Genomic DNA, 55216 nt, shown 5'->3' with positions numbered 1-55216 from the left:
GGCGCGTATGTTTGCGTTTGATCCCGGCCAGCACGGTGGCGATGTGCCGGTCCTTGCGGTCGAGGGAAAACCCCCGCTGCACGTAGTTCCAGGCGAGACCGGAAAGCCGACGGTCGATTGTACTAACCGATAGGGCAGGGGTTCCGTTCGTTGGCGCAGCCAGATCGGTCAGGTAAAGCCCGATCATCTCCGGTGATGGAGGCAGGGGATCGGCTCCCTTGAGCCTGCACCATCGCGCGAAGTGCATCCAATCCTTCGCGTAGGCCTTCAGCGTGTTGTCTGAGGCCGCTGCGCGCGCATAGTCGCGGGCCGTATCGACCAAACGATCGAGCGTGCCTGAGCCCGCCACAAAGGAAGGCAGGGTCAAGGACTCGCCGTCAGTGCGATCTCTCTCGTTGTCCTCGTTGACCGAAGACCCGTTTGGCCGCTCTGAGCTCGAATTCTCGCCGTTTTCTTGCATGTCGCTGAGCATATCATTTTGATGTCCGATAATGCAAACTTATTGGACATAACAAATGAGATCAAGGTGGGGCGGTTATGGCGCAATTTTCTGGCAGAAAGCGCCGCTCTGATGTAGGCTTTAGGCATGACTTTTGCCCGGCCAGATCATTCCAGCGACCTCGACACGTTACCCCGGATGCCTGCCTGGGTCACCTCTGCCCGTGCCGAAACCCTTGAAGATGTTGCGTTTTTGTCGGGCGCCGCGCTGAACCACCTGCATGTTGTGCTCGGACGCGCGGAGGTGCCCCAAGCCTTGTTGCGGGACCGGCTCGCGCTGCGCGCAGCGGAGGCTTGTGTCGCGTTCTCTGGCCGACCAGAGAGGGCAGGGGACCTGCGCGACGCGGTGCACCTACTGCGCCCCGGCGATCTTCCCGGACCGGGCGGTGAAACCTACCTTGCGTGGCGGCGCGCGGTGGAGCGGCCGGTGTCGATCAAGGCTCTGGGCCGAGCCTTGCCGACCCTCGAGCAAGGCCAGATCGCGACTTGGCTAGATGCGGGTCAGGGGGCGCCCGTTGGCCGAGCTGCGATGGTGCTCGAGGCAGTATTTCGCGCGGCACCGCGCGCAGAGGTTGCGGCGCTGATCCTTGCGGAGGCGGCCCTCGCCCAGGCCCTCGGTTGGGATCATCTCGTGCCGCTGCTAGCCCCTGGCCTGAAACGCGCCGACCTGCGCAAGCAAGGCGATGACCTTCGCTTGGCCTCTCATCGGGCAATCATCCCTTCAGTGATCGAGGCCGCCAGGCATGCTGCCGACCTCGCGCGTCGGGCGGCGCATCTGAAGGCGGTCGCACCCAAGCTGCGTGCCAAGGGGGCGGGCGACGCGGTCGAGATGTTCCTGACCCGCGATGCTGTGACGCCTTCGGCCTTGCCCTTGCCGGATCGCGCCGCGCGGCGGCTCTGCGACCGGCTGGTTGACCTCGGCGCGGTGCGCGAACTGTCCGGGCGCGACACCTTCCGGCTCTACGGAGTGTAGGGATGGCGAAGGATCGCTCTGACCCCGAATTGGATCGTGAGTTGCTCGACCTGCCGCCGGAGGCGCGCTGGCGGGAATGGATGCGCCGGATCGAGGCGGTGCTCTTTGCCTCTGCCTCGCCGGTGCCGCGCGACGACCTGGCGCGCGTGGTGGGGCAGGGGGCCTCGGTCGACCTGCTGGTCGAGGACCTTGCCGCCGATCTGGAAGGGCGGGCCTTCGAGATCGCCCAGGTCGCCGGGGGCTTGATGTTCCGCACGCGCGCCACCTACGGCCCCGCGATCCGCGCAGCGGCAGATATCGGGGACCAATTGCTGGACCTGAGCGAATTCGACGTCGCGGTCCTGGCCGCCATCGCCTATCACCAACCGATCACACGCGACGGGCTGAAGGACATCTTCGGTAAGGAGATCAGCCGTGATCTGATCGGGCGGCTGCATGCGCGCGACCTGATCGGGACCGGGCCAAGGTCGCCTCGGCGCGGCGCTCCCTACACCTTCGTCACCACAGAGCAGTTCCTCGTCGCCTTCGGGTTGGAGTCCCTGCGCGATCTTCCCGATCGGGAGCAGTTGGAAGATGCTGGGGTTGTGGCGGAAGCTTCACAAGTCGATTTCGGGTAACGCGTTGCCGATGCTGAGCGTAAAGTCCGCCGTTCGGATTATCGTTTCAGTATTTCTGAGCGAAGCCCCGTGCATTTATTAGCGGCAAGGCCTCCGGCGATACGCCTCGCGGCCGATGAGAAGTCGAAGCCCCACTATGCGATTTCCACCCCACCTCCCGTGAGTCTGCGAAGCGAATAGCCAGACAGTGAATAGTGGGAGAACCCTGACGGTTGAGCACGGCTACACACCCGCAGGACGAGTATATATAGAGAAACTATCGTAGCATTTCCTGCGAGGGGGACACCAAATCTATGAAGCTCACACGCATTGAAGTTTTCAATTTTCGAAAATTACGACGCGCCCGTCTGGATATGTCGGACAAACAAACTCTGCTCGTCGGGGCCAATAACAGCGGCAAGACATCGGCCATGAAGGCGCTGCGCAAATTCCTCAAGGATCGGGGCGGTATCGACGCGCGTGATGTTACAGCCTCAAACTGGGCCGCTATCGAAAAGATTGCGGGTACTTGGACACCGGAGGCCGAGGCGGATCTCAGCCCGCTCCAAGACCAGCTTCCGTTCATCGACGTCTGGCTCCACGCAGACAACTCAGAACTTCACCATGTCGCGCATCTGATCCCCACCCTTACCTGGACAGGTGGCCTGCTCGGGGTACGCCTGCGACTTGAGCCAAAGAACGGGTCGGACATCAAGGCGCAGTACCTGGCTGCACGAGAGGCCGCTCAAACGCTGCAACCCGGCGGCGCAACGGCCAAAGGGTTCGCGCTTTGGCCGCGCGATTTTCGGGAGTTTCTGGACAAACGACTGCGGGACCTATTCGAACTCAACGCCTATCTTTTGGATCCCATGTGCCTCACCACAACAGGGCCGGTGGAGCCGCATCCCCTGCCGCCATTGGCGGAGGGGATCGGTTCAAACCCCTTTGCTGGACTCATCCACATTCGTGAGATCAACGCGCAACGCGGTTTCGCAGACGCAGGGGACAGTAACGGCGACGACGATGAAGCGATGAGCGCGACTAGCCGCAAGATTGCCAGCCAGATACAGCCCTATTTCCGTAAACATATCGACCCCGAAAAGGACCCCACGCCGAACGATGTCAAAGCGCTCGAGGCAATCCATGATGCCGAAACCACCTTTAATGCCCGGCTCAAGGATGGGTTCGCTGATGCTATCAAGGAACTGGAAAGTCTCGGCTACCCCGGCGGGCTGAACAATCCGAAACTCTTCATAGCCACTCAGATCAAACCCGTTGACGGGCTCGATCACCCGGCTGCGGTGCAATACGACATCTCGGGCGACACATCCGGGGTGAAACTGCCAGAAGGCTACAACGGCCTGGGTTTCCAGAACCTGATCTCCATGGTGTTTCAGCTCATGCGTTTCCGTGATGACTGGATGCAGGTAGGAAAGTTCAAGTCAAAGGCGGTGACCCCAGACGACAAGGGTATCGAACCCCTGCAACTGGTGCTGATCGAGGAACCGGAGGCGCACCTGCATGTTCAGGTGCAGCAGGTGTTTATGGCTAGGGCACACAAGGTGCTGCGCAACCATAAAGATCTGGAGCAGGAGGGCTCGGCCTTTACCACTCAGCTGGTCGTGAGCACCCATTCGGGCCATATCGCACACGCCGCCGCGTTTGAGGAGCTGCGTTACTTCAAGCGCGAGCTGCCAAGTCACGGAGTTGTGCCCACGGCCAGTGTGGCGAATATGACTGGGCTCTTTGGTGCGGACAATGAAACCCATCGCTTCGTGACGCGCTATCTGCTGACTACACATTTTGATCTATTCTTCGCCGACGCCATCATCGTGATTGAGGGTGCTGCGGAGCGGATTCTGCTGCCGCATCTGATCCAGCATCACTACCCTGATTTGGCTGCAGCCTATCTGTCCTTTTTGGAACTGGGGGGCAGTCACGCGCATAGGCTGCGGCCTCTGGTCGAGGCGCTGGAAGTGCCGACGTTGATCATCACCGATCTCGACGCGGTGGCAGAGGTCAACAAAGGCGGGAAGGTCGTCAAAGAATCGGTCCAGCCTTGCTGCAGGGCCGCTCAAACCACCGCCAACCACGTACTAAAAACCTGGCTCCCCAAGCTGGCAGAGATCGATGCGTTGTTAGCCTCGCCTCCCAAGGCCCTGTGTCACACGGCCCCTGACCGCCCCATCGCCGTCAGCTATCAAACCTCGCAAAACGTGACACTTGGCTCGGTGTCCACGAACGTCACGCCCAGCACCTTCGAGGATGCTCTTGTTCTGACCAACCCCAAAGCCGTGACGGACGCCGCAGCGACAGAGTTCTCCTGCGTTATGACCCGTGCCTTTGCCAAATCCATCGCTGAGGCTCAGGCCCCTGAAGACCTCGCCAATGCACTCTTTGAAAGGTTGGCAAAAAGACCGGAAAAGGCCGCCTTCGCACTGGATCTATTGTACATCAAAGACATCAAAGCGTTGCGCGCGCCGCCATATATCGACACCGGCCTTACCTGGCTCGCGGGCCAGCTAAAGGGCGTGGAGGGCGCGGCATGACAGATATGACCGACGCTACCCGCGACGCGGGCGCTGACGCGACGATTCGCGAGTGCCTGTCCCTCGATCAGCCGCGCAGCTTCTTTCTCTTTGCCGGGGCGGGGTCGGGCAAGACGCGATCTCTCAAGGAGGCTCTTGAGGGATTGGACACACAGACCCTGACCACCTTGCGCAAACACAGCCGCAAGATTGCCGTCATCACCTATACTAACGCCGCCGCAGATGAGATCACACGCCGCGTCAAGGCCGATCCGGTGTTTCAGGTGCAGACTATCCACAGTTTCGCCTGGTCGCTCATCGAGGGGCGCTCAGCTGATATTCGGGGCTGGCTAGAGAGCAACTTGCAGACAGAGATTGCCGAGATCCAAGCAGCCCATGCGAAGGGCCGTTCGGGCACCGACGCCCATGACAAACGCGAGAAGAAGATGGCCTCCAAGACGAAGCGTCTGGAGCGCCTGGCTGAAATCCGCGCCTTCACCTATGCGCCCGAGGGGGACAATTTCGGCCGCGATGCGCTGCAACATACCGAGGTCATTGCGCTCGCTGCGCATTTCCTGACTGAAAGCGAGACGTTCCAGAACATCGTCTTGGCACGCTATCCGTTCATCCTGATCGACGAGAGCCAGGACACGATGAAACCGTTGATGGAGGCACTTTTGACATTCGAGGCGCGCCATCGCGGTCGCATCGTCCTAGGGCTGCTCGGGGACACGATGCAGCGCATTTATACTGATGGTTTGCGCGATCTTGACCAGCGAGTGGGGGATTTTGCGCAACCGGCCAAACAGATGAACCACCGCAGCCGCAAGCGGATCGTGGACCTGGCGAATTCGATCCGGCGCGATGAAGATGGCCGCCAGCAGCGGGCGCGCGAAGATAAACCGGATGGCACCGTGCGTGTTTTTCTTGCGCCGAGTGAAGGCACGGATCGAGCAACCTTTGAAGTTTCAACCTGCGTGGAGATGGCCCGCGTCACCGGAGACCCCGCGTGGCAGAACGCGGAGGCGATCAAGACCCTCACGATCGAGCGTCACATGGCCGCCGCGCGTCTTGGCTTTAGTGAGCTGTTTGAGCCCCTGAGCAAACCCGACAAGCTCAAGGACGGGTTTCGCGATGGCACCTTGCCCGCGATGCGGCTTTTCACCCACCGGGTCTTGCCTTTGGTGACGGCACAAAGGAATGGGGATGCCTTTGCCGCGATGGCAGTGCTGCGCGACGGCTCACCGCTGGTCGATAAGAGAGGTATCCGGACGGGGCGCGGAGGCCAGGCTACTGGCCTCGACGCGGCGCGGGCGGGCGTCGCAGCGCTGATGACGCTATTCAAGGACGAACGGGACCCGAGTTGTGCCGAAGTGTTAGCGGTCGTGGCCGAGCACCGGTTGTTCCCGATCCCTGACCAGCTTCGGCCGTGTTTGCCTGACGACAGTCCCATGGCCCAAGACATGGCCGACATCCTTGCCGAGCTGGACCTGACTACGCCCGAGGCCACACCGCCCGCCGAGACCGCTATCACTGGGGCTTGGACGCAAGCGCTTAAGGCGCCGTTTTCCCAAGTGGCGCGTTACCTCGCCTATGTCGAAGACCGCAGCCCATATGGCACCCACCAAGGGGTCAAGGGGCTCGAATTTCCACGGGTCATGGTGATCGCTGATGACGCCCACACACGCTTCAAGGGCCTTGCCTCCTACGAGACGCTGTTTGACGTAAAGCGCCTGTCCCCAGCCTCTCAGAAAAAGGCGGAACAGGGCGAAGAAACCACGATCGAGCGCACCCGCCGTTTGCTATACGTTACCTGCACGCGGGCTGAAGAGAGCCTCGGGCTTGTGCTCTATTCCGAGGCCCCCGACGCGGTCCGCAGGTTTCTGATCACCAACAAATGGATGGCCGAAGACGAGGTCGTGATGGCTGCGGCCGACGGGACCTTTCAGGAAGCTGCACAGCAATGCTGAACATTCAGTAGTGACCATTCTGGGCCGCTTATGTCGACCAGCCGTGTAAACCCGGTTGGTCATGATTTCCGATCGTCAAGAAGCGCCTCTTTATGCCCGAGTACTACAGGTGAGCTGCTTAATGTTGTGGTCTTTTCTTAACCAGCGTGAGCCGCGCAAGCCTCAGCTTGAAAACTGTCAGAAACTAATCTATATATCTGACACTAGGAGGCGAACATGCAAACCACATCTCAAGCGATCAAGGCCTATGCTGAAGCGCTGCCGGAGGGTGCGACCCTGTCGGCGCGGGAGTTGTTGCACCTTGGAGAGCGTGCCGCGGTGGACCAGGCGTTGTCGCGGTTGGTTCGGCGCGGGGAGCTCATGCGTGTGAAGCGCGGATTGTTCGCTTTGCCTGTGAAAACCCGCTTCGGGAACCGGGCGCCCTCGGTTGAGGCCGTGGTTGAGCACATTGCGAAATCAACCGGCGAACGCGTATCGCAAAGCGGAGCATCGGCAGCGAACCTGCTCGGCATTTCGACGCAGAATCCATCCCGTCAAGTTTTTTGGACCTCGGGGCCGAGCCGCCATCTGAAGCTCGGAGCGCAAAGCGTCGAGCTTAAACATGTGCCGAGCTGGCAGCTTCGTGCGCCCAACAGCCGCGCCGGGCACGCCTTTCGGGCGCTCGCCTATTTCGGCAAGTCTGAAGCTGCCCAGGCTTTGAGGCGTATCAAAGCGACGTTGAACGAAGAGGAGAAGCGCGAGCTTCTGAGCCTTCGAGCCTCTGCGCCAACTTGGATGGCCAAGGAACTTAGCGCGCTTGCGTCATTGCAATGACCGAAAGCCAAACCTATTTTTCGCTGTCGCGCGAAGACAAGATCGACGCGCTGGAAGTGGCCGCCTCGAAACTGGGGCGGCCCGCGGACCTGTTAGAAAAAGACATTTGGGTCGTTTGGGTCCTTAACGCCTTGTTCGACAGTGACCTTGGCGAACACTTGGTGTTCAAGGGCGGAACGTCGCTTTCCAAGGTCTATAAGGCGATTGACCGGTTCTCAGAAGATGTCGACCTGACATATGACATCAGGCAGATCATTCCCGATCTGATCAAGGATCCTGAAGATCCATATCCGCCAAGCCGCTCGCAAGCTCAGAAATGGACCGAAGCCGTTCGGGATCGCTTGGGCGAGTGGGTGGCGTCAAAAGTGGCCCCCATTTTGTCGGACAAGGTCAAGGCAGCGGCGCTCCCGGCAGAAATCCGTGTAGAAGGTGACAAAATTTATCTGGACTACGACGCGGTGCGCAGCGGCAGCGGATATGTTCGATCCTCGGTCTTGTTGGAATTTGGTGCCAGGTCCACAGGAGAGCCGGCACAACGTCACGAAGTAATTTGTGACCTCTCCCAAGCACTACCTGAGTTGCTCATGCCCGTCGCCACGCCTCGTGTGATGATGGCCGAACGGACGTTTTGGGAAAAGGCGACAGCTATCCATGCCTATTGCTTGCGGGGTGCGTTTCGAGGCGGCGACCGCTATGCGCGTCACTGGTACGATCTGGATCGCTTGCAGGCTGTGGGTATCGCTGCTCGGGCGCTGGAGGATAAGCCGCTTGCCCAGGATGTTGCGAAGCACAAACAGCACTTTTTCCGCGAAACCGATCGTGCGGGCGCGACGATTAACTATGCCGATGCCGTCTCGGGGTCGCTTTGCCTGATCCCAGAAGGGGTGGCCCTTGAGGCGCTGGCCCAAGACTACCAGAAAATGCAGGAAGCGGGGCTGCTTCAGTCAGACTCCATCGCTTTCGATGACCTAATGGCTCGTCTGATGGTTCTTCAAGATCGGGCCAATAACCGAGCTGCATGAAGGAGACGGATTTGGTGATGGGCGTGAATCCTTTATGACATCGAACAATGTCGCGCCGATTGAAGCCATCAAAGAAACGCATCGAGCTTTGGCTGTTTTGCGGGCGCTCGAGCGGGCTCCGAGCTACCGTATGCATGAATTCGTCCTTTTGGATTGGCTCCGATTAATTGCACTTGCAGCCACACGAGACGAACTCAATTCGACCGCCTGCTCACTGGAGTCCTTCGGCTTGGTGCGGCTGGGCCAATACGACGATAATCGGGTGCTCGAGCTGACTGAGCGCGGTCAAGATGTTGCGTTGGGCCGCGCCACTGCGGAGGGCGTTTTGCGGCCGGGGCCGGACTGCCCTTACTGATCCACTGCCGATGCCTCATGCACGTGTAGTCCTCTGAGCTGAAGGCTGTGCAATTGCGGACAGGGTCGGCTTAGTTCTTTGCAACATGTCGGATATACAACGGCAAAGGCCTAGCTCGAAGCACTACCGTCAAACCGCAGGAACTCCACCGGCGGTTCACCCAGTTTCCTTCGCGGCCAACCGAGTCCTTCGTGTGATGGTTAGGTCTTGATGAATTTGGCCCCTCCTGCCCTTTGGTCAGGACCGCGCCCTACTCGGCCGGCTGCAGGCAGCCGCCCTCCCCGAGCTGAAACGCCGCCTCTCCCTGCGCCGTGCCGCTGGCCGGGCAGTCTCCTCCGGAGCCAGCCCGCCCAGCCGTCGCATGGTCGTGGCAACGCTTCATCTCGGCTATTCGGTAACGGTCGCTGGGGCAGGCGTGTCACATCAGTGATCTCGTACCCCGCGTCTCGGCCGGTGTTGTTCCTCGCTTTGCTGGATATGCTGTTCTGCCCCGGCATCATGGGTCGCAAACGGTGTTCGGCGACCGCCGGATTGCGTTGGCAGCAGCTGGCATCAGGCCGGCGATGGTCGTGATGCGCAAATCGCAAGTTGTCGGGCTGCCGTAGAGGGTTCGTTCGAAATCCGAGTGGGCAGAGCACGGTATCGATTCTTCGACGGTATCCCTGCTGCTCTACCAGACAACACACATCGCGCTGCTACAGAAACCAGCCGTCGCGGCACGTAAGGCAGGGTCGGGCAAAGCTCTGAATCGTCCGAGTGCGAATCGGGGCAAGAGGACAGAGAAGACACCGCCCCCCGCAGCATCTCCCTCGGCTGTTCACCCAGGTTCCTCCGTGGCCGCCGCACTTCTCCCTTTGTCTGAGTTGCATGACATGCTGGTCGCAGCTGTCGTCCCGTCCACAAAGGTTGTCGCCGATCTTTTTCCCCTGCCCCTGCGGGCCATTCCTCGCGGATCAAAAAGACCGGCGCCTGCCCCTCTCCGCTGCGCTTCGCCTTCGGTGTGGCCGGGCCTTGGCCAGCTGCAAGGTGACCATCATTGCAACGCAAACAAGGAGAAGAGCAATGACCACGAACTGCATCAAATTCACCAGCGCCGACATCGAAACCGCCAAGGGCATCGGCTCCATCTCGACCCTGACCTTCGACCTCGACATCACGGTCGAACCCGTCGCGAGCACAAACCCGATGGCCCCCACGCACCGCGTCCTCGGCCGCTCCCCGCGCGGCAAGCTGGTCGAGTGCGGCGGCATCTGGAAGAAGCAGAACAAGGAGACCGGCGCTGACTACTACACGCTGAACATCCGCGACCACGGCTTCAACGCGAACCTCGGCAAGGCCGCAAACCAAGACGATCTGTCCCTGCAGGCCGTTATCCCCTGGGGCCCGAAAGACGCCGCCTAAGCCAACGGCCAGACCGCTCCGGCGGTCTGGCTTTACCTCGCGTCGAGGCGATTGGAAGGTCTCGACCAAAATCCGGTCATCCCCAAATGGGCCGCAGTCCCCGGCCTGATGTGATGGTTCCAACAGCTTCGCTATTTGAGACCAGAGACACCGTTCCAGGAGTGCCGGAGAATTCTCGCGGACACTGAGCGCCTTCGTTGGCGACGTAGATGACGTCACATGGGTCGCAAGCTGATCTTGGGCAGTGTTGGATCATCGGCATCGGAACGTCGCCAATAGTCTTGGCAAAGCTCGACGCCGGCAGAAGTCAGCTCGAAGCGATTTGCGCAGTTTGGGTCTTCTGCAAGCAATCCGAGGTCGATCAATGGACGCGCGGATCCGTCTGCGATGGAACGATCCCCAGGCACGCCTTCGCCCGTTTCGAAGCTCCATCGGTACTTTCCATCTTTGAGAAAACGATGGATCGCCCTCGGTAGAATTGTCGTGGTTCCAAGTCGCCTGCTGAAACCGAAGGACAATGAAGCAAGCGTCTCGCGTGGACGAGGCGGCACCTGTTCCCAAGTCAAACCGGATTTGATTGGCTCTGGGGCGATCCCTGCACCCGCAGCCACTCCGTCGAGAAACGCTTGCTTCAATGCTCGCTCAATCTCACCAATCGTGTTTTGCGAGTAGCCGTACTTCTTAGCGGCACGATCTTTGCCGATGATCTCGCGCGCGACTTCTTTGAACTCAGCGCGTCTCTGCGGGTCGATTGATTTTTGTCTGGCCATGACACAGACCTTGGCACCTGCATTGAGATCTTTCCAGATGATGAGGCGCTCCATTGCGCTCCGGACCGCCAAATCAGAAGTGTGTTCTTCCACATGACGCCCACCTCTGGCCGTACTGCCGCAAGAATTGCTGGTCTGCCCGCCGAGTGAAACGCACATGGTATTTCCCGCCGTCACCGCGTCCCTGCCGCAGATGTCCTGGGGCCAGAAAACACATCGTTGGCCGCGAGCGAAGAATTATCAAATCAACGCCATGCATCCAAGGGCAACGCCTCACGCCAGTGTCGCCGTCGCGCGCCTTTCCGTCGACCTGTTGGCCTTAGAGATCGCTAGCCCGGGGTCGAGCGGTCGGCAACGCCGGGGGCAGGTTTCTGGACGGCTGCGCCTTGAGCGCTGCGGTGCACCGCTCACAACAAACCTGCCCCCGGCGTGCTCCATTTCATTCCGCCCCGTGCCGGGTGCAGCCCGCTCTCATGCCCCCGGTCTTTTCCACGATCCGTCCAACGACGATCAACGGAAAGGATCACATCATGACACTCGAACAATCCATCGACCTCGCCGAGCTGCAAGCCGACATGGCCTTCGATGCCTACCTCGCCGCCTTCGATAAAGACGCCCATCCCGAGACCCTCGACAGCCTCGAGACCGAGGCTCTGATCGCCCGCAGCCGCTACGACGACCTGCGCTCTCTGGGACTGGGTCACTGACCCAGATACCCCTGCGGGTCTTCGGATCCGCAGGGGGCTGACGCTGTTCCTTTGAAGCCTCGTGCCGCCCTCAGAGGGTGTGATCCGCGCCATCCCGCGCGGGCCGTTTTCGTGCTCCTGGCGCCGATCCGTGACCGGCTCAGGCGTTCGGTTTGTCTTTCGTCACGTGCGTCTTGAACACAAGTTTCAGCAGATTTTTTCGACCAGTTTGCCACGCATCGATGAGGACGGTGGCGTACCATGCCGCGCCGCGACGCGGGGTCTTGACGGCGTCCAATGCCTGCAAAAAGACATGGTATGCAAAACGTAATATTGTGCAATGTGATTTATTGAAGTATAAGCGAAGGAGAGAAGGAAGACGTTGGCAGGATATGGCCAATGTTTGCACATTTTGTCCGAGGGGTCTGACCCGTGCCGAGGCCAGCGAAAAACCTGAAGCTTGAAGAGCGCATCGAAGTGGCGCGGCGCTTCACGGCGGGCGAGAGCGCGAAGGAACTGGCGGCGGCGTTTGGCATCTCTCCGCGCCACGTGAACCGGCTCGCGAAAGAGGAGGCGGGCGAGGGGCTCGCGGTACGCGATCCGAGCGAGACAGTGGCGTTCCGGGCCAGCCGATCAGAGCTGGACGCCTTCGATGCCGAGTGGCGCGAGCGGGGCTATGCCAACCGTTCGCAGGCGCTCAACGCGGTGCTGCGGGGGCGGTGCGGGTTCCTCGATGTGCCGCGTGATCTGGTCACCGAATTCTGCGCCGCATGGCGTCAGGCGAAGGACGTGAGTGACGCCGGACTGGGGCTCGCCAAGGCGGTCCATCGTGGTCGGCTGGAGGTCTCGGAGGCGGATCGCGCGGTCCTGATCCAACTGCTCGATCTTGCGCAGTCCATGAGCCGTGAGATGGGCCGGATGAAGGATGCGGCGCAGGCACTGCGTGCTCAGGAGTGGCCGCAAAAGGAAGAAGGGCAGGGGGCGGATGGCGCGGTTCTGGAGGGCAGCCCGCGCGAGACCGTGACAGGTTTGAGGCTCGTCAGAAATGGCTGATCCGCTCGCCCTTTATACCTCGGTCATGGGCCGGCTCTGGGAGGATGAACGCATCCGGGGCCAGGCCGCGGCGCGGATCGACGCGCGGTTGGCGGGGCGTCGGCAGGGTCGCAGTTTCGCGCGCGTCGGATCCCTGTCGGCGCGCAATGCGCTGAAGGCGGCCTCGGGCCAGAGCCGCGCAGCGGTGTTCAAACGGATCCGGGCGGGAGGCTGCAAGACGCGTGCTTCGCTCGGGGCACAGATTTCCTACATCAACGACAAGGCGGTCTACGCCTATTCGACGATGACCAACGCGCTGACCGATGCTGCGGTGCTTTCTGAGGATCAGAAAGAGGACATCATCGAGGACTGGGCCGGGACCTGGCGCGGCTCGACCAAGCTCGGCTTCACCTCCCACATGTTGCTGTCCTTTCCGGCCGACGTGACGGTCGAGCAGGTGCGCGACATCGCCATGGACTGGACTGAGCATTTCTTCGAGAGCGGCGAATACGGCGACCAGTGGGACTATGTGCTCGCTGTCCATGACGACCGGGAGCATAAGCACGCCCACATCATCCTGAACAATCGCGGCGTCGAAAGCGGCACCTGGTTTTCCTGCTGGGCCGAAGGCGTGATGTCGCCTCAGCTCATGCGCGAGAAGCAGGCCGAGATCGCGGAAGGCTATGGCGTCATGCTCGACGCCACCACCCGGCTTGAGCGCGGCATCTTCGAGAAACCCGCCGGGATCGAGGAGATCTACCGCGCCAAGGAAGAAGCCCGCCTGCCGCGCGAGATCGTCATGACGGCCCAGGAATCCGCCATCGCGCAGGCGCAGGTGGTGGGCTTCGCCAAGGACTACAAGAACCTCGCCGATCTGCTGGACCGGATGGACCAGCGCCACATGGCGCGCGCCCTGCGCGGCATGGCGGACGGGCTTGGCTCGGGCACGCCGTGGAACTTCACCGAAGGAGAAATAGACATGAAGGACATCAAGACCGTCGGTGATGCGATCGACTATTCCGAGCGCACGATAGAGGCGCTGAGGCTCAAGGCCGAGGAACTGGACCCGGCCGAGCGCGCCGCTTTTGAAGCCAAGGCCGCACCGATCATCGCGGACCTCTCGCAGATGGTGCCGGACCCGGAGTTGCGCGCGCGGTTTGGCAAGCAGCTCGAAGAACCCTATCCGCCGGGGGCGGGCAGCGAGGTGCTGATCGCCGCGCTGCAGTCCGGCAATGACGACGGGCTGCGCGACGTGCTCGAGCGCGCCGAGGAGGTGGGCATGGACAGCGAGGAGCTGGTGGCTCGGATTGCTGCGGGCGGCACGCGGAACTACGGCATGGCGCAGGACTGGGTCGAGCGGGACATGAACGCGGTGCTGGCCAAGGACGGTCTCAGCGTCGAGACGGCCAATGATGACCAACTGGATGCAGCCCTAGAAAAGGTCGACAGCGTGATGGACGCGCTGATGGAACGCGCCAAGGAAATGGGCGTCGAGATCGGCCGGACCCTCGCGGACGAGGAGGAGGCGACGTTGCCCCTCATCGACGAGGATGACCGGACGCCCAATCCCTACCTGCAGGACCTCGCCGACATGTTGCGGGACGGCAAGCTTACCGAGGAACAGGAAGAGACGGTCGAGCGGACCCTGCAATCCGAGCTCTTCAAGGAGTTGGGTGAGGAGGGCCTGGCCGAGCTTCGCCGTGGCAACTACGAGGTGCTGGACGCGGCCCTGCCGAGCAAGCTCGACCAGATCACCGTCACGCAAGAGTTCCTTGAAATGACGTTTGAGGAAACGGGCGACCAGGTCTTCACCGACCGCGCCGCCGGATTGCAGCAGGATAAGGCGACCGAGGTCGCGCGGTTGCGCGGCCAGCAGGAGGCGCAGGAGCTGGGTCGCGATCTCGGTCGGGACCGCGGTCTCGATGACGAGATGGAATTCTGAGGGGGGATGACCACCATGACCAAGACACTTCCCCTCTGGGCAGCACTTCTTTTCGGTGTGATCTGCGGCGCCGTCATCGGCACCATCGTTGCCGCCTTCTACCTGACCCTGGCCCTGAAAACCGGCTTTGGCAGCTTCGACATGCTGGCGCTCTGGAAGGCGAGTGCAGCTACACGCGCAGCGCACCCCGAGGCCTTCAAGGTGGGGTTTGGTGCCGTCGGCTTCGGCGCGATCGGCCTCGGCGCGCTGGCACTGGCGTGGACCTGGAAGAAGGAGCGCGACGATTACGGTTCTGCCCATTGGCAGACCAAAGCGGAGCTGAAGAAGAACGACATGCTTCAGGCCCCTGGCAAAGGCTTCGTCTGCGGCAAGCTTGGCGCGCCGACCTCGAAGGCGGAGTTCATCTCCTCGACGATGATCCCGCATGTGATGATGGTGGCGCCGACCCGTGCCGGTAAGGGTGTGGGTTTCGTGATCCCGAACCTTCTGAGCTTCGCGGGCTCGGTCGTGGTGCTCGACGTTAAGGGCGAGAACTTCGAGAAGACCGCGCGGCTTCGGGCACTGAACGGCGACGAGGTCTATCGTTTCAGCCCCTTTGACTGGGCCAATGCAACGCATCGTTACAACCCGCTGGCGCGGATCGCCAAGGCCCCGACATTCGCGCAGCGCTTTACCGAGGTCTCTATCCTGGCCGACCTCTTCCTCGACAAGGACAACAAGACGCTCGACACCTTCTCGGAGGCCGGCAAGTCGATCTTCGTCGCGGCCTGCCTACTGGCGATCCAGCGTGGCACGCCGAACCTTGGCGAGGTGAACAAGATTGTCGCCGGGGGTGAATACAAGAACGCGCAGTACAAGACCTATGCTGACGAGGCCGAGGAAGACATCCTGCGCGAGCTCTGGACCAATGCGGCCTCTGCTTCGTCGCGGCTGCTGACCTCGAACATTCAGGCGCTGATGACGGCCGGTCTCAAGCAATGGGACAACCCGGCGGTCCGTTCGGCCACCGAGGCGAGCGACTTCGATTTCTCGACCTTCCGCAAGACTCCGCAGTCTCTCTACATCGCGGTGTCCGAGGATCACATTGCGACCCTTGCCCCGCTTCTGCGCCTGATGTTCGCCGACCTCATCGCCTCGATCCGCCTGAACGAGCCCGGCCCGGATGAGCCCTGGCCCGTCATGATGATGATCGACGAATTCCAGCAGATGGGGGCCATGCCCTACCTCGAACGCGCGATCCATTCGCTGGCAAGCTATGGCGGCCGTGTCGCGATGATCGCGCAGTCGCTGGCTTCGCTTGACCGGATCTACGGGCCGGAGGGCCGCGAGAGCCTCGAGAACGGCGCAGGGCTGAAGCTCTACATCACGCCCCGCGACCAGCGCACCGTGAAAGAGGTCTCTGCCGCGGTCGGCAGCACCACCCGCGAGGCGGTGACGCGGATGTATGGGCGTAACAAGGGTATCCTTGGCGCGACCTCGACCTCGGCGCGGCTGGAAGAGCGACCGCTGCTTTCCGAGACCGAAGCGCGCCTGATGGACCCCGACGAGGTGATCATCCTCGCCTCGCCCCAGCATCCGATCAAGGCGAGCCGGATCAAGTATTACGACGATCCGTTCTTCAAGGAGATGTTGACACGCCAGGAGGGCAAGCCGTTCCCCTATCCGCCGAGCGTGCAAGGCGTGGGACCTTGGGGCGGCGATGGTGGTGACGAGACCGGCGCAGACGAGCAGGCGAAACCAGCCGACCGCGCGCCTGTCCGGGATAGATCGCAGCGGCGCGAGGCGCGGGCGATGAGCGTGATGGCGTTGGAGGCCGGGCGCGGGCAGCCCGAGCCCGAGACGCTCGAGCGGGAAGCTGCGGTGCCGAAGGAATGGGAGGCGGCGCTCGACCGGCAGGAGGATTTCATCGAGGAATTGTTGGGAGGGTGAGCGCCGTCGACTAGTCCCCTATTCGTCGTAGTAGAATTTCAAGTCGCGTCGCTCTTTCAACTGGGCAGGTCGGTAGGGCTTAACCTCGCCACACTGGGCGACGGCCTTGGCTCGCATGCGCTCTTCGACTGAAGGATGGAGCGGGAAGTCGTCGCCAACTGCGCGAATTCCCTTCTTCCAGCGGATGCGGAGGGGGCCAAATGCTACCAACGCGTCTTCGCGGTGCTGCAAACCCAGAGGGTCAGGGGCGCGGTTCAAGACGTTCTCGTTGATCTGGATCGACGGCACGCAGTCTTTCAATTCGTCGACCATCCAATCGAGGGCGATATCGCTCAGGCGGGACTCTGCCTCGGGATAGCTTCCGCCGATGTCGCTATGGCAGCCCGGGAACCAGACCTGCTTCAACCACTTCGGCTCTCGATCTTTGGTTTCGATCGCGGCCGCCTTGGATGCCCATCCGACCCTTGGAAAGTCAGCACGGTCTTCGTCGATCGCCATGGCGTGACGGGCGTGTTGGACATCGGGATCAAGCCACTTGTCGTAGTTGCGCTTGTTCCAAGCCGCGAAATGACCCGTCTTGAGAATCTGCGGCCAATCGGTTGGGTGCCATAGCGTCAGTTTGTGCTCAGGATCGTCAGAGAAATATTTGAAGTTGTCGAGCAACAGGGAACCAAGCTGCCAAAGAAGCGCTACTAGTAGGACGCCGAGTGGAACAACCAAAAGCCAAGACCACCCGAATGCAGCACCTGCGGCAAAAGCCGCTCCGACCCCGAAAGTGACGCCCCAGACCAAGGTGCGGACAACTGCCGTTCGCAGTGATGCCACCGTGTCGAAGACCCCGATGAAGGTAGGCTGAACGTTGCCTTGGTTGTCTTCACCTTCATTGGGAAAGCTCGAATACTTCTTGCGGAATCGTTTGCCGAGCTCTTCACGGTTCTTGAAGTAAGGATCTTGTCCGCGCGGTTTTCCAGCACCGTGATTATACACGAATTTTACAGCGTCCTTGGCGATCTTGCGCAATCCGGGGCCGTAACGCGGGACCGGCGAACCATCTGGCATCTGCGTCGGGACACCGCAGAGGTTCATAACGTTTGCCAGTGCTCTTACTGTGTAGGCCCCGCGCGAGAACCCAAACAGCAGCACGCGATCACCGGGCTCGTAATGGGCGATGATCTGCTCGTAGCAATCGATGATGTTGTGGTCGATGCCAGTTCCGACGGCGCTTTCCAGGATCGGCTTGATCCGACCGAAAAACCCACCGCGTTCTCCTGTTCCCAGGCCCGGGTCGTAAAAAGCCACTTGGTCCTTAGGGCTAATTGGTGAATCTGGGCCGGGACGCATGGCTCGATACATTTTGTAGACATTCGACAGCCGTTGGTCCGGCCTGGCGCCACCCATCTGGCCGGTTCCGTCCGAGAATATGCAGATGTTCTTTACCATTTGTCGCCCTATTCAAGAACACGAAGTACAGTCGAAGTCCTAAACCTGCAGCAGTTCTGCCATGCTAGGAGTGAGTGCAGCGGAAATGTTTCGCCCGAGTCGGGAAAAATTAGAACATAGTGGAAACACGGATGTCCACCTGATATTGTGGCGCACAAGAAAGGAGTGCCCAATATGTTGGACAAGAAGCAGCAAATGGAAGTGTTCCCGACGACGATCGATCTCAAGCGGATCGATCCGTCTCTCAACATGCGGCGCTTCTATCGAATGAGCGTTCAGTCAGAACTCTTTGGCGGCGCATGTCTCGTGCGGGAATGGGGCCGCATCGGGTTTCGAGGACAGATGCTAATCGAACAGCACCCCGACGAGGGTATCGAGCTGCTGTCGATCAACGAGAGCAGCGGGTCTCGGGTGTGCCAATCGTTAGCGATGCCATTGCCGCCAGCCAAGACGAACGTAAAATCAAGAGCATACGGGCTGAAGAGCCATAGAAAATCTGCAAATACGGTTCCGCAAAAAGGTTGAAAAGTCGGGGCCAAACGAACATCTTTAAGTTGAGGTCGATTGAGTTAGGAAGTTGATGATGAACACGAGTTCGAACATAGGTTTTGGCTATAACGTCGCGATTGAAAAACTTGCTGAAGAATTGGCAGTGCCACAAGATCGCTTTGATCAAGCCGAACGACGCTACAAGGACCTTGGCGAGTTCTTGCATCGCGATGAGTCCAAGGTTCGTGACCATGATCCCGATGTCTATATTCAAGGCTCGTTCGCGCTCGGCACGCCGATCAAGCCGACGTCAAAGAACGAAGACTACGATCTCGACATCGTTGTTTCTTTCCGGTCTCTGACAAAAGCGCAGATTACCCAGGCAGATCTCCGCGCTCATCTGCTGGCTGAGCTCGAGGCGTATCGCGATGCGCGAGGGATCAAAAACGAGGTAGGTGAGTCTAGAAGGTGCTGCACCTTGATCTACGCCGATGGTGCGCAATTTCACATGGACGTGTTGCCGGCGGTTCCAGACGAGGCAAATATGCGCGCGATCCTTTCTACTTACCTCGCGGATCAAGCGCTTGCGGAAGGTGCGATCGCCATCACCGACAGCGATAAGGCTGAAACTTACCATGTCATTACGGATGATTGGCGCACGAGCAATCCCAGGGGCTTTGCCGCATGGTTCAAGTCAAGGCAGATCGAACAACTGAACGAACGTAGAAGGGCAATCCTGGACGCCCAAGGCAAAGTGACAGCGAGTGTGGAGGACGTCCCGGTATTTCGGGTAAGAACACCTCTCCAGTCATCCATCATGATTTTGAAACGTCACAGAGATGAGTGGTTCGCGGCGCGGGATAAGGACCTGAAGGTTATCAGTGTGATCCTCACGACGCTCTCGACCCATGCGTATGCAGGCGAAGCAAGGGTATCGGATGCAATTGCCAAGATTCTGAGGGATATGCATCTCGCGATCGAAGAGCGGAATGGGGTGTCATGGATCGCCAACCCTACGGACCCTTCAGAGAATTTTGCGGATAGGTGGGAAAAATTTCCCGGGCGCCGGGAATCCTTCTTCAAGTGGCTGGAGGCTGCTCGAACGGATTTTGGTGCCGTTCAAAGGTTCAGCGACACAAATATTGTTCTAAACGAGCTCTCACGAAATCTTGGAAGCACCCTCGTTGAAGGTGCGCGCTCGAGGGTAGCGACATCTGCGGGGTCACGTGCGGCATCCGTTGCTCCTGCCGCTGCAGCCGGGGCTTCTGCGCCCGGTCTCGTCTTTGGTGGTGAGGATCGGAGGCCGACGGAGCCAAAAGGTTTTGGTTGATGGACTTCACAGTCGGCGAAGCGCGGCTAATCCGTGAGTGTGAAGAGCTCGCTGACCTAGCCGCGGCATCAGATTGGCTGGAAGAACCCCAATTCAGCAAAAACGCCGATGGCCTGCTGACTTGGTCGTTTGTTCTGCTCGCCGGGGAGCGTCGCATTCCATTGCGGCTGGTTTTCCCAGCACTTTTTCCAGATCTGCCACCATTTGTACTTCCAGCCGACAGCTCGGTCCGGCTATCCCAGCACCAGTATGGCGAGGGTGGCGAACTATGCCTTCAGTATAGACCGGATAACTGGCACCCCGACTGCAAAAGCACGGATGTGGTCCGGAGTGCCAAAGCACTTCTCGAGGCAACCCCAAAGGACGATGCTTTCTCAGACGTGGAAAGCGCTCATCCAGCCGACTTACCTTCGTTGCTCTCGGGGTGCTCCCGGCGCTTCATGCTACCGCCTGACACCGCACGGCTTTTAAGGTTGCGCCTTGCCGGACACGCAACCGATATTCATATGACTTTGGAGCGCCGGGTTGGGGGTTCTGAAGTTCTTGTTGCTCGCATCGCGAGCATCGGGCTGGATTCTGGTTTACGGGTGCCGATTGATGGTGCGGGATTTGGGGGAAGGGTGGTCCCTGGGGTCCTATATCGATTGCCCGATATTCGACAAATTCCAGATCTGCATCCCGAAGAGCTGAAGGGGCTCCTGTACCAGTACCTGCCTTCATGGCTCCGTAAATGGGTAGAAGACGCCGGCGACATGTTGGTTGTCATGTCAAATGGTAGGCGAGAGGTATTGCTGCGCGTTCGGCACAACGGATCGAAACGAAAGATTGACCTGTTTCATACCTTTGAACCGCCGAAGGCTAGAGAACGCCGACTCCACGGGAAGATGTTTCGAGAATCTAGCATCTGCATCATTGGCGCAGGTTCGCTGGGATCAAAAGTGGCCGCCAGTCTTGCGCGCGAAGGCGTCGGTCATTTCATGTTGCTGGATAATGATGTTCTTTGGTCCGACAACTTGGTTCGAAACGAACTCGATGAAATGGATGTGGGGCATCACAAGGCAGTTTCTCTAAGGCACAGATTGTTGCGAATAAATCCGGCAGTAAAAGTCGGTGCTTTGGGTATGAGTCTGACGTCTCAATCCGCTGTCCAGCATATTGCTCAGTTGAGCGAGATCATCAGCACTTGTGATCTCGTCATAGATACGACGGCTGATAGCGGAGTGTTTCGAATGGCAGCGGCCATTTGCACGCAGAAGCGTAAACCCCTCGTTTGGGGACGAGTCTACGCGGGAGGGCTCGGAGGATTGATTGCACGAAGTATCCCGTCTGAAGATCCGCCACCACTGACCGCTGCAACTCAATTGCGAGCATGGTGCGACGAGAAAGGTATGGCACCGCCAGAGGGCCGCGAGCACAATTACGGGGTGCAAGGTGATGACGACGATGAACCCCTCTTCGCTTCTGACGGCGATGTGGGTGTCATTGCCAATAGGCTGGCACGTCACGCCCTAGACGCCCTGGCAATCACAGAGATGAGAGTTCATCCGGAACCTGCCTACTTTGTCGGGCTGCGCAAAGGTTGGATCTTTGATCATCCCTTCGACACCCACCCAGTTATTTTCGCTCCTCACGAAGGATGGGAAAAGGGCAGCACTAGTTGTGCAGAAGAGGGCGTTGAACGCGTCATGACTCACCTTGGAGTACAAGATGACGCTTAGCCTCACAGTCTCACGCTCGCAGCTTGCTAAACTGCAGACCCACCTCAAGAAGGGCGGCAACCGCGAGATCGGCGGGTGGTTGGTTGCAGAACAGACAGCTCCGGGAAAATTTGATCTCGTCGGTTTAACCGTCGATCTTGAGGCAGGGACACGAGATCGTTTCGATAGTTTACCTGAGCCCCACTCACAACAGATGGATCGGATCTTGCTGGAGAATAGCGGTCGCGCTGGACGGGTTGACTATCTTGGCGAGTGGCACTCGCACCCGACATTCCCACCAATACCTAGCGAGATCGACGTGGCCGCGATGACGGATATGGTAGAAAACAGCGGACCTTCGTTTGCGGCGTTGGTTATCGTCCGTCTAATCGCCAACGCCTCGATTCAGGCTACTATTACCACGTTTCAACGTGGCCAATTGCCCGAGGCCGGCCAGTTGATAATTGCGGATGAAGTTTCAGAAGCTGAATTTGGCGAGGGTTGGCAACTGCCGGAACACTAGCATCATTCGGTAGCCTGAAATTGGTTGGGTCCTCGACTGACCATCCCATCGTAACTCGCTGTGGCGGCACTATTCAAAAATGGAGCAGAAAATTGTCTAGTTCAAACATCCCGGCCAAGATTCAGACCCAATTGTGGGCTTTGGCGGCGGGTCGATGTGAATTTTCAGGATGCAACAAGCTCCTTGTCGGGGATCTAATCGCTGGCAAGGAAGACGGAAAGTTCGGTTTCATCGCGCATATTGTGGCAGATAGCGAGAATGGTCCGAGGGGTGACAAAGTCCGTTCGCCACTTCTCGCCCGCGACATCAGCAACCTGATGCTAATGTGTCCCGTCCATCACAAGGAAATCGACGTAGATCACGTGGACGACTATCCGGAAGAAACGCTCGTGGCAATGAAGCGCGAGCACGAAGAGCGGATCGAGACTGTTACAGATATGGACTCTGACCGCGCAGCTCATGTGCTCCGTTTCGCGGCAACTATCGGCCAGATGGACTCGCTGGTTTCCACCAAAGCCATCTTTGCCGCTATGCCTCCCGACAGACATCCGGCGGAGCGACGAACCATCGACATCGAGCTAAATTCCGAAATCAAGGATGATGAACCGGGATTTTGGGGCATGCAAAGCGCGCATCTGCATCGTCAGTTTCAACGCAAGGTGAAGGAGCGGATAGAGCAGAAGGAGATCCTTCAGTTGAGTGTGTTTGCGCTTGCTCCGCAGCCTCTTCTCATTGAGCTCGGTACATTGCTGGGTGACATCATGCCCGTGTGTGTTCACCAAAAATATCGCGAGCCATCTACTTGGAAATGGCAACTCCACCAGCCGTCGATAAATTTCAAAATTGGCGAGTACTCTGGGCCGAAGGACGTACCAGTCGCCCTCAAGCTGGCGCTCAGCGCGACCGTAGATGATCAGAGAATTCGCTCGGTTCTGGGCGATAACGCTGCAATCTGGTCGATCACGGCAGAGGATCCTCATAACGACATCATGCGAAGACAGGACGATCTTGCAATCTATAAGACTCACCTTCGCAGGCTCTTTGATCGGATCAAGGCCCACCACGGCGAGGATGCGACTATCAACGTATTTCCTGTTCTTCCGGCTTCCGCGGCTGTCGAAACGGGTCGCTCTCGAATGCCCAAAGCCGATCTGCCTTTGGTGATCTACGATCAAAAACCGGGGAAGGGGTTCGAGCCAACGATCAAGATTAGCGCTTAGGCCATTGTAAATCACCGAGCGCAAATTTTCATACCTTCGCGGGATTGGCCGCCTCTCTTCTACTCAGCCCTGCCTTCGCCAAATCAGTAGACGACGGGCATAAGCACCGTATGGTGGTTTAATATAATGGAATTCCCTTTGACGAATACCAGGCCTGTTGATCAATTATTGGAAGACTTAGTTGAGGAGCTTCAGGTCCCGCCCGGTCGGTATGAACAGGCTGAGCGCAGTTACAAGTCGCTCGGCGAGTGGTTGCACCGGCCGGACTCGACTGTTCGGGATGACAGTCCCGACGTGTATGTGCAGGGTTCATTTCGGCTGGGGACTGCAATACGGCCCGCGTCAGACGAAGAAGACTATGACATCGATATGGTCTGCCGCCTCGATTACGAGAAGTCGGCACTGACCCAGGCAGAGCTGAAACGTCGCGTCGGCGTCGAAGTCAAAGCCTATGCCCGGCGATATGGCATGAGCAAACCCGAAGACGGGCGCCGTTGCTGGACCCTGGTCTACGCAGATGGCGCACAGTTTCACATGGATGTTCTGCCTGCGGTGCCTGACTTCGAGAAGCGGCGCTATCTGAGTGAAGCGGGCCCCGCGCTTGCCCGACTGGGGGCAACTGCGCTCGCGATCACAGACAAGGAACACGACGGCTTCCGGCAGGAAGGCGGCCGCTGGCCGCGCAGCAATCCCAAAGGCTATGCGCTCTGGTTTCGCGATCGGATGGGCCAGGCGTTCAGAAGTCGTGCTCTCAACGAGGCGCGCAGGATGCAGGCCAGCGTTGAGGATGTTCCTGCATGGCGGGTGCGTACCCCTCTGCAGGGCGCTATCCAGATCCTTAAACGCCATCGCGATCTCATGTTCAGCGACCGGCCGGATGACAAGCCGATCTCCATCCTGATCACGACCCTTGCTGCACATGCCTATAACCAGGAGGAACGCCTCTCCGATGCGCTGTTCTCGATCCTTCACGGAATGGACCGGTATATTACCCGTCGCAATGGCGTGGACTGGCTCGAAAACCCGGCCGACCCCGAGGAAAATTTTGCTGACAAGTGGGAGGAGCACTCCGAACGCCGGGACGCATTCCATGAGTGGCTTCAGCAGGCCCGCAGCGATTTTGCATCGGCACACCAGGCTCTCACTGCCGACGGTGTTGGCGCCGTCCTCAGCGAACGCATGGGGCAGGGGCTGGTCGAACGCGCACTGGGCCGTCGCAATCCGGCCAGGAAACCGGGTGTTCCCGCGCGGCTGGTCCGTGCGGTGAATCTCGTCCTTGCGCCAGCCTATATGCGAAGACCGCGATGGCCGCAGGCTGCGGAAGGTAGCGTGACTATTCGTACGGCGAGCTTCACGCAGCAGGGATTCAGGCCGCAGAGCTTCGTGAGCAATGGCGCGCCGCTTCCCAGAAATTGCAGCCTGCGCTTTGAGGCGGACACAACGGTGACCGGGCGTTTCAAGGTCTACTGGCAGATCGTGAACACCGGAAGGGAAGCCGAGGATGCGGATTGCCTGCGTGGGGGCTTCAGCCCGGACGCGGCGGTCCGGGGAGGTCTGTCCCATTCTGAGAGCGCCCTCTATCGGGGCCAGCACAGCATTGAGTGTTTCATTGTGAAGAATGGCAAACTGGCCGCGCGCAGCGGTCAGTTCATCGTAAATATTGGCTGATCCGGAGGCTGAAGACATGTCGTTCTGGCGCAAACATGGTGACCGGTTTTTCGATGGATTGATCACCTATGTCTTCCGGTTCCCGTCCTGGCCGTCGAGGTTGCTGCGTGCCGGTGTCACATTGATCGTCGCCGGGTTGGGCGTCGGCGGGCTGGCCGGTGATCTTTCCTGGATCGATGCGGACCGCGTCCTGCGGCTGGTCGTGCAGGCGGATGGTGGCGGGCTATCGGTCTACTGGTCCCAGATCACCGTCTTCCTCGGCATTCTGCTCCTCGCTGCGGGGGGTGTCCTTGGTGTGATCGATCACATCGCCGACCGGCGGCAGCTCAGGAAGCAGAGCGTGGTTGTGCTGGAGCACCGCGGGCTGCACCAGACCGTTGATACTCCCCTTGCCTCTGCCGTGCCGAAGCACCTGAAAGGCCGTATCGATCTCCTGCCGGTCGACCACCGGCAGTCGACCTCAACGAGTCAGATCAGCAGTCCCGAAGATGCACTCTCACAGATTGCCGGGTTGCGGCAACAGCTTCGTCAGAAGCGTGATGCGGCGGGTCCTGGCAACGTCAGGCTGGTCTACGGTGGCATGGCTCCGGTTCCGCTGACGTTCCTGACCGGTATGATGGTTGGCAATGAAGCCGGTCTCACCGTGATGGACTGGGATCGTTTCGCAGAAAAATGGCGCGAACCTGACGGCGAAGATGACGGAGACCGGTTCGGCGTTTTCGGAGACGAAGGTCTGAAGGACGATGTTCCGGAGGTAGCTTTGGCCGTCGCTGTTTCCTACCCGTCGGACGCAGACGGTATCAGGGCGACTCTCGGTGATATGCCTCTGATCCGCCTCGCTTTGCCAACTGTGAGCACGACGGCGCACTGGTCTGCCGACAAGCAATCTGCCATGGCGAAAGACTTCACGGATCTTCTGGGTGACCTCATGGCGAAAGGGGTCAAACGCGTTCACCTGTTCATCGCAGCCCCCAACAGCGTTGTATTCACTCTGGGCCGGCACCTCGATGACAGGCTGCATCCCGAGGTGCTGGTCTACCAGTACGAGCGTTCGGCGTCGCCACCGTTTCCCTGGGCGGTTCAGATGCCCACCCACGGGCGGAGTGCAGCGCAGATTGTCAGAAGTGTCGCGATAGCAATCCCTTCCACAGCGAACTGACGAATTACAGGTGACTTGCGGCGAGGTCGGCGCATAATGTTTGATGAGCAAGCCGGCTCTGGCGAGGAACGCTAGGGTCGAGAAACTCCTCTATTTAGCTGTTAATCCCATGTTTTTGTGGGGGGAATTACCAATTCACCGCCCTAAAGAAGTCCGCTTCGGGTATTGGAAGGCAAGGCCAGCGTCGCGCTGTCGCAAACCCGCTCAGCGCTTTTGTTCTGGGGCTTTCAAGACCCCGGCAGATAGAATTCCGTAATCCCCCGCTTCCCTTCGGCCCGCCCCAGCTGCACGATTACATCGATGGATTTCCGGATATATTCCCGAACTTCGGCGAAGGTCAGCGGCGTGCCAGCCTGCAGCACCATGATCGCAAGCCGATCGATGGCAAGTGCAGCGGTTTCAGCGTGGATGGTGGAGACCGACCCGCCATGGCCGGTGTTGATGGCCTCGAGATAAGTCAGGGCCTCGGCGCCGCGCAGCTCGCCGACGATGATCCGGTCGGGGCGCATGCGGAGGGAGGCTTGGAGGAGGGCGTTGGCGCTGCGTTGTGAACCGGCACCTCGGTCGGCCAGGAGAGCGACGGTGTTTGGTTGGCCGGGGAAGAGTTCGAAGGCGTCTTCGATGGTGATCAGCCGTTCGTGTTCGTTTACATGCGTCAGAAGGTGCCGGGCGAAGGTGGTCTTGCCGGTCGAGGTGCCGCCACTGATCAGGACATTGAGCTGGGCCTCGACCAGAGTCCGCAGCGCCGCCTCGAGGTTCTCCTCGGCGAGACTGGCAATGTTCTTCATCTTCTCGGCGCGGAGTGCATCGAGCGAGACGGCCTTGCCGAAGAGATAGGTGGGTGTGTAGTCTCGGACGCTGCCCGACGCGAAGAGGCGGATGGTGATCGAGGCGCCGCGATCGATGGCGGGCGGTACGGCAACCTGGACCCGGAGGGGACGGCCCGCATATTCCACCTTGCCGGAGACGAGGGGGTTCTTTTCAGAGACGCGGGCCTTGGCGTCGCCGACGATGGTCTGGGCCATGTTGAGGGCTGTGGTCCGGTCCACGGTCTGGCCGTCGTGGCGCATGGTGGCGTCGCCCGCGACCTCGAGCCAGACCTTGCCATCCGGGTTGATCGCGATCTCGACCACGTCGTCACGCCTTAGGAGGTCGCGGAACGGGTCGAGATAGCGCTCGAGGTATGAGGCTGGTGATGCCTGATCCATCAGTAAATCACCACATCCCGGTCCACGAGCACGGTGACCGACGCGCCTTGATCGACATAGATCGTCGGCGCGATCGACACCTGGTCGGCGATGACCGATCCGACCGCGTCCTGAAGATCGCTGCCAACATCGCCCAGGACGATGCTGGTGGTTTCATTGTTGGCGCTTTCCGCCGCCACCGCAGGCGCGGCTCCGATCACGGAAATCAGTGCAGCTCCGCCGAAGCGCTCGGCAAACTTGGTGTCAACGAGACCGGTTAGGCCCGAGCGGCCAAGCTGATCGCCGCCCACGGCGGCGATCTCCATCGAGGTACCGTCCGGGGTCAGGACGCGGGTCCAGAGGATCAGGATGCGCTTCTGGTTCATCTCGATCCCGGAGCGGTATTGGCCAAAAAGGCGGGAGCCCCGGGGGATCAGGATCCGGTCCCCGGAGAAGGCCGGGACCGGCTCGGAGACCACCGCCACGACAGACCCGGGCAGATCGCTGTTGATGGCGGTCTGGAGCGCCGCCTGGATGACAGACCCTTGGGTCAACGTGCGTTCGGGATGGGTGAGGCGGGCGGCCTCCTGCACCTCGAGCGGCCGCGCACTCTGCAGGAACTGCTCGTTTCCTGACAGGACCGGGCCCCCGGTTCCAGCGGCAGCAGGATCGGCGACCGCCGCGCCACTTTGGCCACCCCGTGGACCGTCGGCAAAGACTACGGCGGGGGATTTGATCTGCGCGGTCAGAAGCTCCTCGGCGACCCGTTCAGCCTCGCGCTGGCGCTGCTCCTCTTCCTGACGCCGGCGTTCTTCGAGAAGCCGCTGATCGGCAATCAGCCCTTCGCGGTCAAGCTCGGCCTCGAGCCCCTCGCGCTGCGCCCGTTCGGCATCGAGCATGGCCTGCAGCCCTTCGATGCGGGTCTCGGTCTGGCGTTGGAGGTTAGCGAGTTCGGTTTCCTTGGCGGCGAGCGTCGCTTCAAGCGCCGCCTTCTGTTCATCGAAGGCCTCGCGCAGGTCCGAAACGGCGGATTGGATTTCCGAGTTGCGGGCGGCCTGGCTGGCGGCGAGGGCCTCGCGGAGCTTGGCGATCTCGGCCAACACCTCGGCGCTTGGCTCGGGGGCCGGGGCGGCTGGTACGTCGAGGGCTTCCTCGACGGCGATCAGCGCGTCATTGACCCGTTGCTCGGTCTCGTCGGGTGGAAACTCCAGCCGCCCGCCGGTGCCGGGCCGGCGGTCCTGGAAGGTTTCGACGTCGGAGGTTTCGAGCGCGCTATCGCCCTCTTGCAGGCCGGTCGCCAGGAAATACGCGACCCCGGCCCCGCCGACGGCGAGGGCGGCGGCGAGGGCACCGACCCCGAGGCTGGTGCCCCGGCGTTTGGATTTGCCGCGCTGGCTGAAGTGGTCGAGACGGTCCTGCAGGTCGGGAGGGGTTTGATCGGCCATGGTCAGTTGCTCACGTAGATCGCGCTTTCGTCGCGCCAGGCGCAGATCGCCTCGTCGCCGATGCGCAGCGTCCAGTAGGTGTTCACCCCGAGCACCCGGACGGTGTTGCCTTGCTGGGTCCAGTTCACCGTGCGCTCGCGGCCCTGGTCATCGGCCTTGAAAAGGGCGGGCTGGCGGCCATTCTCCGGAAAGACGAAATACGTGTAGCGCCCGTCGTCGTAGATATGGCTGGGGCGGAAATCCCCTTCTCCCGAGACGCGGTAGTTGTAGTTGCGCGGGGCCTCAAAGCCCTTGGGCTGGGTGGCACTCGCCGCGCGGCGCTCCTCGTCGGGGTAACGGAAGCGCACCTCGAAGAACATGCCGGTGCGGTTCGGGATCGAGCCCTCGCGCAGATGGAAGGAATAGGTGCGGCGGTTGGTGATCACCGTCATGTTGGTCGAGGCATTGGCCACATGCGGTTTGATCGTGAGCACATTGCCAAGCTCGGGGATCGGATCAACCTGGAAGCTCTCGGTGTCGCCGACAATCACCGCCTCGAACCGTTCCCCCGCCCCGAAATGAATCGTGGTCGAATGCCGCAGATCGGTCTCGATCCGGTAGACCTGGTTTTCATTGTAGACGGCGGTGCGGATGCGGATGTCGAGCGGGCCGCCTTGCGGCGTGGCCTCGGCATTGGCGGCAAGAGGAAGGGCAAGCGCCAGGAGGAGCGCGGGCAGGGATTTCATCTTGGTCAGTTCTCCAGGGTCTCGGCGTCGACGCGGTAGGAAGTCACCACGAAGCCCAAGGGGTTGGCCCAGACGTCCTGAAGGCGCTGGCGGGTTTCGGGTTGGAAGTCGTAGCCGACGGTGGCCACGTAAGACCGGGTCACGGTGCGGGTGTCGCGCGGCCGACGCAGCGTGCGGGTGAAACGGACCTGGGCCACGCCGCGCTCGATCTGGTTCACCGATTTGATCACCACCTCGATCTTGGCGTCGCGCCCATAGACGGTGATCGGGTAGTCCTCATTGGTAGAGGACCAGAGATCGCGCAATGTGCGAGCGGCATCGCCATCTGAGCGGTCGAGCACCGAGTTGATGCGTTGCTCGCCATCGGTCAGGTCATAGGTCTCGCGGTCATCGACGTAAGCTACGAGGTTGGCCTGGATGATGGCGTCGCTTTCCGAGAGCGTCAGGGCCTGGACGGCCGCGACCCGGTCCATCTCGCCAGTCTCCTTGTCGACCACGACCACGAAGGTCTCGGTCGATTTGAGCGGAAAGAGGCTCGCGCCCGCGACCATGCCAGCGACACCAACCAGCACGCCGGCCGCCGCGACGAACCAGGCGAAACGCTCGCGCCGCCGCGGCCCGTAGATGAAATCCGCCTCGAAAGCGTCGCGGTCAGGTGCGGGAGAACTGGTCACAAGTTTCTTCAAGTCAGTCGTCTTTCACATCAGGGTTTGCGGAAGGCCTTGGCGGCGCTGAGTAGCGCGCCGGGGCTTTGCCGGATCAACTCACCTGTCTTCACCACGCCCGCATTGGCTATCTGGTTCAGCTCATGCGGGGACTTGCCGGTGACGAGGCGCGAGGCGGCACCCGTGCCATACTCCCGCGTGTTCACGAAACCCTGCCGCGCGAGCCCGGTCAGGCCCACGGCATTCGAGGCAATGCCGACCACGCCGGTGAGGTTGGAGGCGATGTAGGGCACGGAGGCCATGATCCCGGCGCTGAGGATCAGGATGACGAGAAAGGGCAGGATGAGACTGACGGTCTCGACATCGCCGGGATCGGCGGAGGCGTCCCCGATGGCCTCGGCGATGGCAACGATGATGCCCGCGGCGCCTGCGGCGGCGACCGGCATGAGCGCGTAGCCGATAGTGGCGCGGGTCCAGGCCTCGAAGAGGGATTGGGTCGGTTTGAAGAGCGAGGTCACGATCATGAAAGGGGCGATCACGATCATCAGCGCGAAGACGATGCGGGCGAAGGCGATGATCCCGGCGGTGACGGCGGCGAAGACGGCGGAGAGGACGAAGAAGATCGCGCCCAGGACCGCGCCGAAAACCCAGCCCGCGCGATCCCCGATCGTGTCGCCATAGGCGGTGATGCGGGCGACCATGTTGTCGAGGCTCTCATAGACCCCGGCCTCGTCGCCCGAGCCGGTGAGCGCCAGGATCGAGGCGCCGACGGAATCGGGCACCTGCGTAGCGATGCCATAGATGACACTGAAATTATCCCAGCTCTGCGCGAATATCCCCACGAGCGCGATCTTCATGCCGAAAGCAAAGCCGGTACCGAAGGGCAGGGGGCGGAGTTGCATCACGGCGTTGATGCCGAGGAGGACGACAAGGAGCGTCGCGCCCGCCGAGATTACATTACCGACCGAGGCCGCCGAGGAGACAAAGCCGTCCTGCGCCACGGTGTTCACCGCGGCGTCGACTTGGCCAAGGATGTCGCGAATGACCCCCATCTACTCCTCACATGCCTCCGCGATTTGCGCCTCGAGCGCGTCGGCTTGCGCGTAGAGATCGAGCACCTTGAACGGCAGGCGCGGGTTGTCCGAGGTCTGGAACCGGGGCAGGGCGTCAAGCGCCTGATCCCAGGGGAACTGATCCAGCAGGCAGGTGCAGCTCTCCGAGGCGAGCGTTTCTTCGGCAATCAGGATGCGCAGGATCGCACGGTATCCGTTGCGGAGATAGGCGGTTTCGGCCAGATCGGCGGGGGGTTTTGGGACACGGCATGTGTCGGCCTCATCCCGCGCGATGGCCATCGAGCTGAAGGGTGTATCGCCGGAAGGGTTTGTGCTTGGGGTCTGGGCCAACGCAACACTGGGCAGGGCGGCCACGACAAGTGCTGCGAGACCAAGAGACAGGATTGGCGCCAAGCTGCGGGTCATGGATTGTCTCATGGATCCACCGCCATCGAGCGGAATTTGCGCTCGTCCGCGAGGGTCGCGGCATCGACGACGCCAAGCTGGCCGGCGCTGACGCCTTGTGCTGCTTCCAGCCGCCAGATCTGGGTGAGGATGATGCCAAGCTCGGCGGTGACGCGGGTGTTGAGATCGACGGCGGCCTTCAGCCCGTCCTGATCGTCAATGAGCCCGACCATGGTCTCGAGCCGTTCGAGGCTTTGTCCTGCCTCTTCATGGCTTTCCTGAGCGGCGACGGAGAGCATGGCGCTGGCCCCGGCAGAAGCGGCGATGCGGTTGTCGGCGGGCTGGTCGGAGCTTGACAGTGTCCCCAATCGTTCCGAGGTGAAGCCGCTGCCCGAAAGCACGCGCTCGACCGAGGCTGAGAGTTCTGCGCCCGGATTGAAGCCGCTCAGGAAATCGCCACTCGCCAGCGACTGCGCGGTGTTGAGTGGGGCGACCAACTTGCCGCGCAGCGCGCGGAATTCTTCGACCGTGGCGAAGAGTTCACCGAGCCCGCTGCCCTCGATGAGCGAGGTCAGTTGCGCCTCGAGGTTCGTCAGCTGCGACAGCTGGGTTTCCAACTCCAGCCGCATGGTCGCAAGCTGCTGCATCTGGACGTTAAGGTCCTCAGCCATGTGTTCGAGCTGCGCCACGAGTTGACCAAGCTGCGAGCCATCAAAGGTTGGTACGCCCTGGGCCGTTGAGGGCGAGGCAAACCCGAGTGTGGTGACCGCCGCGACGGTCAAGAGAAGCTGTCTCATTCGGGAACTCCCATCTGTATGAAGTCGCGTTCGGCCAGCCGGTCGGCGACGAGGTGCTGCGCATAGGCCGCCTCGCGCTGCTGGTTGGCGGCCATCAGCCGGACGCGGAGATTGAGGATGCGGCCGATCTCAGCCTTGGCGTAGGTGTTGAGCTCCCAGGCCGCCTTGGCGTTGGGTTGCGCATCGATCTGCAGGATGATCGCGCGGAGGCGGTTGATCACTTGCTCGGTCGTTGCCGAACTGTCGGCGGCGTAATAGACGCCCGCCTCTGAGATGCTGGCATATTCGGCGAGCGCAAAGTCCGAGGGCGAGAGCGTGCCGAGCGCGTCGGCACCGCCCACCACGGCGAGGTATTCGTTGTAGAACTTCGAGATGTTGCGCACGTAGCCTTGCGTTTCGGCAAAGGGCGGCACGCCGCCATATTCGATGACCCGACCAGGGCCCGCGTTATAAGCCGCGAGCGCATGGGGGATGTTGCCGAAGCGATTGAGCTGCGTGGTGATGTAGCGCGCGCCGCCGCGCAGGTTGTCTTTCACGTCATAGCGGTCGACACCAAGATCGGAGGCGGTGCCGGGCATGAGCTGGGTCAGGCCATAGGCCCCGACCGGGCTTTGTGCGGTGACGTTGAAACGGCTTTCCTGCTTGATCAGGGCCTGGAAGAGGCAGCGCCACTGCGTGGCCGAGAGCCCGGCGCGGGCCACACCGGGCGCGCCAGCGAATTCGCCCGCAACCTCGACGATCATCATCTCGACCGTCTCGCGGCCCTCGCCGAAAAGGCGGCTGTTCATCGGGTTCGGGTCAGTGTTCGGGTAGACCGCCGCCACCCCGAAATCCGCATTGCCCTCGAGCGCACGGATGTCGAAGCCAGGCCCGGTGATGGCAGCGGTCATTTCCTCGAGGACGCGCAGCTGGTCGGCCTGCACATCCGCCAGCGTGGACTCGGTGCGGTCCTTGTCCCGCTGGACGCCCAGATCTTCGGCAAGCGCCGTCACCCGCGCGATGGCGCGCCCGATCGCGAAATTGTCCTGCGTCGGCACGCCCTGGGCGAGCGCGGGCAGGGCGCCAAGGCCGAGGCAGAGCCCGGCGGATATGATCGCGGCGCGGCTCATTCCGGACCGGGCAGGGGCTCAAAACGGCAGTCAGGCTTGGCCGACTCTCGAACCGGTGCGCCCATGGTCGAGAAGGAGAGGGCAGACCGCGTCACCTGCGGCTCGCCATTGCGTCCGAAACAGGGCGAGGTTTTCTCGGTGTATTTCTCGCAAGCGGCCAGAAGGCTCGCGGCGGCGCAAAGCGCGAGGAGAGGTTTCGAACTCATAGAACATGTCTCCAGAAATCGGGATTGGCGCGCCAATCGGCGGGCACGCGGGCTTCGCCGGTGGCGCCGCCGCCAAGGATGGGCAGCAACTCTCCGAGCGCAGAGAGATCGGCATCGACAAAGACGCTGTCGTCCGCCGAGCGAACGAGCGCGATGCGCTGGCCGATGGTGGGCTGGACGAGAAGCGCTGCTTCCTTGGCGTTCACGCGGAGGAAATCGTAATCGGAGACCGTGGCGCGGTCGTTCGGGAAGAGGATCTGCGTCGGCACCGTCTCGACGATGGTCTTGCCGACGCGGCTGTCGCGCAGCTGGCTCGGATACTGCGTCATCATGATCACGACGCAGTTCATCTTGCGAAGCGTGACCAGCCAATTTTCCAGCCGCGCCCCGAAATACGGATCGTCGAGGAGCTTCCAGGCCTCGTCGAGCACGATAATGGTGGGGCGGCGATCTTCGACCACGCGTTCGATCTGGCGGAAGATGTAGGAGAGCACCGCCATGCGCTCGGTTGTCATGTCGAGGATCTCGGTCATGTCAAAGCCGACGATATCGCCCGTGAGCTTGAGACCCGCCCCGCGTTCGGGTTCGTCAAAGACCCAACCGTAGCGCCCACCCGGCGCCCATTCAGCAACGCGGGATTGCAGCTCACCATCATCATCAAGCGACTGGAACAGCGTCTCGAAACTGGCGAAGCGCTGCAGCGCCGCGCCTGCATCGGCGTTCTGGCCGACGGCGCTTTGGATATGGCGGGATTGTTCGCCCGTCAGCGTGCCATTTCGTGTGAGCAGGGTCGCCAGCCAGTCCGAGAGCCAGGCGCGGCCGCGCTCGTCGGTCTCGGTGGCAAGCGGGTTCAACCCGGTGGGAACGCCTGCGCGGATTTCGTTGTAGCGGCCACCAAGGGCGCGGACGGCCATCTCAAGCCCGCGATCCTTGTCGAAAAAGAAGAGCCGTGCGCCAACCCGCTGCGCCTGAGCCGCAAGGAAGGCGGTGGTCAGCGTCTTGCCGGTGCCAGTACGGCCCAAAACGAGCGTATGGCCAACCGTGGGCTCCTTGCCCGGGCTGCCCGCCTCATGGAAATTGAAGCGGTATCCCGATGTGCCGACCGTCGGCAGCACAGAGATGGTCTGGCCCCACGGGGACTGGTTGGTTCCGCGCCCCTCGACGCTGCCATGCAGGGCTGCGAAGTCGGCGAAGTTGATCGAGGAGATCGGCGTCTTGCGGGCGCGGTAGCCGAAATTGCCGGGCGACTGCGCGAAGTAAGTGGCTTTCAGCGCCATGGTCTCGCGCACGATGACAGACATGATCTCCTGGCCGACGCGCTTGATCTGGGCGGCGGCGCGTTCGAGCATGTCGCGGTCGGGCGCATAGACCGCGATGGAGAGGTGATGGTCGCCAAAGGCGATGCGTCCTGCCTCCTGGTCGTCCGCGGCCTGGCCGAGTTGTTCACGCAAGGAGACGGCGGCGTCGTCGGAGGCGTGCATTTGGCGGATGATCCGTTGGATGCGCTCAGCCATGATGTTGTTCGGGATCGGGCTGAAGGAATTCGTCAGCACGATGTCGAGGGGCAGGTCGAGCGCGTCGAGCAGTGTGACATCCGTGAGTGCCGGATAGGTCTTCATCGAGAAGAGCGCGCCGTATTTGACCTGACCGGTCACGGCGTCGGTCAGGGTGACGACATCGCCATCAAAGGTCGCGCGGCAATTGCTCAGGGTGTGCGAGAGGGGCAGGGCGCTTTGCCCGAAGGCGATGGGGGAGAAGCTGCCCGCGTTCAGAGTATTGAGATAGCCCAGCCATTCACCGCCCGACTTCGTGAGCCTGACGGGGTTGGCCGAGGCAAGCGCCACCTCGAAGAAGCCCATGACTTCGTTCAGTTCCTGCAGGCGTGTCGCGCGGTCCTTGACCCAGGCCTTACGGGCCAGCGCGCGCAGGAGCGGAATGCGCGCCGAAATGTCAGGCCGCCGAATCACGCTGAGATAGAGTTGGCGCTTGGCGGGGCGCAGGTCTTTGACATGGGCCTGCCAGCGCGCATCAATCGCGGCGGCAAAGCTGTCTCCCTCGATGGGGCGCATCCCGAGATCCTGCGGCACGGAGATCCGGTGGATGTAGAAGCCGAAGGCGTTGCCGGTCTGGGCGACGATGGCGGCGACCGCGCGCTTCAGCGCGTCGAGCCGGGCGTCTTCGCTGGTCATCGGATTGAGACCATCAAGGCGCAGGGTGGCCATAAGATCGCCCTCGCGCAGGACCATGACATCGTCATCGGCGAGGGCAAAATAAGGCAGGTGCTCAGCGAGATAGCTCTCCCGTGCGAACTCCCCGCCGCCAGCCTGAAGGAGTGCCGTTCCGTGAGTGGAAAGTGTGCCCGCATCAAGCGCCAAAGCTGTCGCCTCCATGCAGGGCCCGGTTCTTTGTCGGGCGCACCGAGCCATAGGAGACGCGCAGGACCTCGAAGAAATGCGGCTCGCGGTCGGCGACGAACCAGAGGATGGGATAGGCGACGAGACCAATCAGGAAGAAGACCATCGACTTGGTCCAGATGAACGGCAGAACGACCCCTGTCGCCAGAACCACCAAGTATCCGACGGGGAGGCCCAGATACTTGGGCGGACGGGCGAGGCCCAGAAAGAGGGGGGATCGTTCTGCCACTGCTCTACTCGGTTCTCAGGAGAAGCCGTCAACGATGGTGCCGGCCGAGAAGATCAGCACGATCCCGATGATGACCGAGGCAAACCAGCCCCAGTTGAGCCGTCCCATCATGCACATGAATCCGGTGCCGATGACCGCGAGCGTGGCAACCGCGATCCCTATCGGACCGGTCAGCGCGGCCTCGACGGTTTCCAGCATGGTCTGGATCGGCGACAAGTCTTGCGCGAGAGCGGGTGTTGCGAAAGCCGCCAGGGTTGTGGCGACAGGCAAGAGGCGGCTGAGGCGATGTCGAAGCATGCGAAGTTCCCTTGTTTTATTGAAGTTCGATAACGACCGGCGCGCGGGCAGGCACGCGGGTCGCGACACGGATGTCCGGAGCTGCAACAGCCGCGCCTGTCAGCCGGGCCCGGATCCGGTGGATGCGCGCGATGTAATCGCGGGTCTCGGTGAAAGGCGGAATGTCGGAATACTCGACCACCCGGTGCGGCCCGGCATTGTAGGCCGCGAGCGCCAGGTCGATGTCCTTGAACGTGGCGAGCTGCGCGAGCAGGTAGCGCGCCGCGCCATCGAGGTTCTGGGACGGATCGCGCGGATCGACGCCGAGTGCACGGGCAGTATCCGGCATCAGCTGGCCAAGACCATAGGCACCCTTGGGGCTCACGGCAGTCGGATTGTAGCTGCTTTCGGCCTCGACCAGGGCCTGGAAAAGGACCAGCCAATCGTCCGCGTCGAGGCCGACCTGCCGTAGGGCACGGTTTCCCTCGTGGCGATCTGCGGTGGCGCGGATCAGTGAGAGGATGTTGTCGCGACTGGAAGGCGGCGTGGCCGCCAGCGAGGCCAGAACGACTTCGGCCTCAGAGCTATCATCCAGCCCTGCCCAGGCAGGTCGTTCGCCATGAAAGGTCCATCCGGATGTCCGCGCCGTGCCGTCGCGGCCGAAGGCGATGACGTCAGCCGCGCTCCTCGAGGGTGATGCTGTAGTCAGGACCAAAGCGCAGATCGCGCCCGTCACCGAACTCGAGATGATGTTTGAAGAGCCCCGGCCATATGTTGAAATACCGCGGCTCTGGCCCGTGCGGGGTGATCCGGGTGGAAACCAGAATGGCTTCCGGCTCGCCCTCGCGCAGGTAGATGCACTGGTAGCGCGGCTTGCCATCGTCCGTGAACCCCACGAGTTCATACCGGCAGCGGAACGCGATGCCCTTCTCGGACAGGTCTTTGACACCGTCGATGGTGATCAGGATCTGGTTGCGCGCTATCGGCATGTTCGGACTCTCCCCACGAGAGCCCTTCTACTTCACGACACTAAGGCCATAAAGTCATATGGAGTCAATACGACATATTGCAGAAAAATACATATTGCACGATAGTTGCCGCAACTTTTGCGGGAGAGCGACATGAAACGACAGGTGATGGCAGCTGCAATGGGAGTGATGGCGGTGTTCGGAGCCCCTGAGAAGGCGCAAGCCTATGACATTGATTGCGCCATCATGCTCTGCATGGCGGGCGGTTTCCCCCCGAGTGCGGTCTGCGCGCGGGCCTATCGCACCATGATCCGCCGCATCACGCCCTGGCCGAGCCTGCCGCCCTTCGGGGTCTGTACCTTTGCCCATGTGCCGGTCGAGCTGGATGGACCCGGCGGGGAGGGCGAGCTCGACACTAATCTGCCGGAGTACGAATGGCTGAACCGGACCCATGTGATCTGGTTCACAGGGCGCTCCTACGAGCCGCGTGACGAACCACGTCAGTGGGACTGGTCGATCCGCTCCTGCGATCGCGAGAACCGGACCTGCCGCTACATTCAGCGGGTCTACGGATCCCACACGCCCTGGCCCGCGACTTTCATCTCGGAAAGCGGTCAGGAGATCGCCTATCCGAGCGGTGGTGGCCTATGGCACTTCTATTCTCGCAGCATCATGGTCGAATACGGCGATTACGAGGGCAACATGGGCCACTCAGAGTGGTTTTCTTACTGATCCTGGTTGTCCGGCAGCTCGAGTGAAATCGGCCGCACAATGATACGCGTGTGGTCGTAACTGTCCGGGTCCACAAACTGGCGGCGGCTCACGCTTCCATCATCCCAGCGGTAGTCGGTAAACACATGAGTTTCGTTGGTTCCGTCGATGATAAACCCTTCCTGGAAGGGCCAGCCTGTCTTTCTCTTCGCCATGTACCCGCGCCACTCGTACTGTTCTTGCCGTTTTGTCTTTCGTAGTCGGGGCAGGTTCAAAGCCTCAGGAAGCGGATTAGCGCCTCGCGAAAAGCTCTTCGGGATCGACGTTCAGCGCCCGGGCGATGCGTTCGAGAAGATCGAGGGAGGCTGCGAACTTCGAGTTCTCGAGCCTGCCCATGTGACCGCGGCTTACGTTGGCCTGATGAGCAAGCGCTTCCTGGCTGAGGCCGCGGGCGCGTCTCAAGTCCTGGATGTTCAATGCTACACGGTCCCGCAAGTTCATGCCCGCGAAACGGACACGATGCACGAAATATCGCCACGCGATATATGTTACATTCGGAGGTGAGGGTGCAGAAAAGTCGAAAATCGGTGCTTAGAGATAGAAGACCAATTTGCATGTAGTTCCGTGTACTTGGTGTTGCGGGTGCTACTAGGGCGAGTGTTCGTAGTCGTCAATACACCATGGCACGAAATAGCGTCAGTCACGCATAATGAAGTTTATGTTAAATTTCGAAGAATTCAGCGCGTAGGGACTTATTATGCAGCCTAAAGTCGACATCAAACTGCATCGGATTGTTTCATCCGAGCAGACAAATGTTGCTGACTACATTTAGATCGTTCCGTTCCTCCATTAATCGTGAAGCATCTGATGTGATGTCAATTTCCAGGCCAGAGTCCTTTTCTTGCAGAATCGCTGGCTACCCGTCACGCGCCCACGCAATTGCGGACTCGGTATCGCTGGATTCGAACCACTGCAACTCGGAGCCCGTCAATAGGTTGACCACCCGTGCGCCCCATTCCATCCATCTGCGTTCTCCGACAACCGCTATGCGACCGAAATCGTTCGCGTGGGCGGTGTCGACCTTCAGATCTTCTAGCATCGCCGAAGGCTCTTCGTAGCCCTCGAAACTTGTAAGGTCGAGAACCAGACCCGGATTATCGGTTGTTCCAAGACGCTCATGAAGCAGCGCGTGCATTTACTTGAATTCTGTCTCCGTCAACTTGCCTTCGCAGACGAGCCCGATGACATCATCACGCTCGGTCAGCGTTTCCTTGAACATTGGTCTTCTCCTTTTCACTTGCGTTGCCGTGACCGTAGAGATCGGCGTTCTGATGAGCGCGATCCTCGTGCTCGAATTCGAGGCTGGAATGGCTGATGCCGAATTCTTCCTTCAGCCGCTCCTTGATCGCGCTCTTGATCTCTTCGATCTTCGACCATCCCTCGGCTGCCACGACGACATGACAGTCGAGCGCAGCCTCGTGCTCTTGCATTTGCCAGAGATGGACGTGGTGGACGTCGGCGACGCCTTCGACTTTCCGCATCGCTTCGACGACGGCCTCGTTGTCGATGTCCGGCGGGCTCCCGAGCATCAGGGTTCGGATTGGGCCGCCTATTTCAGTGAAAGACAGATACAGGATGTAGGTCGCGATGCCGATGGTGATGGCAGGATCGACCCAACGCATGTCGTAAAGGATGATCAGCGACCCAGCGACGATAACCGCGACCGAAGCAAGCGCATCCGAAAGGTTGTGGAGAAAAAGCGCACGGATGTTCACGCTCCCCTTCTGCATCGAATAGGTCAGCATTGCGGTCAGCGTGTCGACCACAAGCGCGATTCCACCGAGAATGACGACGGTCCACCCCATGACTTCGGGTGGATCAATCATGCGCATGCCACCTTCGTAGATCAGATAGAAGCCGATCACGATGAGGGTGGTGTAGTTGATCAGGGCCGCGACGATTTCGACCCGGCCATAGCCGAAGGTCATGCGCTCATCGGCCGGGCGGCGCGCGATCTTGCGTGCGGCAAAGGCAATGACAAGCGAGGCCATATCGGAAAAGTTGTGCAGCGCATCGGCGATCAGTGCCAGGCTGCCCGACAATATGCCCCCGACGATTTGCGCAACGGTAAGAAGCCCGTTCGCCCAGATCGCGATGGCAACCCGCCGATCGCCAGAATCCGGATCGATATGCGCGTGCCCGTGGTCATGTGGCATTGGCAGGCTCCTCATGCGCGTGTGTCGCGCGTCGGTCAGTCTTGAGGCGGTCGCTGCGGAAACCACGAACGCGCGCATTCATCCAGTGGCGTATGATATGACGGTAAAGGGCACCACGCAGCCATCCAAAGGATTGCTCATGGGAAAAATAGAAGGCGTCCGGCGTATCAAACACGCCGAAATCCTGCACGATGCCGGTTTTCTGAATGTAGGTATCTTCTCCGTTCCAGGCGACGGGAGGCGCGCCAAGGCAATCCGTGCCCGCGCCATAACCGCAGAGACTTTCTGTGTCCGAGAATGACGTTTGCAGGACATCGAGGAAAGCGTCATCCAGGATGAAGCCTTCAAGGTTGATCCAGGCACCTTGAAATTCGATCTCGACCCATGAGTGGAGAATTTCCTGCGGAGCAAGCGGATACACCAGCTCAGGGACAACACCGCGCTGCAAGCCTTTGTGGATCGTAAACCCATGCAACCGGCAACGAATGCCGACACCACGCAGCAGCGCCATCAAGAGCGTGCTTTTGGTATTGCACTGCCCATAGCCGTCGGAAAGCACTTCGGATGCGGGGATGTCGTCAGCTCGATTGTATCCGAACGCGATTTCATTCCGAACGAAATCATAGGCAGCTCCGATCCGATCGTATTCGGATAAGCCGCGCCAGCTGCGGTTCTCAATTAGACGCGCAAGAGGCGCGGCATCAAAATCCAGTAGTTTGGTGGGTACAAGTAGGGGGTCGATCATCTGCAACGGGTCGCTCCTCGAATCGTCTTGGAACAAGACTAATTGCTATAGTCACTATAGCTTCAATCCTTTCTTTCAGAAAGAATCTCCCGCAACTATTTGTCCGTGTGAACCGCTTTGTGGTGTTCGCCGTGTGCGTCGCGCAGGATGTCGATACCGCCCCAGGCCGCGATCCCGGCGACGATCACACCGACGACAAGGTCCGGCCAGTTGGTTCCTAGCCAAGCGACGAGGCCACCGGCCACGACGATCCCGAGGTTCGCGGCGAAATCGTTGTAACTGAAGGTGTTGGCCGCGCGGATATTGACGTTTGGATTTTTGAGCTTAGCGAGCAGCCAAACGCAGACTGCGTTGATAGCCGCCGCGATCAGGGCCATTGCAATCATGATCGTCCCGAGCGGATCTGACCCACCGATGTAGCGGCGCCACGCATCGTAGAGGATGCCTGCAGCGAACAGGATCAGCAGCCCGCCGGAAACGTTCGCCGCCCCGCGTTTCCATTTGGCGGATCGGGACAAAGCGAAAAGGCTGATCGCGTAGACGAAGCTGTCGGAGAGGTTATCGAGCCCGTTGGCGATCAGGGCACTTGAGTCGCCGAAGGCGCCTGTTGCGAAAAAAGCCACGGCCAAACCGATATTGAGCGCCAGAACGATCCAAAGCGTCCGTCTCTCCATTGAATCTTGTCTAGCGGCCATTTTGTGGTTCCAGCTTGTGTTGTACGACACATTAACTTCTGCGGCAGATCTGCGTTCCAGCCGGAATGTTGGCTGAATTCCTTCAGGCCCCGATTTCCTCGTGTTCGGTCAAGCATTCCGAATGGTCCCGCAACACCTCAAGCACCTTGCAATCTCCCGTCCGCCCGCCGCTGCATTCGTGAACCATGCGTTTCAGTTCCGTGCGCAGCGCCTTCAGGCGGGCCATGCGCTGCTCCACCTGTTTGAGCTGGCGACGCGCGATGGCATCAGCCTCATCACAGGGCCGGTTGGGATGGTCGCTGAGGTCGAGCAGCTCGCGGATCGCATCGAGCGAGAAACCGAGTTGTCGCGAATGGCGGATGAAGGACAGCCGGTCGAGCTGTGCATTGTCGTAGCGCCTCTGCCCGCCTTCGGTCCTGCCAGGTTCGGGCATGAGCCCAATCTGTTCGTAGTACCGGATGGTCTGCACCTTCGTGCCAGTCTTCTTTGACAGAGTACCGATCGTGAGCATTTTCGCCTCCATGAAAAAGATACAGTTTGTGTAGGTTTTGCCGTCGGAATAAACAAGTGTCGGTTTCACAGACGCGTGAGTTCAAGCTATACCATGATTTCGTGCTTGAACCTCTAGCGGCTAGAGGATGTATCCGCACTTGCAATAAGAATCAAAAACAGGCGAACAGGATTGTCCCTTACATCGGCACAGAAGTTTCTTTGGGTTTTGGCAGGCGTGGCAGCGCTTGCCTTCGTATGGCTCTTGCTATGGTCCGATTATCGTGCCGATAGCGCCCGAACTGACGCCGAGCCGCCTTTTTTCGCTGAGTTCGAACTGACGGACCACCAGGGTATGGTTCAAACCGAGGAGGACTTTGCGGGGCGCTGGATGCTGGTTTTTTTCGGCTTTACCAACTGCCCCGACGTCTGCCCGACGACCCTATCTGAGGTCGCGGCGGTGATGGACGGTCTGGGCGACGATGCCGCCAAGGTCCAGCCGATTTTCATCACCATCGACCCCGAACGGGACACGCCCGCCGCACTCGCCGAATACGTCCCGCTGTTCGATGCGGGCATCATCGGTCTGACCGGCACGCCGGAACAGATCGCCGCCACATCCGAGACGTTTCCGATCTTCTTTGAACGCGTCGAAGAGGCTGCGGCGCCGGATGGTTACACGATGGGCCACACGTCGCATTTGTTCCTCTTCGATCCCGACGCGGGCTTCGCCGACTCGTGGCCCTACGGCACCTCCGCCGAAGAGATACTCGCCGATCTGGAAGAGAGGTTCTGACCGACATGAACCGTATGTCCGGAGAAACAGCCCTCGGGCTGGCGTGGATCATCGCGCTCGTCGCCTCGCTTGCCGTGCTTTTTGTCGGCGAGGTGCTGGGGCAGACGCCCTGTGTGCTGTGCTGGTTCCAGCGCGCCTTCATGTTCCCCTTGGCCATTGTCCTCGGGCTCGGCCTTTGGTGGCGGGACGGCCGCGTGGGGCGCTACGGCATCGCATTGGCGCTTGGCGGCGGCGCAATCGCCCTCTGGCACATGGGGCTGTACGTCGGTCTTGTTCCCGAACGCGTCCAGCCCTGCACGGCCACCGGCCCCTCTTGCACCGATGACAACCAACTGGTCTTCGGCATCCCTATCCCGCTGATGGCGCTCGCCGCCTTCGCGCTGATCGGGGCGCTGTCGGCCCTTTCATTGAAGGACACACGAACATGAATCGACGCGGCCTGATCCTGTCCGTTCTTGCCCTCGGCGCCGCCGGTTTCGGCGGAGCCACCTGGTTTGCAATCCGCCCCGGCCCAGTGGCCGAAGCGGAGCCCGTTGCTCCGGAACTTGCGGAGGCGATGATCCGCCCCTACTCGCCCATCCTCGGGCCTGCGGATGCGCCCGTCACGATCGTCGAATTCTTCGATCCGGCCTGCGAGGCCTGTCGCGCCTTTCATCCCATCGTGAAGGACATCATGGCCGAGCATGGGGAAGCTGTCCGCGTCGTGATCCGCTACACGCCCTTCCACGGCGCGGCATCCGAGGAAGCCATCCGCGTGCTCGAAGCGGCGCGCATGCAGGACGTTTACGTGCCGGTGCTCGAGGCCGTTCTGCGGGAACAGCCGAGATGGGCGTCGCACGGTGCCCCGGCGCCTGGCCTGATCCTTCAGATCGCCGCCACGGCCGGACTCGATGCCGAAGCCGCGCGCACGCAAATGCTGGCACCCGGTGTCGTGGCGATCCTTAACCAGGATCGTGCTGACGTCGAGGCCGTGGGAATTCGCCAGACGCCCACATTCTTTGTGAACGGCAAGCCGCTCGATCCATTCGGGGAGGCAGAGTTGCGTCGTCTGGTGGCCGCCGAAGTCGCTGCCGCGCAAAGCTGAATGGAAAGGGCAGGATCAGAACGATGAAAAAGTATATTTTGACTGGCACACTGGCCGCGCTTTTGACCCTTGGAGGGCTCTCGGTGCCCGCGCTGGCCGGACCCGAGGATGTTGTCGTCGAGAACGCGTGGTCCCGCGCCTCCATCGGGATGAACCGTCCCGGGGCCGCTTACATGACGATCCGCAACACTGGCGACGAGCCGGTGACGCTGATCGGCCTTACAACACCGCTCGCGATGATGCCCGAAATCCACGAGACGAAGACCAATGCCGAAGGTGTGAGCTCCATGAGCCCGGCGGGGGAGATCGCGATCGCCCCGGGCGAGAGCGTCGCGCTCGAACCGGGGGGCCTGCACGCAATGCTGATGCGGCTACAAGAACCGATGACGGAAGGGGACACCTTTCCGCTGACCCTGCTTTTCGACGACGGAGGCGAAGTGACGGTCAAGGTGCCGATCCTCGGAATCGCCGCGCGGGGGCCAGAGGACTGATGCGGCGACGGGCGGTCCTGGGGTACGGCGCGGCTGGTGTCGGGGCGGTCGCCCTGATGCTCTTCGTCGGTTGGTGGCAGGTCGATGGACCCGGTGGACCCGAACCTGTCGGGCAGCGGCCTGTGGCCCTGACCGAGATGGATTTCCGTCTGACGGATCATGAGGGCAACGCGGTCGGGCCGGAAACCCTGATCGGTCGCCCGACGATGGCGTTCTTCGGCTTCACCTACTGTCCCGATGTCTGCCCGACCACGCTTTCTGACATTTCGGGATGGCTCGACGATCTGGGAGACGAGGCCGACGAGATGAACGTGGTTTTCATCACGGTCGATCCCGAGCGCGACACTGTCGAAACGATGGCCGAATATGTCGGCTACTTCCATCCGGCGATCCGCGGCTGGACGGGACCGGAAGAGCAGATAGCGCGCGTCGCGGACGGCTTCCGCGCCACCTACGAGCGAGTACCGGCGGAGAGCGGCGATTACACGATGAACCACACCGCGAGCGTCTTCCTGTTCGCAGCCTCTGGGCGATTCGTCACCATGATCGACTATCACGAGCCCAAAGAATTCGCGGTGCCGAAGATCCGCCGCGCGCTGGAAGAAGAAATGGAGGGGGCGACATGAGGCTCAGAACTTTGGCGGCTTGTGTCGCAATTGCGGGGACGGTTTCGGGAGCGGCTATCGCCATCTCTGATTCCATGTCGAAAGAACCCGTGCCGCCGGAACTTGCCCAGGCAGGTAGCTGGATGCCCCAAGGTCCTGAAGCCCCCCAGAACGTTGACATCCCCGTGACGCTGCCCGCGGCGGCATGGGCAGACGATGCACCCGACCTCAGCCCGCTGCCCCTTCTGCAGGCCGCGTTTGCCGACAGGCCGGTGCAAGCGATCGAGCCACCCCTGTCGACGTGGTCGCGCGACATTGCTCCGGGCGAAACGCTCGATTTCTTGCTGTCAGAGGCCGGTCTTGCGGCACCTGACAGAGCCGAAGTTGCCCTCGCGCTTGGTGCGGAATACGATCTGCGACGGCTGCGGCCGGGGCACTCGGTCACTGTCGCTTCGACCGTGGACGGCAGCCCCCGCACCGTCTCACTCGCCGTCGAGGACGGGGTTCGGATCGAGGTGGTTTTCGGCGAGCAGATGTCCACGCAGGTCGTGGCTCCGGATCCGGAAATCGTAACCCTTGCCGGCGAAGCCATGATCGACAGCTCGATCTTCGCGGCACTCGACGAAGCCGGCATACCCGCCCGTTTTTCCGTGGACCTTGCGCAGATGCTGGGTGGGACCGTGGATTTCCGCCGCGAGATGGCCGGTGGCGAAACACTAAGGCTTCTCTGGCGTGAGGCGCGGGTCGGAGAGGACAGGATCGGACAGCCCGAACTCGCCTTCGCCGCACTGGAGATCGGCGGTTCGCTTTACGAGATCGTATGGCCGGACGACGGCAGCGGTCAGGCGACGATCTACGTCGATGGCGAGGTGCTGCGCGTCTTCGCACAGCCGGTAGAGGGTGCGCGCCTCAGCTCGGTGTTCGGACGCCGCACGCATCCGGTCTTTGGCAACGTCCGGATGCACACCGGCGTCGATTTTGCAGCGGCACGTGGGACACCGGTTCAAGCGACGGCACCGGGGCGGGTCAATTTCATCGGCTGGCGCGGCGGATATGGTCGCGTGGTCGAAATCTTGCACGGCTCCGACACCATGACGCGCTACGCGCATCTGAGCGCCGTGCCGGAAGACTTGGCACAAGGCCAACGCGTTGCGGCGGGAGACGTGATCGGCCGCGTCGGCGCGACTGGCACGGCGACAGGTCCGAACCTGCACTATGAGGTGCTCGTGGATGGGCGCCCGACTGACCCCCTCTCTGACGACCGGCTCGCCGAAGCGGCCGAGAGCGATGCGGATGATACCGCCGCGCTCTCGCGTCTGGCCGAGGCGCGGGCGCTTCTGAATGAAAACCTCGGCAGCGAGATTGCCAAAACGACAACCGAAAGGCTCTGACCCATGAAACGCATGACACAAGTTCTTGCCATCACGCTCGCCCTGTTCCCAGCGGCCCAGGCCCTCGCAGAGGCAACGGCGATCGACGTCCGCAAGACCAACGGATGCGGCTGCTGCCTCTCGTGGATGAAACATCTCGAAGAGAACGGGTTTGTGCCGACCGGCCAGGACATGTTCGGCGGGCTTCTCGTGCGCTTCAAGCTAGACAACGGCGTGCCGCAGCGCATGGTCTCCTGCCACACCGCGCTCATTGACGGCTACGTGATCGAGGGCCATGTACCGGCCGCTGACATCCGCCGCCTTCTCGAGGAGCGCCCGGACGCCGTCGGCCTCGCTGTTCCGGGGATGCCCTATGGCTCGCCCGGCATGGGGCCAGAAGACGACCGCGAGGCCTATGATGTCTTCCTCATCCGCAAGGACGGGTCGACGGAAGTCTTTTCGAGCTACGCCGAAGGATAATCTGGCCCGCCCATGGAAAATCTGTCTCCGATAATGCTCGGCTTTCTCGGAAGTCTTGCCGCCGGATCGCTCACAGCAGTCGGAGCAGTTCCCGTGCTGTTCGGGCGCATCCCGTCTCGGGCCACACGCGATCTGTCGCTCGGCTTCGCTGCCGGTGTGATGCTCGCCGCTTCTTTCTTTTCGCTGATCATCCCGGCATTGGATGCGGCGGAGCCGATGTTCGAAAACGGCGCGATGCCTGCGGCCATCGTATGCGTTTCGATTCTTCTGGGCATGGGGGCTGTCGCCCTGATGAACGAAAAGCTGCCGCACGAGCACTTCAAGACGGGACGCGAAGGGCCCGAAGCGGCGTCTTTGCGGCGGGTCTGGCTGTTCATCATCGCAATCACGATCCACAACTTCCCCGAAGGCCTTGCGGTTGGGGTCGGCTTCGGATCCGGAGGTATGGAGGGCGGTCTGCCGCTCGCCATCGGCATCGGGCTTCAGAATGCGCCCGAAGGATTGGCCGTCGCTGTATCTCTGCTGGGCGAGGGATATCCGAAGCTGCGCGCCTGGGGCATCGCGGCGCTGACGGGCATGATCGAGCCGATTGGCGGTTTGCTCGGGGCCGGCATCATCACACTGTCGGAACCGCTGCTTCCATGGGGTCTGGCCTTTGCCGCGGGCGCAATGCTCTACGTCATTAGCCACGAAATCATCCCCGAAACCCATCGCAGCGGCCATCAGAACAGGGCGACGCTCGGTCTCGCAGTCGGGCTCGTTCTGATGCTGTTCCTTGATGTCTGGTTGGGATGAGGCAATGTCACTAAACAAGGTATCTCCGATGATCGGCGTCTTCGCAGCACTTGCTGCGTTCGCGATCGATCAGATCACCAAAGCCATTGTCGTTGCGAATGCCGTCACTTTAAGCGCCGGAATTCCCGTGTTTCCGGGATTCAACCTCGTCTTTTATCGTAATGACGGCGTGACTTTCGGGATGTTGGGCGGCGCGCCGTGGTGGAGCCTCATCGCTTTCGCTCTTGCCATCTGTGTTTGGCTGGGGGTTATGCTGTTTCGCGCCGACAATGCGGTGGAAACGCTTGCCTACGGTGCGATCATTGGCGGAGCCCTGGGCAATGTCATCGATCGTGTGCGGTATCGGGCTGTAACAGACTTTCTCGATTTCTACATTGGCACAACACATTGGCCTGCCTTCAACTTGGCCGATGTATTTGTCGTCAGTGGCGTGGGGCTCTTGCTCGCCGCGCCATGGATCAGCGCGCGGCGTTCGATCAAGTCGTGAAGCCGGAAATTCTGAACCGCATCGCTCTGCGCCACCGTTTGCTTTCGCGGATGACGCTTGGTTTCGCCGCCGGGGCGATGACCGTTCTGACTTTCCCGCCTCTTTCGATTCTCCTGCTCGTTCCCGTTGCCTATTCCGCGTTGTTTGTCGGGCTTCGCGATCTCTCCTTCGGGCGCGCTTTCCTCGTCGGCTGGGCGTTTGGTCTCGGCCAGTTCGGTTTCGGGATTTGGTGGATCGCGGAAAGTTTCTACGTCGAGGCCGAGCGGTTTGGGACGATGGCGATTCCGGCGGTCGCGGGATTGTCCGCAGGTCTCGCGATTTTCCCAGCCATTGCCGCTGCGCTTTTTGCCGAAATCGCGCGGCGCGGAGCCATGGGCAGTCTCTTGGCCTGCCTCCTGTTCGCGACCTCCTGGACCGTGGCCGAGTGGTTGCGTGGTCACGTTCTGACAGGGTTTCCCTGGAACCTGGCCGGTTACGCACTTGTAGACTACGCCGCCCTTCGCCAGACCGCCGCCTGGGTCGGAAGCTATGGGCTAAGCTTTCTCACCGTGTTCGTCGCGGTACTCCCTGGCGCGGCTGCTATGGCGTCCGGGCGGCAACGATTGACCATCTCGCTCATGGCGCTGGCCGGAATCGCGACGATGTGGGCTGTCGGCACGCTGCGCCTCCAGTCGGATGCACAACAGCCACCCGGTGTCGACCTGCGCATCGTCCAGGGCAACATTCCACAAGAGGAGAAATGGGCTCCCGAGAACCGCGAGGCGACCTTCGCGCGCTATCTTGAGCTTTCAACCCGGCCCGGCGATTTCGACGTGCTTCTCTGGCCGGAAACCGCCTTTCCGGGTTTCCTCGATGAGGATACGGAGGCACGGGCCCGCATTGCCGCAGCGCTACCAGACGGCAGAGTGCTGCTTACCGGTGTGCCGGACCGTGTACCGAGCGAGGATGGCACCCGATATTTCAACACGGTCCAGGCATTTGACGAGACCGGCGAGATCCTGACCGGATACGCGAAACACCATCTCGTGCCCTTCGGCGAATATGTGCCATTCCGCGGCTGGTTGCCCATCGAGCGGCTCACGGCGGGTCTGGGCGATTTTACGCCCGGACCGGGCCCGAGAACGCTTGCGCTTCCGGGTGTGCCGCTGGTCGCCGTGGCGATCTGCTATGAGATCATCTTCCCAGGGCATGTGGTCGACGACCTGTTCCGGCCGGACTGGATTTTCAACGCGACAAACGATGCCTGGTTTGGCACCAGCATCGGACCCGAGCAGCATCTGGCTTCCGCACGTATGCGCGCCGTAGAGGAAGGCCTTCCAGTCATCCGAGCCGCGAATACGGGCATCTCTGCGGTCATCGACGCGAGCGGAGAGATCGTTGCGCGGCTCGATACCGGCGAAACGGGCATCATCGACGCTAGCCTGCCCTCCGCGCGACCGCCGACACTCTACGCGAGCTTCGGGGACTGGATGCTGTTGGCGCTCATCTTGGCTTCGTGGAGCTGGGCAATGGCGCCAATGCGACGGCTCACTACCGCCGCATGAGAAAGACCGTCATGCAAAGATGTGGATAGGTGTCCCGTCCTTCACCATTGCATAGATGTCCTCGATCTCCCGATCCGTGACCGCGATGCAGCCAGCTGTCCAGTCGCGGACATTTGTCGGGTCGATGCCGGGGCGTGGGCCACCATGGATGAAGATGTCGCCGCCGGGGGAAAGGCCCTGCGCTTCGGCAAAGGCGATGTCGGCCTCGTTCGGATAAGAGATGCCAATCGAAAGATGGTAGGTGCTGTTGGGGTTTCGCCTGTCGATTGTGTAAACTCCTTCCGGAGTCCGGCCATCCCCCTCGAATTGTTTGTGACCCTCAGGAGCGAAACCCAGCCCGACCGGATAGGTTTGCAAGACGCGATCGGCTCCGTCGAGAACAAGCAAGCGCTGTCCCTTGTAAAGCCGAACACGGGTGACTTCGGGTCCGTCATAGCTGCGGAACTTGCTGGCACACCCGGACAGAAACGCTACCAGCCCGCCCAACAGGACGGCGCGGCGGGGAAATCGGATGGTTTTCACTGCTCGATGCCTCTTTCGTGAGGTCTGTTATGGACATTACGTTACCTTGCAAATGCTGCGTGATCAATGTCCGTGGGCAAGCGCGGCCTTTGCCATCTGTGGGCCAACCTGCTCACCGCCGGACGGCGGCGCCTTGGCCTCTTGGCTGTTCAGCAGGCGCAGGGCATTGGCCACCACCAGCAATGACACTCCTACGTCGGCTGCAATCGCGCCCCACATCGATGCCAGTCCGAACGCGGTAGCGACAACGAAAACGCCCTTGGTCGCCAAGGAAATACCGATGTTCTGATGAATGATCGACATTGTCCGGCGCGAATGACCGATCAGCCAAGGCACCTTGCCGAGATCGTCGGTCATCAGGGCTATATCCGCCGTCTCGATTGCCGCGTCCGAACCAACGGCACCCATTGCGATGGCGTAATGCGCGCGCGCCATGGCCGGGGCGTCGTTGACCCCGTCGCCGATCATGGCCACCATGTCATGCGTTTCGACCAGTTCTTCGATGGCAGTCACCTTGTCTTCGGGCAGAAGCTCGGCACGGACCTCGTCGATGCCGACCTCGGCTGCAACAGCGCGCGCTGTCCGCTCGTTATCACCGGTCAGCATGACGATGGTCTTCACACCCTGCGCGTGAAGCTGCGCCACGATGCCTTTGGCATCCGGGCGGATACGGTCGCGCAATTCCAAGATGCCGGTGACACCGGTGTCGTCGCCCACGGCAACAAGGGTGCTGCCAGCCCCTTCGATGCGGTCGCGCAAATCCTTCGGAATGGCGTCGCCGAAACCCTTCTCCTCGGCAAACCGGTCCGACCCCAGCCAGATCGACCGGCCGTCTGTGCGTCCTTCAAGTCCCCTGCCCGGAACGGTTCGGGTATCTTCCGCGGCGGATACCTTGATGCCGTCGGCTTCTGCCCGCGCAAGAATGGCGCGCGCCAAGGGATGCGAGGAACGTGCCTCCAGCCCAGCGGCGAGGGTCATCAGATCTTGCGCCGATGCTTTGCCCAGCGGATGCACCGCCGCCACCTCGGGCTCGCCCATGGTGATCGTGCCGGTCTTGTCCATGGCCAGTGCAGTGGTCTTGCCCGGTGCCTCAACATATGCACCGCCCTTGATCAGCACCCCGGCCCGCGCTGAGGCGGTGAGTGCAGCGACGATGGAGACCGGTGTCGAGATGACCAGAGCGCATGGGCAAGCGATCACCAGCAGCACGAGTGCATTGTAGAACCAATAATCCCAGGCCCCCCCGAAAATGAGCGGCGGCAGCAGGGCAATTGCAATGGCGAGAGCCATGACGATAGGCGTATAGATGCGGGCGAATTTCGCCACCCACTGCTCCACCGGCGCGCGGCGGGCATGGGCGTCGCCGACCATGCGGATAATCTTGGCCAACACGGTGTCCGAGGCGGCCTTCGTGGCGCGCACCGTCAGTGTGCCTTCGCCGTTGATCGTACCGGCATAGACTTCGTCGCCCCGTTCCTTTGGGACCAGCGCACTCTCTCCGGTGATCGGCGCCTGATCGACGGCCCCTGCCCCATCGACAACCTCACCATCCAATGGGATGCGGTCTCCGCCGCGCACGATGAAACGTGCGTTGATAGCAACCGCAGAAGCCGGAACGTCCGCTTCCGAGCCGTCATCATGAAGAACTCTTGCCGTCGGCGGCGCGAGGTCGAGCAGAGCTGAAACCGCATTCCTCGCACGCCCGACGCTCCAGCTTTCGAGGTAGAGCGAGAGCGAAAAGAAGAACGCGACTGTCGCCGCCTCGAAAAATTCGCCAAGCCCGATGGCACCGGCCACGGCGACCACCATGAGCAGGTTCATGTCGGGCGACAGCCGCCGAGCGGACGACCATGCCTTGGGTGCCACGAGCCAGACACCGAACAGGATCGCAACCGCGAACAGCCCTGCCTCGACCAGTGGCATCGGCGCTTCGCCGTGACCCGCGAAGAGGCCGAGCGCCCCGCCCATGCCGGTCTCGATGATGTGCCACAGAAATCCCGCGGCCCAGAAGCCTCCACTGAGCGCCGTAAACAGCCGCTGTCTTGCAAGATGGGCCGCCTGGTCGACCGACGCGTTCTCGGCATCCCAAGGCTTGGCGGTCATGCCGGTGCTTGCGACCAGTTCTGCAATTTCGCCGTCCGATAAACTCTTGGCGCTGTCGAGAATAGTCATCCGCCCATTGATCACGTCGAACGCGAGATGCTCGGCCCCGCCGATCTTCGGGCCGACCACCTTGTTCAGGATTGCTACCTCCTCGGCGCAATCGAGGCCGGACACCTGAAAACTGCGCCCGCCCGCTGGCGCGGGGGTCGCCGGAACGATGTCGCCGCACGTTCCGGCGCTCCCGCAGCAGCTGCCGCCGCTTGTCTGGGCATCTTCGGCGTGATCGTGGTCGTGACGATGGGTGTCGGGCGGCATGAATGGACCTCTGGATTCGGGTGCTTTACCATGACATAGCCCCTACAGTAGCTAGAGCTTCAAGAGCAAAATACGGTGGTATTTCAGTTTGTTTTATTGCTAGAGGATGCGGCGACCGGCTCCATCACGCCTTGAGGCATGAAAAGCCGATGCAAAGAAAAACAGACACGAAAGGAAGCTTGATGCGGGTTTTGATGCTGAAGCAAAAAATAATTGTTGCAGTGGCGCTGTCTCTTACGGCCGGGTGCGCAATCCAGCCGACTGGACCGGGCGACTCGGCAGACCGGCGGGGCAAAGTTCCCGAAGCCGTGATTGCAATGGCTGCCCCGGATCAGGATGTTGCAACCGCGCGCTTGGTGCCCGAGGACGGGTGCTACTGGTACAAACACAGCGGCCCCGTAGAAACAACCTTGCTGCCGCTGCGCACGGCGAACGGCAATCGTATCTGCACCCCTCGCGAAACTTAATTGCGTTTGCCGTCCGCTGCTTGGCTTAGCTGCGGGCAGTCACGCTGTCCTCCGCCGAGTAAAGATAGGCGGTAGAGCCGGTCTCGACGTTCGGGTAAAGATCATTGATATGAGCCATGACCATCCGTACGCAGCCCGAACTTGCGCGGCCACCGATACTCCGTGGGCTCGGAGTGCCATGGATGCGCAAAAGGGTATCGCGATCCCCGACGTAGAGATACAGCGCCCTCGATCCAAGCGCGTTTTCCGGTCCCGGTTCCATGCCATCGGCAATGTCAGCATAAAGTTCGGGGTCGCGATTGATCATGCTCTGTGTCGGTTGCCAGTGCGGCCACCTGACCTTGCGCTTGATGGTATAGACACCCGGCTCGTAGAGGTTCCCCCGCGCGATGGCCACGCCGTAGCGCATCGCGGTTCCACCCTCTTCAATGTGGTAAAGATATCGTGCGACCGCGTCGACATGGATATCTCCCGGCACGAGACCGGCCTTCGCGACCACACGTTGCGGTAGGAACCGCGGGTGCAATCCCCATGGGTTGGAAGTCTCGGCAACATAACCCTGAGGCGTCACCTGTGCGTCCCATTCAGCCTTCTGAGCCTCGGTGGGCCAAGTGTCGGCAAAAGCCATACCGGGACCGGTCACCGAAAAAAGCGCCGTTGTTGTCTGAATGAAGTGTCGTCTTGTCAGCATTTCGTACCCTTTCGGTTCTCACCGGCGATTGATGGCAAGAACGGTATGTGTTCTCCTTGAACAGATAGGACTTCTAGTGGCTAGAGGTTCAAGGGCAAATTTTCGTAAGTAGACATGCGATCCTTGCAGTTTCCAGTTTGCTAGGGAGGAGAAAACTGCTCGCACAATACCTGGTCCGAAGTTGCGCAGCGACAATTCGTTAAGTCGCAGATTGTCTGGAAATTTAGGCACAGCGGCTTCGATATCGCGACCATGAGATCGGGAACGTCACGGCACAGGGAACTTGCGCCACTCGCAAATGCTACGATGCCATCTCTGGCTCCGGCTCTCATTCCGTTATTTCGCCCCGTTACAACCTTCACCCACTGGAGCTTCAAGCGATCAATTGTCACAAAAACGTGAGACGAATGGCTAACGAACGCTTTGGGCTGGAAAAGCCTTGTCGCATTCGAACGGAAAGTGGCTTAAACGATCATCTGGGGCGGCACTAAAGCGTGCCAGGTCAAGCCGGTGTCAGCCTCGACAAATGACCTATATTAGGTCAGCTTTCCACATGCGATACCTCCCGTTCCCCGTCACCTCGCGGATCAAACCGCTTGCCTCCATCCATGCGAGATTGCGCTGAACGGCGGCGCGGCTGGCTCCGGTCATGGCCTCAGCCATCGGGGCGGAGACCAAGGGCCATTCCGTGAAAACCTTTCGCAAGGCAACCGGCGTGCGGCCAGATAATTGCGCCATGACGTTTTCTGCCCGCCCGATCCACACTTCAATATCATCAAGTGTTCGCATCGCCGTTAGAATTGCGCTGTTCATCCCATCCAACCAGCGGGCCAAACGCTCGGGTGGCAAGCCCGAAACGCGCTGCCCCCCGGCCCCGGCCATAGCGAGCGGCGCGAAGATGGCACCGCTTCCATCGCTGGTCGCGATCCTAGACGCGGTGACGGCAGCTTCGATCTGGTCGCCGTGGCGTCCGAGGCCCGCTGTCGCGTTGCCTTTAAATCTGAGACGCGACGCTTTCGGCATCGAGTTTTGCCCTTAATTGCGAGATTTGGCTGTCATGGGGCCTTTGCTTCTCGCCCGCCTCTGCGCAA

59 protein-coding genes and 1 pseudogene (1 of these 60 cut by a window edge) are annotated in these 55216 nt (G+C 60.9%); 31 read left to right on the top strand and 29 right to left on the bottom strand.

The window, feature by feature from the left end:
* Positions 1–472, bottom strand: partial view of a tyrosine-type recombinase/integrase gene (locus AC2FMY_RS18490; RefSeq protein WP_496807865.1) — the 5' end (the start) only. The gene continues 638 nt to the left of window position 1, outside the view; the window shows 472 of its 1110 coding nt (coding positions 1–472); it begins with the start codon at positions 470–472; its stop codon lies beyond the left edge, outside the window.
* A 114-nt stretch (positions 473–586) separates the two neighbouring features.
* On the opposite strand from AC2FMY_RS18490, the gene AC2FMY_RS18485 reads away from it, so the two are divergent.
* From AC2FMY_RS18485 to AC2FMY_RS18450, 8 genes are all read left to right on the top strand, one after another.
* The gene (locus AC2FMY_RS18485; protein ID WP_284376319.1) at positions 587–1471 is read left to right on the top strand and encodes a DUF1403 family protein; all 885 of its coding nucleotides are present in this window, start codon (positions 587–589) and stop codon (positions 1469–1471) included.
* 2 nt (positions 1472–1473) lie between these two features.
* Positions 1474–2088, top strand: a complete 615-nt coding sequence (gene scpB, locus AC2FMY_RS18480; protein ID WP_067625277.1) for an SMC-Scp complex subunit ScpB — start codon at positions 1474–1476, stop codon at positions 2086–2088.
* Positions 2089–2381: 293 nt separating this feature from the next.
* Positions 2382–4616, top strand: coding sequence for an ATP-dependent nuclease (locus AC2FMY_RS18475; RefSeq protein WP_496807864.1), 2235 nt, complete (start codon positions 2382–2384; stop codon positions 4614–4616).
* Positions 4613–6565 (top strand): UvrD-helicase domain-containing protein, encoded by a 1953-nt coding sequence (locus AC2FMY_RS18470; protein WP_496807863.1) that lies wholly within the window; start codon positions 4613–4615, stop codon positions 6563–6565. Before AC2FMY_RS18475 ends, AC2FMY_RS18470 begins: the two co-directional genes overlap by 4 nt.
* A gap of 216 nt (positions 6566–6781) precedes the next feature.
* Positions 6782–7378, top strand: coding sequence for a DUF6088 family protein (locus AC2FMY_RS18465; RefSeq protein ID WP_067627380.1), 597 nt, complete (start codon positions 6782–6784; stop codon positions 7376–7378).
* Complete coding sequence (locus tag AC2FMY_RS18460) at positions 7375–8400, top strand: nucleotidyl transferase AbiEii/AbiGii toxin family protein (RefSeq protein ID WP_226562290.1); 1026 nt, start codon at positions 7375–7377, stop codon at positions 8398–8400. The genes AC2FMY_RS18465 and AC2FMY_RS18460 overlap by 4 nt, the downstream gene beginning before the upstream one ends.
* Positions 8401–8434: 34 nt before the next feature.
* Positions 8435–8755: a VpaChn25_0724 family phage protein gene (locus AC2FMY_RS18455; RefSeq protein ID WP_067627377.1), complete on the top strand. Its 321-nt coding sequence runs from the start codon at positions 8435–8437 to the stop codon at positions 8753–8755.
* A gap of 1062 nt (positions 8756–9817) precedes the next feature.
* The gene (locus tag AC2FMY_RS18450; RefSeq protein WP_226562289.1) at positions 9818–10156 is read left to right on the top strand and encodes a DUF736 domain-containing protein; all 339 of its coding nucleotides are present in this window, start codon (positions 9818–9820) and stop codon (positions 10154–10156) included.
* 215 nt (positions 10157–10371) lie between these two features.
* Here AC2FMY_RS18450 and AC2FMY_RS18445 read toward each other — a convergent pair whose 3' ends face one another.
* Positions 10372–10980: a hypothetical protein gene (locus AC2FMY_RS18445; protein WP_226562288.1), complete on the bottom strand. Its 609-nt coding sequence runs from the start codon at positions 10978–10980 to the stop codon at positions 10372–10374.
* Between the two features lie 476 nt (positions 10981–11456).
* Here AC2FMY_RS18445 and AC2FMY_RS18440 point away from each other — a divergent pair, with 476 nt between their 5' ends.
* Positions 11457–11633 carry a hypothetical protein gene (locus AC2FMY_RS18440; RefSeq protein ID WP_226562287.1) on the top strand — a complete coding sequence of 59 codons (177 nt, stop codon included), beginning with the start codon at positions 11457–11459 and terminating at the stop codon, positions 11631–11633.
* A gap of 139 nt (positions 11634–11772) precedes the next feature.
* On the opposite strand, the gene AC2FMY_RS18435 is transcribed toward AC2FMY_RS18440, so the two are convergent.
* On the bottom strand, positions 11773–11910 hold the full coding sequence (locus tag AC2FMY_RS18435) for a hypothetical protein (RefSeq protein ID WP_496807862.1): 138 nt from the start codon (positions 11908–11910) through the stop codon (positions 11773–11775).
* A 134-nt stretch (positions 11911–12044) separates the two neighbouring features.
* Between AC2FMY_RS18435 and AC2FMY_RS18430 the strand changes: the two genes are divergently transcribed.
* The 3 genes from AC2FMY_RS18430 to AC2FMY_RS18420 are packed head-to-tail and all read left to right on the top strand — an operon-like array spanning position 12045 to position 16515.
* A complete protein-coding gene (locus AC2FMY_RS18430) occupies positions 12045–12665 on the top strand; it encodes a helix-turn-helix domain-containing protein (protein WP_496807861.1) in 621 nt (206 codons plus the stop codon).
* Positions 12658–14586, top strand: a complete 1929-nt coding sequence (locus tag AC2FMY_RS18425) for a relaxase/mobilization nuclease domain-containing protein (protein ID WP_496807860.1) — start codon at positions 12658–12660, stop codon at positions 14584–14586. Before AC2FMY_RS18430 ends, AC2FMY_RS18425 begins: the two co-directional genes overlap by 8 nt.
* Positions 14587–14601: 15 nt before the next feature.
* The gene (locus tag AC2FMY_RS18420) at positions 14602–16515 is read left to right on the top strand and encodes a type IV secretory system conjugative DNA transfer family protein (protein ID WP_496807859.1); all 1914 of its coding nucleotides are present in this window, start codon (positions 14602–14604) and stop codon (positions 16513–16515) included.
* An 18-nt stretch (positions 16516–16533) separates the two neighbouring features.
* On the opposite strand, the gene AC2FMY_RS18415 is transcribed toward AC2FMY_RS18420, so the two are convergent.
* Positions 16534–17955: a phospholipase effector Tle1 domain-containing protein gene (locus AC2FMY_RS18415; RefSeq protein ID WP_138865831.1), complete on the bottom strand. Its 1422-nt coding sequence runs from the start codon at positions 17953–17955 to the stop codon at positions 16534–16536.
* 174 nt (positions 17956–18129) lie between these two features.
* Between AC2FMY_RS18415 and AC2FMY_RS18410 the strand changes: the two are divergent.
* The 7 genes and pseudogenes from AC2FMY_RS18410 to AC2FMY_RS18380 all read left to right on the top strand — a co-directional run.
* Positions 18130–18366: pseudogene (locus AC2FMY_RS18410) on the top strand (WGR domain-containing protein); the annotation flags it as partial.
* 172 nt (positions 18367–18538) lie between these two features.
* Entirely contained in the window at positions 18539–19774 is a 1236-nt protein-coding gene (locus AC2FMY_RS18405; RefSeq protein WP_138865833.1) for a nucleotidyltransferase domain-containing protein, read from the top strand.
* On the top strand, positions 19774–21492 hold the full coding sequence (locus tag AC2FMY_RS18400) for a ThiF family adenylyltransferase (RefSeq protein ID WP_138865834.1): 1719 nt from the start codon (positions 19774–19776) through the stop codon (positions 21490–21492). The genes AC2FMY_RS18405 and AC2FMY_RS18400 overlap by 1 nt, the downstream gene beginning before the upstream one ends.
* Positions 21482–21994, top strand: coding sequence for a M67 family metallopeptidase (locus AC2FMY_RS18395; protein ID WP_138865835.1), 513 nt, complete (start codon positions 21482–21484; stop codon positions 21992–21994). The genes AC2FMY_RS18400 and AC2FMY_RS18395 overlap by 11 nt, the downstream gene beginning before the upstream one ends.
* 92 nt (positions 21995–22086) lie before the next feature.
* Positions 22087–23214, top strand: a complete 1128-nt coding sequence (locus tag AC2FMY_RS18390) for an SAVED domain-containing protein (RefSeq protein WP_138865836.1) — start codon at positions 22087–22089, stop codon at positions 23212–23214.
* 126 nt (positions 23215–23340) lie between these two features.
* Complete coding sequence (locus tag AC2FMY_RS18385; protein WP_496807858.1) at positions 23341–24882, top strand: nucleotide-binding domain-containing protein; 1542 nt, start codon at positions 23341–23343, stop codon at positions 24880–24882.
* A gap of 16 nt (positions 24883–24898) precedes the next feature.
* Positions 24899–26041, top strand: coding sequence for an SAVED domain-containing protein (locus AC2FMY_RS18380; protein ID WP_138865838.1), 1143 nt, complete (start codon positions 24899–24901; stop codon positions 26039–26041).
* A gap of 227 nt (positions 26042–26268) precedes the next feature.
* Here AC2FMY_RS18380 and virB11 read toward each other — a convergent pair whose 3' ends face one another.
* From virB11 to AC2FMY_RS18310, 14 genes are read right to left on the bottom strand one after another with little or no spacing between them, the layout of a single operon-like run.
* Positions 26269–27249 (bottom strand): P-type DNA transfer ATPase VirB11, encoded by a 981-nt coding sequence (gene virB11, locus AC2FMY_RS18375; protein WP_284376280.1) that lies wholly within the window; start codon positions 27247–27249, stop codon positions 26269–26271.
* Positions 27249–28673 (bottom strand): TrbI/VirB10 family protein, encoded by a 1425-nt coding sequence (locus AC2FMY_RS18370; RefSeq protein WP_496807857.1) that lies wholly within the window; start codon positions 28671–28673, stop codon positions 27249–27251. Before AC2FMY_RS18370 ends, virB11 begins: the two co-directional genes overlap by 1 nt.
* 2 nt (positions 28674–28675) lie before the next feature.
* A complete protein-coding gene (locus AC2FMY_RS18365; RefSeq protein WP_284376276.1) occupies positions 28676–29398 on the bottom strand; it encodes a TrbG/VirB9 family P-type conjugative transfer protein in 723 nt (240 codons plus the stop codon).
* Between the two features lie 5 nt (positions 29399–29403).
* Positions 29404–30084, bottom strand: a complete 681-nt coding sequence (locus tag AC2FMY_RS18360) for a VirB8 family type IV secretion system protein (protein WP_103911898.1) — start codon at positions 30082–30084, stop codon at positions 29404–29406.
* Between the two features lie 17 nt (positions 30085–30101).
* Positions 30102–31115 (bottom strand): TrbL/VirB6 family protein, encoded by a 1014-nt coding sequence (locus AC2FMY_RS18355; protein ID WP_496807856.1) that lies wholly within the window; start codon positions 31113–31115, stop codon positions 30102–30104.
* On the bottom strand, positions 31116–31541 hold the full coding sequence (locus AC2FMY_RS18350; RefSeq protein WP_088726006.1) for a hypothetical protein: 426 nt from the start codon (positions 31539–31541) through the stop codon (positions 31116–31118).
* An 8-nt stretch (positions 31542–31549) separates the two neighbouring features.
* Positions 31550–32317 carry a type IV secretion system protein gene (locus tag AC2FMY_RS18345; protein ID WP_350080811.1) on the bottom strand — a complete coding sequence of 256 codons (768 nt, stop codon included), beginning with the start codon at positions 32315–32317 and terminating at the stop codon, positions 31550–31552.
* Positions 32314–33426 (bottom strand): lytic transglycosylase domain-containing protein, encoded by a 1113-nt coding sequence (locus AC2FMY_RS18340; RefSeq protein ID WP_496807855.1) that lies wholly within the window; start codon positions 33424–33426, stop codon positions 32314–32316. The genes AC2FMY_RS18345 and AC2FMY_RS18340 overlap by 4 nt, the downstream gene beginning before the upstream one ends.
* Complete coding sequence (locus AC2FMY_RS18335) at positions 33423–33632, bottom strand: hypothetical protein (RefSeq protein ID WP_496807854.1); 210 nt, start codon at positions 33630–33632, stop codon at positions 33423–33425. Before AC2FMY_RS18335 ends, AC2FMY_RS18340 begins: the two co-directional genes overlap by 4 nt.
* A complete protein-coding gene (locus tag AC2FMY_RS18330; protein ID WP_496807853.1) occupies positions 33629–36022 on the bottom strand; it encodes a VirB4 family type IV secretion/conjugal transfer ATPase in 2394 nt (797 codons plus the stop codon). Before AC2FMY_RS18330 ends, AC2FMY_RS18335 begins: the two co-directional genes overlap by 4 nt.
* Positions 35997–36275, bottom strand: coding sequence for a VirB3 family type IV secretion system protein (locus AC2FMY_RS18325; protein ID WP_038070148.1), 279 nt, complete (start codon positions 36273–36275; stop codon positions 35997–35999). The genes AC2FMY_RS18330 and AC2FMY_RS18325 overlap by 26 nt, the downstream gene beginning before the upstream one ends.
* A gap of 15 nt (positions 36276–36290) precedes the next feature.
* Positions 36291–36572, bottom strand: a complete 282-nt coding sequence (locus tag AC2FMY_RS18320) for a TrbC/VirB2 family protein (protein WP_040181317.1) — start codon at positions 36570–36572, stop codon at positions 36291–36293.
* 16 nt (positions 36573–36588) lie between these two features.
* Positions 36589–37287 carry a lytic transglycosylase domain-containing protein gene (locus tag AC2FMY_RS18315; RefSeq protein ID WP_496807852.1) on the bottom strand — a complete coding sequence of 233 codons (699 nt, stop codon included), beginning with the start codon at positions 37285–37287 and terminating at the stop codon, positions 36589–36591.
* The gene (locus tag AC2FMY_RS18310; RefSeq protein WP_008335576.1) at positions 37226–37540 is read right to left on the bottom strand and encodes a hypothetical protein; all 315 of its coding nucleotides are present in this window, start codon (positions 37538–37540) and stop codon (positions 37226–37228) included. Before AC2FMY_RS18310 ends, AC2FMY_RS18315 begins: the two co-directional genes overlap by 62 nt.
* Positions 37541–37672: 132 nt before the next feature.
* Here AC2FMY_RS18310 and AC2FMY_RS18305 point away from each other — a divergent pair, with 132 nt between their 5' ends.
* Positions 37673–38251 (top strand): hypothetical protein, encoded by a 579-nt coding sequence (locus tag AC2FMY_RS18305; protein ID WP_350080798.1) that lies wholly within the window; start codon positions 37673–37675, stop codon positions 38249–38251.
* On the opposite strand, the gene AC2FMY_RS18300 is transcribed toward AC2FMY_RS18305, so the two are convergent.
* The 7 genes from AC2FMY_RS18300 to AC2FMY_RS18270 all read right to left on the bottom strand — a co-directional run bounded on the left by AC2FMY_RS18300 (position 38245) and on the right by AC2FMY_RS18270 (position 42397).
* Positions 38245–38445: a hypothetical protein gene (locus tag AC2FMY_RS18300; RefSeq protein WP_093037060.1), complete on the bottom strand. Its 201-nt coding sequence runs from the start codon at positions 38443–38445 to the stop codon at positions 38245–38247. The genes AC2FMY_RS18305 and AC2FMY_RS18300 overlap by 7 nt on opposite strands.
* A 76-nt stretch (positions 38446–38521) precedes the next feature.
* Positions 38522–38707 (bottom strand): helix-turn-helix transcriptional regulator, encoded by a 186-nt coding sequence (locus AC2FMY_RS18295; protein ID WP_245706614.1) that lies wholly within the window; start codon positions 38705–38707, stop codon positions 38522–38524.
* Positions 38708–39146: 439 nt separating this feature from the next.
* Positions 39147–39425, bottom strand: coding sequence for a SpoIIAA family protein (locus AC2FMY_RS18290; protein WP_018001726.1), 279 nt, complete (start codon positions 39423–39425; stop codon positions 39147–39149).
* Between the two features lie 55 nt (positions 39426–39480).
* Complete coding sequence (locus AC2FMY_RS18285) at positions 39481–40446, bottom strand: cation diffusion facilitator family transporter (RefSeq protein ID WP_010138164.1); 966 nt, start codon at positions 40444–40446, stop codon at positions 39481–39483.
* Positions 40436–41191 (bottom strand): transglutaminase-like domain-containing protein, encoded by a 756-nt coding sequence (locus AC2FMY_RS18280; protein ID WP_026155634.1) that lies wholly within the window; start codon positions 41189–41191, stop codon positions 40436–40438. Before AC2FMY_RS18280 ends, AC2FMY_RS18285 begins: the two co-directional genes overlap by 11 nt.
* Positions 41192–41286: 95 nt before the next feature.
* Positions 41287–41865: a cation efflux transmembrane domain-containing protein gene (locus tag AC2FMY_RS18275; protein WP_009573601.1), complete on the bottom strand. Its 579-nt coding sequence runs from the start codon at positions 41863–41865 to the stop codon at positions 41287–41289.
* Positions 41866–41968: 103 nt separating this feature from the next.
* Entirely contained in the window at positions 41969–42397 is a 429-nt protein-coding gene (locus tag AC2FMY_RS18270; protein ID WP_013959865.1) for a MerR family transcriptional regulator, read from the bottom strand.
* 171 nt (positions 42398–42568) lie between these two features.
* Here AC2FMY_RS18270 and AC2FMY_RS18265 point away from each other — a divergent pair, with 171 nt between their 5' ends.
* The 10 genes from AC2FMY_RS18265 to lnt are packed head-to-tail and all read left to right on the top strand — an operon-like array spanning position 42569 to position 50027.
* The gene (locus AC2FMY_RS18265) at positions 42569–43171 is read left to right on the top strand and encodes an SCO family protein (protein WP_018001723.1); all 603 of its coding nucleotides are present in this window, start codon (positions 42569–42571) and stop codon (positions 43169–43171) included.
* A gap of 5 nt (positions 43172–43176) precedes the next feature.
* A complete protein-coding gene (locus AC2FMY_RS18260) occupies positions 43177–43599 on the top strand; it encodes a disulfide bond formation protein B (protein ID WP_018001722.1) in 423 nt (140 codons plus the stop codon).
* Positions 43596–44255 carry a DsbA family protein gene (locus AC2FMY_RS18255; RefSeq protein ID WP_018001721.1) on the top strand — a complete coding sequence of 220 codons (660 nt, stop codon included), beginning with the start codon at positions 43596–43598 and terminating at the stop codon, positions 44253–44255. The genes AC2FMY_RS18260 and AC2FMY_RS18255 overlap by 4 nt, the downstream gene beginning before the upstream one ends.
* Positions 44256–44278: 23 nt before the next feature.
* Positions 44279–44746, top strand: coding sequence for a copper chaperone PCu(A)C (locus AC2FMY_RS18250; RefSeq protein WP_018001720.1), 468 nt, complete (start codon positions 44279–44281; stop codon positions 44744–44746).
* Positions 44746–45372, top strand: coding sequence for an SCO family protein (locus tag AC2FMY_RS18245; protein WP_026155632.1), 627 nt, complete (start codon positions 44746–44748; stop codon positions 45370–45372). The genes AC2FMY_RS18250 and AC2FMY_RS18245 overlap by 1 nt, the downstream gene beginning before the upstream one ends.
* Positions 45369–46742: a M23 family metallopeptidase gene (locus AC2FMY_RS18240; protein ID WP_026155631.1), complete on the top strand. Its 1374-nt coding sequence runs from the start codon at positions 45369–45371 to the stop codon at positions 46740–46742. Before AC2FMY_RS18245 ends, AC2FMY_RS18240 begins: the two co-directional genes overlap by 4 nt.
* Before the next feature lie 3 nt (positions 46743–46745).
* On the top strand, positions 46746–47201 hold the full coding sequence (locus AC2FMY_RS18235; RefSeq protein ID WP_018001717.1) for a DUF411 domain-containing protein: 456 nt from the start codon (positions 46746–46748) through the stop codon (positions 47199–47201).
* A 12-nt stretch (positions 47202–47213) separates the two neighbouring features.
* The gene (locus AC2FMY_RS18230; RefSeq protein WP_026155630.1) at positions 47214–47996 is read left to right on the top strand and encodes a ZIP family metal transporter; all 783 of its coding nucleotides are present in this window, start codon (positions 47214–47216) and stop codon (positions 47994–47996) included.
* Positions 47997–48024: 28 nt separating this feature from the next.
* On the top strand, positions 48025–48483 hold the full coding sequence (gene lspA, locus AC2FMY_RS18225; RefSeq protein WP_018001715.1) for a signal peptidase II: 459 nt from the start codon (positions 48025–48027) through the stop codon (positions 48481–48483).
* Positions 48450–50027, top strand: a complete 1578-nt coding sequence (gene lnt, locus AC2FMY_RS18220; RefSeq protein WP_018001714.1) for an apolipoprotein N-acyltransferase — start codon at positions 48450–48452, stop codon at positions 50025–50027. The genes lspA and lnt overlap by 34 nt, the downstream gene beginning before the upstream one ends.
* Before the next feature lie 9 nt (positions 50028–50036).
* On the opposite strand, the gene AC2FMY_RS18215 is transcribed toward lnt, so the two are convergent.
* Positions 50037–50549: a L,D-transpeptidase family protein gene (locus tag AC2FMY_RS18215; protein WP_018001713.1), complete on the bottom strand. Its 513-nt coding sequence runs from the start codon at positions 50547–50549 to the stop codon at positions 50037–50039.
* A 63-nt stretch (positions 50550–50612) separates the two neighbouring features.
* Entirely contained in the window at positions 50613–52967 is a 2355-nt protein-coding gene (locus AC2FMY_RS18210; protein ID WP_018001712.1) for a heavy metal translocating P-type ATPase, read from the bottom strand.
* 182 nt (positions 52968–53149) lie between these two features.
* On the opposite strand from AC2FMY_RS18210, the gene AC2FMY_RS18205 reads away from it, so the two are divergent.
* Positions 53150–53434, top strand: coding sequence for a hypothetical protein (locus AC2FMY_RS18205; protein WP_038068706.1), 285 nt, complete (start codon positions 53150–53152; stop codon positions 53432–53434).
* A gap of 25 nt (positions 53435–53459) precedes the next feature.
* Here the strand turns inward: AC2FMY_RS18205 and AC2FMY_RS18200 are convergent, their stop codons facing one another.
* Positions 53460–54125: a L,D-transpeptidase gene (locus AC2FMY_RS18200; RefSeq protein ID WP_026155629.1), complete on the bottom strand. Its 666-nt coding sequence runs from the start codon at positions 54123–54125 to the stop codon at positions 53460–53462.
* A 531-nt stretch (positions 54126–54656) separates the two neighbouring features.
* The gene (locus tag AC2FMY_RS18195) at positions 54657–55148 is read right to left on the bottom strand and encodes a hypothetical protein (RefSeq protein ID WP_496807851.1); all 492 of its coding nucleotides are present in this window, start codon (positions 55146–55148) and stop codon (positions 54657–54659) included.
* Positions 55149–55216: the final 68 nt, after the last annotated feature.

The sequence above is a fragment of the Ruegeria sp. YKSE079 genome, from assembly GCF_059612845.1.
This window is presented reverse-complemented; position numbering and strand designations above follow the sequence as displayed.

Bases quoted from the DNA above. Each gene is read 5' to 3' on its own strand.
- AC2FMY_RS18380 (WP_138865838.1), top strand. From the start codon at position 24,899: ATGTCGTTCTGGCGCAAACATGGTGACCGGTTTTTCGATGGATTGATC.
- AC2FMY_RS18300 (WP_093037060.1), bottom strand. From the start codon at position 38,445: ATGGCGAAGAGAAAGACAGGCTGGCCCTTCCAGGAAGGGTTTATCATC.
- AC2FMY_RS18210 (WP_018001712.1), bottom strand. From the start codon at position 52,967: ATGCCGCCCGACACCCATCGTCACGACCACGATCACGCCGAAGATGCC.
- virB11 (WP_284376280.1), bottom strand. From the start codon at position 27,249: ATGGATCAGGCATCACCAGCCTCATACCTCGAGCGCTATCTCGACCCG.
- AC2FMY_RS18475 (WP_496807864.1), top strand. From the start codon at position 2,382: ATGAAGCTCACACGCATTGAAGTTTTCAATTTTCGAAAATTACGACGC.
- lspA (WP_018001715.1), top strand. From the start codon at position 48,025: ATGATCGGCGTCTTCGCAGCACTTGCTGCGTTCGCGATCGATCAGATC.
- AC2FMY_RS18420 (WP_496807859.1), top strand. From the start codon at position 14,602: ATGACCAAGACACTTCCCCTCTGGGCAGCACTTCTTTTCGGTGTGATC.
- AC2FMY_RS18330 (WP_496807853.1), bottom strand. From the start codon at position 36,022: ATGGAGGCGACAGCTTTGGCGCTTGATGCGGGCACACTTTCCACTCAC.
- AC2FMY_RS18455 (WP_067627377.1), top strand. From the start codon at position 8,435: ATGACATCGAACAATGTCGCGCCGATTGAAGCCATCAAAGAAACGCAT.
- AC2FMY_RS18395 (WP_138865835.1), top strand. From the start codon at position 21,482: ATGACGCTTAGCCTCACAGTCTCACGCTCGCAGCTTGCTAAACTGCAG.
- AC2FMY_RS18485 (WP_284376319.1), top strand. From the start codon at position 587: ATGACTTTTGCCCGGCCAGATCATTCCAGCGACCTCGACACGTTACCC.
- AC2FMY_RS18200 (WP_026155629.1), bottom strand. From the start codon at position 54,125: ATGCTGACAAGACGACACTTCATTCAGACAACAACGGCGCTTTTTTCG.
- AC2FMY_RS18195 (WP_496807851.1), bottom strand. From the start codon at position 55,148: ATGCCGAAAGCGTCGCGTCTCAGATTTAAAGGCAACGCGACAGCGGGC.
- AC2FMY_RS18405 (WP_138865833.1), top strand. From the start codon at position 18,539: ATGAACACGAGTTCGAACATAGGTTTTGGCTATAACGTCGCGATTGAA.
- AC2FMY_RS18370 (WP_496807857.1), bottom strand. From the start codon at position 28,673: ATGGCCGATCAAACCCCTCCCGACCTGCAGGACCGTCTCGACCACTTC.
- AC2FMY_RS18460 (WP_226562290.1), top strand. From the start codon at position 7,375: ATGACCGAAAGCCAAACCTATTTTTCGCTGTCGCGCGAAGACAAGATC.
- AC2FMY_RS18415 (WP_138865831.1), bottom strand. From the start codon at position 17,955: ATGGTAAAGAACATCTGCATATTCTCGGACGGAACCGGCCAGATGGGT.
- AC2FMY_RS18250 (WP_018001720.1), top strand. From the start codon at position 44,279: ATGAAAAAGTATATTTTGACTGGCACACTGGCCGCGCTTTTGACCCTT.
- AC2FMY_RS18305 (WP_350080798.1), top strand. From the start codon at position 37,673: ATGAAACGACAGGTGATGGCAGCTGCAATGGGAGTGATGGCGGTGTTC.
- AC2FMY_RS18425 (WP_496807860.1), top strand. From the start codon at position 12,658: ATGGCTGATCCGCTCGCCCTTTATACCTCGGTCATGGGCCGGCTCTGG.
- AC2FMY_RS18270 (WP_013959865.1), bottom strand. From the start codon at position 42,397: ATGCTCACGATCGGTACTCTGTCAAAGAAGACTGGCACGAAGGTGCAG.
- AC2FMY_RS18320 (WP_040181317.1), bottom strand. From the start codon at position 36,572: ATGCTTCGACATCGCCTCAGCCGCCTCTTGCCTGTCGCCACAACCCTG.
- AC2FMY_RS18240 (WP_026155631.1), top strand. From the start codon at position 45,369: ATGAGGCTCAGAACTTTGGCGGCTTGTGTCGCAATTGCGGGGACGGTT.
- AC2FMY_RS18400 (WP_138865834.1), top strand. From the start codon at position 19,774: ATGGACTTCACAGTCGGCGAAGCGCGGCTAATCCGTGAGTGTGAAGAG.
- AC2FMY_RS18245 (WP_026155632.1), top strand. From the start codon at position 44,746: ATGCGGCGACGGGCGGTCCTGGGGTACGGCGCGGCTGGTGTCGGGGCG.
- AC2FMY_RS18440 (WP_226562287.1), top strand. From the start codon at position 11,457: ATGACACTCGAACAATCCATCGACCTCGCCGAGCTGCAAGCCGACATG.
- AC2FMY_RS18385 (WP_496807858.1), top strand. From the start codon at position 23,341: ATGGAATTCCCTTTGACGAATACCAGGCCTGTTGATCAATTATTGGAA.
- AC2FMY_RS18465 (WP_067627380.1), top strand. From the start codon at position 6,782: ATGCAAACCACATCTCAAGCGATCAAGGCCTATGCTGAAGCGCTGCCG.
- AC2FMY_RS18365 (WP_284376276.1), bottom strand. From the start codon at position 29,398: ATGAAATCCCTGCCCGCGCTCCTCCTGGCGCTTGCCCTTCCTCTTGCC.
- AC2FMY_RS18275 (WP_009573601.1), bottom strand. From the start codon at position 41,865: ATGGAGAGACGGACGCTTTGGATCGTTCTGGCGCTCAATATCGGTTTG.
- AC2FMY_RS18350 (WP_088726006.1), bottom strand. From the start codon at position 31,541: ATGACCCGCAGCTTGGCGCCAATCCTGTCTCTTGGTCTCGCAGCACTT.
- AC2FMY_RS18235 (WP_018001717.1), top strand. From the start codon at position 46,746: ATGAAACGCATGACACAAGTTCTTGCCATCACGCTCGCCCTGTTCCCA.
- AC2FMY_RS18335 (WP_496807854.1), bottom strand. From the start codon at position 33,632: ATGAGTTCGAAACCTCTCCTCGCGCTTTGCGCCGCCGCGAGCCTTCTG.
- AC2FMY_RS18285 (WP_010138164.1), bottom strand. From the start codon at position 40,446: ATGCCACATGACCACGGGCACGCGCATATCGATCCGGATTCTGGCGAT.
- lnt (WP_018001714.1), top strand. From the start codon at position 48,450: ATGGATCAGCGCGCGGCGTTCGATCAAGTCGTGAAGCCGGAAATTCTG.
- AC2FMY_RS18345 (WP_350080811.1), bottom strand. From the start codon at position 32,317: ATGAGACAGCTTCTCTTGACCGTCGCGGCGGTCACCACACTCGGGTTT.
- AC2FMY_RS18255 (WP_018001721.1), top strand. From the start codon at position 43,596: ATGAATCGACGCGGCCTGATCCTGTCCGTTCTTGCCCTCGGCGCCGCC.
- AC2FMY_RS18355 (WP_496807856.1), bottom strand. From the start codon at position 31,115: ATGGGGGTCATTCGCGACATCCTTGGCCAAGTCGACGCCGCGGTGAAC.
- AC2FMY_RS18340 (WP_496807855.1), bottom strand. From the start codon at position 33,426: ATGAGCCGCGCCGCGATCATATCCGCCGGGCTCTGCCTCGGCCTTGGC.
- AC2FMY_RS18230 (WP_026155630.1), top strand. From the start codon at position 47,214: ATGGAAAATCTGTCTCCGATAATGCTCGGCTTTCTCGGAAGTCTTGCC.
- AC2FMY_RS18205 (WP_038068706.1), top strand. From the start codon at position 53,150: ATGCGGGTTTTGATGCTGAAGCAAAAAATAATTGTTGCAGTGGCGCTG.
- AC2FMY_RS18470 (WP_496807863.1), top strand. From the start codon at position 4,613: ATGACAGATATGACCGACGCTACCCGCGACGCGGGCGCTGACGCGACG.
- AC2FMY_RS18310 (WP_008335576.1), bottom strand. From the start codon at position 37,540: ATGCCGATAGCGCGCAACCAGATCCTGATCACCATCGACGGTGTCAAA.
- scpB (WP_067625277.1), top strand. From the start codon at position 1,474: ATGGCGAAGGATCGCTCTGACCCCGAATTGGATCGTGAGTTGCTCGAC.
- AC2FMY_RS18290 (WP_018001726.1), bottom strand. From the start codon at position 39,425: ATGCACGCGCTGCTTCATGAGCGTCTTGGAACAACCGATAATCCGGGT.
- AC2FMY_RS18280 (WP_026155634.1), bottom strand. From the start codon at position 41,191: ATGATCGACCCCCTACTTGTACCCACCAAACTACTGGATTTTGATGCC.
- AC2FMY_RS18260 (WP_018001722.1), top strand. From the start codon at position 43,177: ATGAACCGTATGTCCGGAGAAACAGCCCTCGGGCTGGCGTGGATCATC.
- AC2FMY_RS18445 (WP_226562288.1), bottom strand. From the start codon at position 10,980: ATGGAGCGCCTCATCATCTGGAAAGATCTCAATGCAGGTGCCAAGGTC.
- AC2FMY_RS18450 (WP_226562289.1), top strand. From the start codon at position 9,818: ATGACCACGAACTGCATCAAATTCACCAGCGCCGACATCGAAACCGCC.